General features: G+C 64.8%; 50 protein-coding genes (1 of these 50 only partly in view). 26 read left to right on the top strand and 24 right to left on the bottom strand.

What is annotated here, in order from left to right; genetic code table 11:
• A protein-coding gene (locus tag JQ591_RS15900) for a PLP-dependent aminotransferase family protein (protein ID WP_211396960.1) crosses the window boundary here: on the top strand, positions 1-544 show its end. 887 nt of this gene lie to the left of the window's left edge; 544 of the gene's 1431 nt are visible here — the last part of the coding sequence; the start codon falls outside the window, past its left edge; it ends in the stop codon at positions 542-544.
• 113 nt (positions 545-657) lie between these two features.
• On the opposite strand, the gene JQ591_RS15895 is transcribed toward JQ591_RS15900, so the two are convergent.
• The 5 genes from JQ591_RS15895 to JQ591_RS15875 are packed head-to-tail and all read right to left on the bottom strand — an operon-like array spanning position 658 to position 5418.
• Entirely contained in the window at positions 658-1881 is a 1224-nt protein-coding gene (locus JQ591_RS15895; RefSeq protein ID WP_211396959.1) for a bifunctional alpha/beta hydrolase/OsmC family protein, read from the bottom strand.
• A 26-nt stretch (positions 1882-1907) separates the two neighbouring features.
• The gene (locus JQ591_RS15890) at positions 1908-2567 is read right to left on the bottom strand and encodes a sulfite oxidase-like oxidoreductase (RefSeq protein ID WP_211396958.1); all 660 of its coding nucleotides are present in this window, start codon (positions 2565-2567) and stop codon (positions 1908-1910) included.
• Positions 2568-2570: 3 nt separating this feature from the next.
• Positions 2571-3893 carry an MFS transporter gene (locus tag JQ591_RS15885; RefSeq protein WP_211396957.1) on the bottom strand — a complete coding sequence of 441 codons (1323 nt, stop codon included), beginning with the start codon at positions 3891-3893 and terminating at the stop codon, positions 2571-2573.
• A gap of 33 nt (positions 3894-3926) precedes the next feature.
• A complete protein-coding gene (locus JQ591_RS15880) occupies positions 3927-5150 on the bottom strand; it encodes a cytochrome P450 (RefSeq protein WP_211396956.1) in 1224 nt (407 codons plus the stop codon).
• A 58-nt stretch (positions 5151-5208) separates the two neighbouring features.
• The gene (locus JQ591_RS15875) at positions 5209-5418 is read right to left on the bottom strand and encodes a ferredoxin (RefSeq protein WP_211396955.1); all 210 of its coding nucleotides are present in this window, start codon (positions 5416-5418) and stop codon (positions 5209-5211) included.
• 135 nt (positions 5419-5553) lie between these two features.
• Between JQ591_RS15875 and JQ591_RS15870 the strand changes: the two genes are divergently transcribed.
• Positions 5554-6201 carry a TetR/AcrR family transcriptional regulator gene (locus JQ591_RS15870; protein ID WP_211396954.1) on the top strand — a complete coding sequence of 216 codons (648 nt, stop codon included), beginning with the start codon at positions 5554-5556 and terminating at the stop codon, positions 6199-6201.
• Here JQ591_RS15870 and JQ591_RS15865 read toward each other — a convergent pair.
• The 4 genes from JQ591_RS15865 to JQ591_RS15850 form a co-directional block, all read right to left on the bottom strand.
• Positions 6198-6848 (bottom strand): aspartate/glutamate racemase family protein, encoded by a 651-nt coding sequence (locus JQ591_RS15865; RefSeq protein WP_211396953.1) that lies wholly within the window; start codon positions 6846-6848, stop codon positions 6198-6200. The two genes, JQ591_RS15870 and JQ591_RS15865, sit on opposite strands and share 4 nt — an antisense overlap.
• Positions 6849-6998: 150 nt before the next feature.
• Positions 6999-8012 carry an amino acid ABC transporter substrate-binding protein gene (locus JQ591_RS15860; RefSeq protein ID WP_211396952.1) on the bottom strand — a complete coding sequence of 338 codons (1014 nt, stop codon included), beginning with the start codon at positions 8010-8012 and terminating at the stop codon, positions 6999-7001.
• Positions 8013-8024: 12 nt separating this feature from the next.
• The gene (locus JQ591_RS15855; protein WP_211396951.1) at positions 8025-9374 is read right to left on the bottom strand and encodes an aspartate aminotransferase family protein; all 1350 of its coding nucleotides are present in this window, start codon (positions 9372-9374) and stop codon (positions 8025-8027) included.
• A gap of 3 nt (positions 9375-9377) precedes the next feature.
• Positions 9378-10250 carry a MurR/RpiR family transcriptional regulator gene (locus tag JQ591_RS15850; protein WP_211396950.1) on the bottom strand — a complete coding sequence of 291 codons (873 nt, stop codon included), beginning with the start codon at positions 10248-10250 and terminating at the stop codon, positions 9378-9380.
• Between the two features lie 86 nt (positions 10251-10336).
• Here JQ591_RS15850 and JQ591_RS15845 point away from each other — a divergent pair, with 86 nt between their 5' ends.
• Both JQ591_RS15845 and JQ591_RS15840 read left to right on the top strand, forming a co-directional pair.
• The gene (locus JQ591_RS15845; RefSeq protein WP_211396949.1) at positions 10337-11524 is read left to right on the top strand and encodes an amino acid ABC transporter permease; all 1188 of its coding nucleotides are present in this window, start codon (positions 10337-10339) and stop codon (positions 11522-11524) included.
• Positions 11525-11526: 2 nt separating this feature from the next.
• Positions 11527-12633: an amino acid ABC transporter permease gene (locus JQ591_RS15840; protein WP_211396948.1), complete on the top strand. Its 1107-nt coding sequence runs from the start codon at positions 11527-11529 to the stop codon at positions 12631-12633.
• 150 nt (positions 12634-12783) lie between these two features.
• Here the strand turns inward: JQ591_RS15840 and JQ591_RS15835 are convergent, their stop codons facing one another.
• Together JQ591_RS15835 and JQ591_RS15830 are read right to left on the bottom strand one after the other, a co-directional pair.
• Entirely contained in the window at positions 12784-14202 is a 1419-nt protein-coding gene (locus tag JQ591_RS15835) for an amidase (protein WP_211396947.1), read from the bottom strand.
• Positions 14203-14317: 115 nt separating this feature from the next.
• Positions 14318-15094: an SDR family oxidoreductase gene (locus JQ591_RS15830; protein ID WP_211396946.1), complete on the bottom strand. Its 777-nt coding sequence runs from the start codon at positions 15092-15094 to the stop codon at positions 14318-14320.
• A gap of 156 nt (positions 15095-15250) precedes the next feature.
• On the opposite strand from JQ591_RS15830, the gene JQ591_RS15825 reads away from it, so the two are divergent.
• Positions 15251-16324: a tartrate dehydrogenase gene (locus tag JQ591_RS15825; RefSeq protein WP_211396945.1), complete on the top strand. Its 1074-nt coding sequence runs from the start codon at positions 15251-15253 to the stop codon at positions 16322-16324.
• Between the two features lie 156 nt (positions 16325-16480).
• Here JQ591_RS15825 and JQ591_RS15820 read toward each other — a convergent pair whose 3' ends face one another.
• The 4 genes from JQ591_RS15820 to JQ591_RS15805 are packed head-to-tail and all read right to left on the bottom strand — an operon-like array spanning position 16481 to position 20690.
• Positions 16481-17554: a malate/lactate/ureidoglycolate dehydrogenase gene (locus JQ591_RS15820; protein WP_211396944.1), complete on the bottom strand. Its 1074-nt coding sequence runs from the start codon at positions 17552-17554 to the stop codon at positions 16481-16483.
• Positions 17555-17565: 11 nt separating this feature from the next.
• A complete protein-coding gene (locus tag JQ591_RS15815) occupies positions 17566-18477 on the bottom strand; it encodes an NAD(P)-dependent oxidoreductase (RefSeq protein WP_211396943.1) in 912 nt (303 codons plus the stop codon).
• A gap of 12 nt (positions 18478-18489) precedes the next feature.
• A complete protein-coding gene (locus JQ591_RS15810) occupies positions 18490-19740 on the bottom strand; it encodes a Zn-dependent hydrolase (protein WP_211396942.1) in 1251 nt (416 codons plus the stop codon).
• Between the two features lie 32 nt (positions 19741-19772).
• The gene (locus JQ591_RS15805) at positions 19773-20690 is read right to left on the bottom strand and encodes a LysR family transcriptional regulator (RefSeq protein ID WP_211396941.1); all 918 of its coding nucleotides are present in this window, start codon (positions 20688-20690) and stop codon (positions 19773-19775) included.
• Positions 20691-20810: 120 nt separating this feature from the next.
• Between JQ591_RS15805 and JQ591_RS15800 the strand changes: the two genes are divergently transcribed.
• The 6 genes from JQ591_RS15800 to JQ591_RS15775 all read left to right on the top strand — a co-directional run bounded on the left by JQ591_RS15800 (position 20811) and on the right by JQ591_RS15775 (position 26391).
• On the top strand, positions 20811-21626 hold the full coding sequence (locus JQ591_RS15800; protein WP_211396940.1) for a putative hydro-lyase: 816 nt from the start codon (positions 20811-20813) through the stop codon (positions 21624-21626).
• An 89-nt stretch (positions 21627-21715) separates the two neighbouring features.
• Positions 21716-22960 (top strand): ABC transporter substrate-binding protein, encoded by a 1245-nt coding sequence (locus JQ591_RS15795; RefSeq protein ID WP_211396939.1) that lies wholly within the window; start codon positions 21716-21718, stop codon positions 22958-22960.
• Between the two features lie 153 nt (positions 22961-23113).
• Positions 23114-23992: a branched-chain amino acid ABC transporter permease gene (locus JQ591_RS15790; RefSeq protein WP_211396938.1), complete on the top strand. Its 879-nt coding sequence runs from the start codon at positions 23114-23116 to the stop codon at positions 23990-23992.
• Positions 23992-24975, top strand: a complete 984-nt coding sequence (locus JQ591_RS15785; RefSeq protein ID WP_211396937.1) for a branched-chain amino acid ABC transporter permease — start codon at positions 23992-23994, stop codon at positions 24973-24975. The genes JQ591_RS15790 and JQ591_RS15785 overlap by 1 nt, the downstream gene beginning before the upstream one ends.
• A complete protein-coding gene (locus JQ591_RS15780) occupies positions 24972-25703 on the top strand; it encodes an ABC transporter ATP-binding protein (RefSeq protein ID WP_211396936.1) in 732 nt (243 codons plus the stop codon). The genes JQ591_RS15785 and JQ591_RS15780 overlap by 4 nt, the downstream gene beginning before the upstream one ends.
• Entirely contained in the window at positions 25687-26391 is a 705-nt protein-coding gene (locus JQ591_RS15775; RefSeq protein WP_211396935.1) for an ABC transporter ATP-binding protein, read from the top strand. Before JQ591_RS15780 ends, JQ591_RS15775 begins: the two co-directional genes overlap by 17 nt.
• A gap of 165 nt (positions 26392-26556) precedes the next feature.
• Here JQ591_RS15775 and JQ591_RS15770 read toward each other — a convergent pair whose 3' ends face one another.
• Positions 26557-27231, bottom strand: coding sequence for an aldolase (locus tag JQ591_RS15770; protein ID WP_211396934.1), 675 nt, complete (start codon positions 27229-27231; stop codon positions 26557-26559).
• A gap of 103 nt (positions 27232-27334) precedes the next feature.
• Between JQ591_RS15770 and ltnD the strand changes: the two genes are divergently transcribed.
• The 7 genes from ltnD to JQ591_RS15735 all read left to right on the top strand — a co-directional run bounded on the left by ltnD (position 27335) and on the right by JQ591_RS15735 (position 38682).
• Positions 27335-28252, top strand: a complete 918-nt coding sequence (ltnD, locus tag JQ591_RS15765) for an L-threonate dehydrogenase (RefSeq protein WP_211396933.1) — start codon at positions 27335-27337, stop codon at positions 28250-28252.
• 14 nt (positions 28253-28266) lie between these two features.
• On the top strand, positions 28267-29049 hold the full coding sequence (gene otnI, locus JQ591_RS15760) for a 2-oxo-tetronate isomerase (RefSeq protein WP_211396932.1): 783 nt from the start codon (positions 28267-28269) through the stop codon (positions 29047-29049).
• Complete coding sequence (otnK, locus tag JQ591_RS15755; RefSeq protein WP_211396931.1) at positions 29046-30335, top strand: 3-oxo-tetronate kinase; 1290 nt, start codon at positions 29046-29048, stop codon at positions 30333-30335. The genes otnI and otnK overlap by 4 nt, the downstream gene beginning before the upstream one ends.
• A gap of 169 nt (positions 30336-30504) precedes the next feature.
• Positions 30505-32196, top strand: coding sequence for a methyl-accepting chemotaxis protein (locus JQ591_RS15750; protein WP_211396930.1), 1692 nt, complete (start codon positions 30505-30507; stop codon positions 32194-32196).
• 253 nt (positions 32197-32449) lie between these two features.
• Complete coding sequence (locus JQ591_RS15745) at positions 32450-34144, top strand: methyl-accepting chemotaxis protein (protein ID WP_211396929.1); 1695 nt, start codon at positions 32450-32452, stop codon at positions 34142-34144.
• A 169-nt stretch (positions 34145-34313) separates the two neighbouring features.
• The gene (locus JQ591_RS15740) at positions 34314-37493 is read left to right on the top strand and encodes an efflux RND transporter permease subunit (RefSeq protein ID WP_211396928.1); all 3180 of its coding nucleotides are present in this window, start codon (positions 34314-34316) and stop codon (positions 37491-37493) included.
• Positions 37480-38682 carry an efflux RND transporter periplasmic adaptor subunit gene (locus tag JQ591_RS15735; protein WP_211396927.1) on the top strand — a complete coding sequence of 401 codons (1203 nt, stop codon included), beginning with the start codon at positions 37480-37482 and terminating at the stop codon, positions 38680-38682. Before JQ591_RS15740 ends, JQ591_RS15735 begins: the two co-directional genes overlap by 14 nt.
• Before the next feature lie 150 nt (positions 38683-38832).
• On the opposite strand, the gene JQ591_RS15730 is transcribed toward JQ591_RS15735, so the two are convergent.
• Positions 38833-40341, bottom strand: a complete 1509-nt coding sequence (locus JQ591_RS15730) for an acetyl-CoA acetyltransferase (protein ID WP_211397251.1) — start codon at positions 40339-40341, stop codon at positions 38833-38835.
• Positions 40342-40510: 169 nt separating this feature from the next.
• Positions 40511-41644: a nitronate monooxygenase gene (locus tag JQ591_RS15725; RefSeq protein WP_211396926.1), complete on the bottom strand. Its 1134-nt coding sequence runs from the start codon at positions 41642-41644 to the stop codon at positions 40511-40513.
• 405 nt (positions 41645-42049) lie between these two features.
• Here JQ591_RS15725 and yghU point away from each other — a divergent pair, with 405 nt between their 5' ends.
• The gene (yghU, locus tag JQ591_RS15720) at positions 42050-42931 is read left to right on the top strand and encodes a glutathione-dependent disulfide-bond oxidoreductase (protein ID WP_211396925.1); all 882 of its coding nucleotides are present in this window, start codon (positions 42050-42052) and stop codon (positions 42929-42931) included.
• Positions 42932-43099: 168 nt separating this feature from the next.
• Here yghU and JQ591_RS15715 read toward each other — a convergent pair whose 3' ends face one another.
• The 3 genes from JQ591_RS15715 to JQ591_RS15705 form a co-directional block, all read right to left on the bottom strand.
• A complete protein-coding gene (locus JQ591_RS15715) occupies positions 43100-44377 on the bottom strand; it encodes an acyl-CoA dehydrogenase family protein (protein WP_027516797.1) in 1278 nt (425 codons plus the stop codon).
• Between the two features lie 289 nt (positions 44378-44666).
• Positions 44667-45047 carry a VOC family protein gene (locus JQ591_RS15710; protein WP_211396924.1) on the bottom strand — a complete coding sequence of 127 codons (381 nt, stop codon included), beginning with the start codon at positions 45045-45047 and terminating at the stop codon, positions 44667-44669.
• 23 nt (positions 45048-45070) lie between these two features.
• The gene (locus JQ591_RS15705) at positions 45071-45850 is read right to left on the bottom strand and encodes an SDR family NAD(P)-dependent oxidoreductase (RefSeq protein WP_211396923.1); all 780 of its coding nucleotides are present in this window, start codon (positions 45848-45850) and stop codon (positions 45071-45073) included.
• A 179-nt stretch (positions 45851-46029) separates the two neighbouring features.
• Here JQ591_RS15705 and JQ591_RS15700 point away from each other — a divergent pair, with 179 nt between their 5' ends.
• Genes JQ591_RS15700 through JQ591_RS15690 form a run of 3 tightly spaced genes read left to right on the top strand, consistent with a single transcriptional unit; the run spans position 46030 to position 48194 of the window.
• On the top strand, positions 46030-46818 hold the full coding sequence (locus tag JQ591_RS15700; RefSeq protein ID WP_211396922.1) for an enoyl-CoA hydratase/isomerase: 789 nt from the start codon (positions 46030-46032) through the stop codon (positions 46816-46818).
• 10 nt (positions 46819-46828) lie between these two features.
• On the top strand, positions 46829-47815 hold the full coding sequence (locus tag JQ591_RS15695; RefSeq protein WP_211396921.1) for a phosphotransferase family protein: 987 nt from the start codon (positions 46829-46831) through the stop codon (positions 47813-47815).
• A gap of 1 nt (position 47816) precedes the next feature.
• Entirely contained in the window at positions 47817-48194 is a 378-nt protein-coding gene (locus JQ591_RS15690) for a DUF6285 domain-containing protein (RefSeq protein ID WP_211396920.1), read from the top strand.
• A 331-nt stretch (positions 48195-48525) separates the two neighbouring features.
• On the opposite strand, the gene JQ591_RS15685 is transcribed toward JQ591_RS15690, so the two are convergent.
• Positions 48526-49305 (bottom strand): enoyl-CoA hydratase-related protein, encoded by a 780-nt coding sequence (locus tag JQ591_RS15685; RefSeq protein ID WP_211396919.1) that lies wholly within the window; start codon positions 49303-49305, stop codon positions 48526-48528.
• Between the two features lie 209 nt (positions 49306-49514).
• Here JQ591_RS15685 and JQ591_RS15680 point away from each other — a divergent pair, with 209 nt between their 5' ends.
• Positions 49515-50789: an acyl-CoA dehydrogenase family protein gene (locus tag JQ591_RS15680; RefSeq protein WP_211396918.1), complete on the top strand. Its 1275-nt coding sequence runs from the start codon at positions 49515-49517 to the stop codon at positions 50787-50789.
• A 166-nt stretch (positions 50790-50955) separates the two neighbouring features.
• On the opposite strand, the gene JQ591_RS15675 is transcribed toward JQ591_RS15680, so the two are convergent.
• Positions 50956-52536, bottom strand: coding sequence for a fatty acid--CoA ligase (locus tag JQ591_RS15675; RefSeq protein WP_211396917.1), 1581 nt, complete (start codon positions 52534-52536; stop codon positions 50956-50958).
• A gap of 228 nt (positions 52537-52764) precedes the next feature.
• Positions 52765-53637: an SDR family oxidoreductase gene (locus tag JQ591_RS15670; RefSeq protein ID WP_211396916.1), complete on the bottom strand. Its 873-nt coding sequence runs from the start codon at positions 53635-53637 to the stop codon at positions 52765-52767.
• A 116-nt stretch (positions 53638-53753) separates the two neighbouring features.
• Here JQ591_RS15670 and JQ591_RS15665 point away from each other — a divergent pair, with 116 nt between their 5' ends.
• The 3 genes from JQ591_RS15665 (at position 53754) to JQ591_RS15655 (ending at position 56819) form a co-directional block, all read left to right on the top strand.
• Positions 53754-54563: a crotonase/enoyl-CoA hydratase family protein gene (locus JQ591_RS15665; protein WP_211396915.1), complete on the top strand. Its 810-nt coding sequence runs from the start codon at positions 53754-53756 to the stop codon at positions 54561-54563.
• Between the two features lie 142 nt (positions 54564-54705).
• On the top strand, positions 54706-56250 hold the full coding sequence (locus tag JQ591_RS15660; RefSeq protein WP_211396914.1) for an acyl-CoA synthetase: 1545 nt from the start codon (positions 54706-54708) through the stop codon (positions 56248-56250).
• A 164-nt stretch (positions 56251-56414) separates the two neighbouring features.
• Positions 56415-56819, top strand: a complete 405-nt coding sequence (locus JQ591_RS15655) for a YccF domain-containing protein (protein WP_211396913.1) — start codon at positions 56415-56417, stop codon at positions 56817-56819.
• The last annotated feature ends 199 nt before the right edge of the window (positions 56820-57018 follow it).

Genomic DNA, 57018 nt, shown 5'->3' with positions numbered 1-57018 from the left:
CCACTATGACAGCCGGCCGGTGCCGGCCTTGCAGGGGCTCGATGCCCATGGTCGCGTGTTCTATGTCGGCACGTTCTCCAAGGCCATGACCTCGGACATCCGGCTCGGCTATCTCGTCGTTCCGCCGGCACTGGTCAACATCCTCGAGATCGCACAGCGGCACATCGGACTGATCGCCGCGAGCCACATCCAGGACGCGCTGGCCGAGTTCATCGCCGACGGGCATTTCCTGGCGCATCTGCGCCGGATGCGCCGGATCTATCACGCCCGCCGCGATCACCTCGTCGAGGGACTCGAGCGTCATCTCGGCGAGGCTCTCTCGGTCGAAGTGCCCCCGGGCGGCATCCAGCTCGTCGCCCGCCTCAAGCGCGGTCGCGCCGATCAGGCGTCGGTCAAACGGCTGGTCGCCGCAGGGGTTGAAACGCGGGCTTTGTCCAGCCTTGCGCTCGGCCGTCCCTGCGATCACGGCCTGCTGCTCGGCTTCGCGGCCTGGCGCGAAAGCGAGATCACCGCGGCGGTGCGGACGATGGCGTCGTGCTTCTAGAGCGTTTTCGAGCGAAGTGGATGCCGGTTCGCGTTAAGAAAACGCGTCAAAACAGGAATCTAGAGCTTCGGTTTTGATTCAATCAGAACCGATAATGCTCTAGCGCAAGCGCGCTAGTCCACAGCCTTCGTCACGATGCGGATTTCCGAGGTCAGCGTCCGGTGCACCGGGCACTTGTCGGCGATCTCCATCAATTTCTTGCGCTGCTCGGCATCGAGTGCGCCGTCCATCGCGATGTCACGCTCGATCTGGTCGAGCATGCCATCGCGCGTCTCGCACTCCGCGCAGTCTTTTGCGTAGATCTTGGAATGCTTCAGCGTGACGGTGACACGATCGAGCGGCAGCGACTTGCGGTCGGCATAGAGGCGCATGGTCATGGAGGTGCAGGCACCGAGACCGGCAAGCAGAAGATCATAGGGACCAGGGCCGGCATCCTCGCCGCCGGCGGCGACCGGCTCGTCCGCGATCAGGCGATGCGGACCGACGGAGATGGTCTGGTTGAACTTGCTCTTGCGGGTCTCCTGCACCACGACCTGGCGCGGCGCCTCAGGGAGATCCATGGCCTTCGCAGATTTGGCTGGGTCGATGTACCGGCTCGCCCAGGCCGCGATCATTTCGGCCGCGTAGAGCGCGTCGGCCGGCTTGGTCAGGAGATGATCGGCATGGTCGAGCGAGACGAAGCTCTTGGGGTGCTTCGCCGCCACGAAAAGCTTCGTCGCATTGTCGATGCCGACGGTATCGTCGAGCGGAGAATGCATGACCAACAGCGCCTTGTGCAGGCCGGTGATGTCTTTCATCAGCTCGTGCTCGGCGATGTCGTCGAGGAATTCGCGCTTGATCCGGAACGGGCGTCCCGCAAGCGAGACTTCGACCTCACCTTGCGTGCGAATGTCGTCGATATGCTCTTTGAACAGGCCAGTGACGTGGGCGGGATCGGATGGTGCCGCGATGGTCGCAACCGCCCTGGCCTCCGGGATATGTCCGGCTGCGGCGAGGATCGCGGCGCCGCCGAGGCTGTGACCGATCAGGATCGACGGCGCCGTGCGCGTGGCGCGCAGATGATCGGCCGCGCGCACGAGATCGGCAACGTTGGACGAAAACGTCGAATTGGCGAAATCCCCCTCGCTGGAGCCGAGCCCGGTGAAATCGAAACGCAGCACTGCGATGCCCCTGGCGGCGAGCGCGACCGAGATGCGCTTGGCGGCCAGCGTGTCCTTGCCGCAGGTGAAGCAATGCGCGAACAGCGCGATGACCGCGGGCTCGCCATCGGGTAGCTCCAGCGCGGCCGAAAGTTGATGGCCGCCTTCGCCCGTGAATTGAAAGCGCTCTGTCGGCATGGGCTTCGCTCCGTCCTTGCTTGAACCTAATCGCCCGAATAGCGCTGCTCTGCCCAGGGATCGCCGCGATTATGATAGCCGCGGACTTCCCAGAAGCCCGGCGCGTCCTCGGTCAGGAATTCGATGGCCTGGAGCCATTTGGCGCTCTTCCAGAAATACAGATGCGGCACGACCAGTCGCACCGGGCCGCCATGTTCGTCCGACAGTGGCTCACCGGACCAGCTATGGGCGAGCAATGCGTCCTCGGCGGCAAAGTCGTCCAGCGCGAGGTTGGTGGTGTAGCCGTCATGGGAATGCAGCACGACGAAGCGCGCGTCCTCGCGCGGCTGGCAGGCCGCGAGCAGCTCGCGCGTGGCGAGCCCCTCCCATTCATTGTCGTAGCGCGACCAGGTGGTGACGCAGTGGATGTCCGAGGTGAACTGCGCCTGCTTCTGGGCGGCGAACTCGGCAAAGGTCCAGAATACGGGGTTCTCGATCGCGCCGTAGACGTCGAGCCGCCAGTGCTCGCGCGACACCGGCGGCACAACCCCGAGATCGAGCACCGGCCAGTCGTTTGTCAGATGCTGGCCGGGCGGCAGGCGCTGATCTTCCGGGCGCGTGATCTTGCCGGTCAAAAAGCGGCCCTCGCGCGCCCATTTTTCCTTGGTGCGCGTCAGCTTGCTGTCGGATGGCGTCTCGTCGGCCATGAGCTACTCGTGGCGGTGCATCGCGGAGGCGTGCTTGGTGTCGCGCATGGTGGAATAGATGATCAGCGACAGGCAGATGATACCAGCGAGATAGTAGTAGAACCACTCCTCATGCCCGATGCTCTTGAAATAGAGCGCCATCGCCGGCGCCGTGCCGCCGAAGACCGAGACGGTGATCGCATAGGGCAGGCCTACGCCGAGGGCGCGGACATTGGTCGGGAACAGCTCGGCCTTCACCACGGCGTTGATCGAGGTGTACCCGGCGACGAACAGCCAGGCAGCGCAGATCAGGATAAACGCGATGAAGGGCGACTTGGTCTCCTTCAGCGTCATCAGCAGCGGCACGGTTGCGAGCGTGCCGGCGACGCCGAAGAAGATCAGCAGCGGCTTGCGGCCGATCTTGTCGGAGATGGCGCCATAGATCGGCTGCAGGATGGTCGCGAAGATCAGCGTGCCGAAGATCACGAATGTGGTCTGGTCCTCGGTCAACCCCACCGAGAGCTTGACGAAGGTCTGCATGTAGGTGGTGAAGGTGTAGAACGCCGCAGTGCCGCCCGCGGTCAGGCCGACGACCAGGAGCAGCTCGCGGGGATAGCGCAGCAGGTTGGTGAGCGAGCCGGTCGGCTTCACCAGCTTCTTGGCTTCCTCGAAGGCTTCGGTCTCGTGCAGGCCGCGCCGCATCACCGCGGCAAAGATCGCCAGCGCCGCACCGATCGCAAACGGGATGCGCCAGCCCCAGGCTCTCAATTCCTCCGGCGTCAGGAAGACTTTTTGCAGAAGCAGCAGCACGATGATCGCGGTGAGCTGGCCGCCGATCAGGGTGACGTATTGGAAACTCGAATAGAAGCCGCGGTGCTTGGGGTCGGCGACCTCGCTGAGGTAGGTGGCGCTGGCACCGTATTCGCCGCCGAGACTCAAGCCTTCGATGACGCGGGCGAGCGCCAGGATCACCGGCGCGGCGAAGCCGATCGTGGCGTAGGTCGGCGTCAACGCGATGATCAGCGAGCCGAAGCACATGAAGACCACCGACAGCGTCAGCGAGATGCGCCGCCCGTAATGATCGGCGATATAGCCGAACAGCCAGCCGCCTAAGGGCCGCATCAGGAAGGTCGCCGCGAATACGACGGCCACATTCAATTGCTGGACGACAGGGTCGTTGCCGGGAAAGAAGGCGGGAGCGAAATAGAGCGCAAACGCGGTGTAGGCGTAGAAGTCGTACCACTCGACGAGATTGCCGATCGAGCCGATGAAGATCGCCTTGATCCGGCGCTTGGCGTCGGCGATGTCAATGTGGTCGGAGGCCGGTTGGGTTATTTGCTCAGTCACGTCCGGCCTCTCCGTATCGCTGTTTGGAGAGGTCTACATCGCCTTTCCAAGCAAAAATGGCAACTGGCGGGGGCCTCTGACGGTTCCCTGTGACCAGGTCACCGTGCCTGCCGGATCGAGGGCGAAGTCCGGAATTCGCTTCAGCCATTCCTCCAGCGCAACCTGCATCTCCATGCGCGCAAGGTTCGAGCCGACGCAGCGGTGGATGCCGAGGCCGAAGGCGGCGTGGCGGTTCTCGCGGCGGTCAATCACGACCTTGTCAGCATCCGGAAACATTTTTGGATCACGGTTGGCGGCCGGGAAGGACAGCAGCACCATGTTGCCCGCCTTGACCGGGCAGCCCGAGACCGTGGTCTCCTTGACCACCTCACGCGCCATCGTCACCGGCGAATAGGCGCGCAGCAACTCCTCCACCGCGGTCGGGATCAGCCCGGGCTCGGCAATCAGGCGCTCGCGGTCGGCGGGCGTCCGGGCGAGGTGCCAGAGCGAGGAGCCGATCGCGCTCCAGGTGGTGTCGATGCCGGCGATCAGGAGCAGGCGCAGCGAGCCCAGCACATGCGAATCCTCGAGCGGGTTACCTTCCTTGTCCCGGGCATTCATCAGGTAGGAAATGAGGTCGTCGGTCGGCTTGTTCTTGCGCGCCTCGATGTGGGCGCTGAAATAGGCGCTCATCTCGTGCACGGCCTGGAGCAACGTGTTTTCGTCCTTGATGCCAAGTTCGAGGATCATGTGGATCCAGCGGATGAAGAGATCGCTGTCTGCCTCGGGGATGCCGAGCATATGGGCGATCGCGCGAACCGGAATGTGCTTGGTGTAGCGCTCTGCCGCGTCCAGTCGGTCTTCAGTGATGAAGCCGTCGATCAACTCGTTGCAGATCGCGCGCACCCGCGGCTCGAGCTTCTTCATCGCGTCCGGCGTGAACGGCGGCAGCAGCAATTGCTTCGCCGGCTTATGCACCGGCGGATCGGACGTGATCGGCGGGGCGGCGTTTTTGCTGGTGATCTCAGGCCGAACGTCACGGACGATGATGCGACGTGAGGAGAAATGCTCGCTGTCGTTGGCGATTTCGCGTACGGCCTCATAGGTTGTCGGCATGTAACAGCCGAGAAAACGTTCGGTGTGCACGACCGGGCCTGCGGCGCGCAGCTCGTCCCAGATCGGGAAGGGATCTTCCGTCCATTGCGGATCGGTGTGGTCGAAATCATGGACCCAGTCGGTCACGGGCGGATGGGCGGCGGGCTGGCTGACGTCGGACATATCGGGGAATCCCTTGGGGCTCGTATTCGAGGAAGGCACGCGGGCGGCAGGGGGCGCGCTACTCCTCGATCACGTCGATTGCGAGTTCCGGACAATTGGATTTGGCAAGCCAGGCCTTGTCTTCGAGGCCGGGCGGGACGGTGCCGTCGCCGGCTTCGTGGGCGTTGCCGTATTCGTCGAGCTCGAACAGCTCCGGCGCCAGCGCCTTGCAGCGCGCGTGCCCCTGGCACTTGTCGGGATCGACGTGAACCCTCAGTCGCTCTGTCATGGCGGCTTCCTCGGTCGTGTGCGCTCGGACCCGAAGGCGGCGCGCGTTTCCATCTGAGTTTTTATTCAAGTTATAGGATATTACATTCGCGGCGGGCTTCCCCTGTCAAGCGCAAACTTATAGGCTCTGCGCCACATGCGTTCACAACTTGCCCGCAAACCAGAGAACACCTACCACCATGGCGATCTCCGCGACGCCTTGATCAAGGCTGCGTTGCGCGAGGCGGAGCAGGGCGGGACGGAGGCGATCAGCATCAAGGCGCTCGCAAAGCAGCTGGGTGTCTCGCAGCCGGCGCCCTACCGGCATTTTGCCGATCGCGAGGCGCTGCTTGCGGCGGTGACGGCGGAGGCGTTCCGGCAGCTCAGCGCGATTCTGCGGGCGGCGATGGCAAAGCCGTCGAAGCAGTCGAAGCTGTCGCGGCTGGCGCAGGCGACGCTGGATTTCGGATTACGCCGCAATGGCATCTACCGCTTGATGTTCGCCTCGCGGACGGTGTCGTGTGCGGCGAAAGGCAGCGAGCTGCACGAAGCGACGCGCGAAACGTTTGCGCTCGTGATCGAGGCCCTGGAAGCTCCGGCAGTCGATTACTTGCGCGAGCGGCAAGCGCTCAAGATCTGGGCGGCGCTGCACGGCGTGGTGATGCTGGCTGAGCAGGGTCTGTTCACCGGCGAGGCGGCCCATGCCACGCGCGAGGACCTGGTCGAGGATTTTGTCAGCGAAACGAAGGCCGCGCTTGCGGCGGCGATCAAGGGCGCACGGCGCCGGAAAAAGGCTGCCACTTAGGCCTTCGCCACCAACAGCTTCATCAGCTTCTCGACGGCGCTGTCAGGCGTGGTCACGACAGGGCGGCCGGTCGCTTCTGCCACGAGAGGCGCCGTCGCCGCGATGCTGAACTGCGCGAGCGCGACGACGTCGCAATCGCGCAAATCATGTGAGGCTTCCACGATCAGCCGGTCATGAGTAGCGCGGTCGCCGCGGTCGAGCGCGGCCAATGCTCCTTCGGCGAGTTTCGGCACGATCTGGACGGAGGTCGGAAATTCCGGCGGCATCGAGGCCAGCGTCGGCGGGAAGGTCGAGAGCAGACCGATGCGCTGCCCCATCGTCACCGCCCGTTCGATCATGGCCTCGTTCGGCTTGAGCACCGGCATCGGCGCATGCGCGCCCGCAACCGCCTCGATGCAGGGGCCGAAGGCCGAGCAGGTGAACAGGATCGCATCCGCGCCCGTCGCCGCGGCGTAGTCGCCGAGCGCAAGAAAGCGCTCGGTCATGGCATCGTTGAGCTTGCCGTCACGCGCCAGATCCGCCGACAGGCTGTCATCGAGCAGGTTCATCAGCCGCGCTTCTGGCCACGTCTTCGCGAACGCAGCTTCGATCGGGGCGATGGAATGCTTGAGGGCGTGGATCAGGGCGATGCGAGGAGACGTCGTCATTGAACGTGACTACCTGGTGGTGGTCTCGTGCCCCGGACGTAGCGCAATGCGCAGTATTGCGCTGCAGAGCCGGGGCCCATTGTGGCAGCTGGGTCCCGGCTCAGCGCAGCAGCGTTGCACGCTGCAGCGCGTCCGGGACACGGGGAGGCTTTACTTGAACGGCACCGCGTACATCAAGCCGCCCTTGCTCCAGAGGCCGTTGAGACCGCGCTCGAGCTTGAGCGGGCTCGCTTTGCCGACATTGCGCTCGTAGATCTCGCCGTAATTGCCGGTGGCCTTGATGGCCGTGACCAGCCATTTGTTGTCGAGCCCGAGCCGCGAGCCGAGATCGCCGGAGGCACCGAGCAGGCGCTGGATCGCGGGCGTTTGCGACTTCGCCATCTCGTCGACATTACCCTGTGTGACGCCAAGCTCCTCGGCCTCGATCAGCCCGTAATGCAGCCAGGTGATGATGTCGCTCCAGACCTCGTCGCCGTTACGGGTGAAGGGGCCGAGCGGCTCTTTGCTGATGGTCTGCGGCAGCACGACGTAGTCGACCGGGTTCGGTGCCGCCGTCGTCACTGCGCCTGCGAGCGCGGAGGCGTCCTGGGTCATGGCATCGCAGCGGCCGCCGAAGAAGGTCTGGTACATGGTGTCGACGCGGTCGAACACCAGCGGCTTCCAGTCGATGCCGTTGGCACGGCCGTAATCGCCGAGCGTGACCTCATGCGTGGTGCCCTGCGCGACGCAGACGGTAGCGCCCTTGAGGTCCTTGATCTCCTTCACGCCGAGGTCCTTCTTCACCACAAAGCCCTGACCATCGTAGAAGTTGATCGGGCCTTGCCGCAGGCCGAGCGTGACGCCGCGCAGATAGGTCTGCGTCGAGTTGCGGTAGAGCACGTCGATCTCGCCGGACTGGAGCGCGGTGAAGCGGTTCTGCGCCGTCAGCGAGACGTAACGCACCTTGCTGGCATCGCCGAGCACGCCGGCGGCGAGCGCGCGGCAATAATCGACGTCGAGACCCTTGTAGTTGCCTTGCGAATCCGGCGCGGAGAAGCCGGCAAAACCGGCGCTGACGCCGCATATCAGCGTGCCGCGGCTCTTCACCGTGTCGAGCGTTGCCGCCGACGCGACGACCGTCGATGCCGCGAGGACGCTCGCTGCGATAACCACTTTCCTCATCATGCTACTCTCCCCTCAGTGATTGACACTACGCAATACGTTGTCGACGGCCGTGCCGAGCTTGTCGACGATCAGGTCGATCTCCTCCGGCGAAGCGATATAGGGCGGCGCCAGCAGCACGTGGTCGCCACGGACGCCGTCCACGGTGCCGCCGCCGGGATAGCAGCCGAGGCCGTTGGCGAAGGCCTCCGCCTTGATCTTCTGGTTCAGCTTCAGCGCGGGATCGAACGAGGTCCGGCTGGCGCGATCGGCGACGAGCTCGATCGCCCAGAACAGGCCGCGGCCCCTGATGTCGCCGACATGACGGTGATTGCCGAAGCGCTCGGTGAGCCGCTGCTCGAGCTGCTTGCCGCGCTCCTTAACCCGGTCGAGCAGGCCGTCCTCGCGGATAACGTCCTGCACCGCGAGCGCAGCAGCGCAGGCGAGGGGATGCGCCAGATAGGTGTGGCCGTGCAGGAAGGCGCCCGAGCCGGCGCGGATGGCGTCGATGATCTTGCCACTCGTGAGCATTGCACCGATCGGCTGATAACCGCCGCCGAGGCCCTTTGCGATCGCCTGGATATCGGGCGCCACGCCTTCCTGCTCCCATGCATGCGTGGTGCCGGTGCGGCCCATGCCGCACATGACCTCGTCGAGGATGAGCAGGGCGCCGTGTCGGTCGCAGATCTCGCGCACTGCCCTGAAATAACCGTCCGGTGCAGTGACGGCACCGGCGGTCGCGCCGACGACGGGCTCGGCGAGGAACGCCGCGACGGTGTCGGGGCCAAGCCGCTGAAACTCGGCTTCGAGCTCAGCGGCGAGCCGCGCCACGAACTGCGCATCCGATTCACCGTCGTGCTTCTCGTGATAGGCGAAGGCCGGGGTCACATGGCTGAAGGCGTCGGAGAGCAGCGGCGCATAGGGCGCACGCCGCCAGGCATTGCCGCCGGCGGCCAGCGCGCCGAGCGTGTTGCCGTGATAGCTCTGGCGCCGAGCGATGAAATGCTGCCGCTGCGGCTCGCCGCGTTCGATGAAATATTGCCGCGCAATCTTGATGCTGGCTTCGATCGCTTCCGATCCGCCGCTGACAAAATAGGCGTAGGCGAGGCCACCGGGCTCGTGGCCGACCAGCGTCTCGGCAAGCGCCTCCGCCGGCTCGGACGAGAAGAAGGCCGTGTGGGCGTACGCCAGCGTCGAGGCCTGCTTCGTCATCGCCGCGATGACGCGCGGATGCTGGTGGCCAAGGCAAGAGACCGCCGCGCCGCCGGAGGCGTCGATCACGCGGCGTCCATCCTCGGCAAAGAGATAGACGCCTTCGCCGCCGACCGCCTTGGGCGGCGTTTCGCGCAGCGAGCGATGCAGCAGGCGGCTGGTGCGAGCGGCCATGGGTCAACCTTTCTCTGAAACGTATGTCGAGGCCGCGGCCAGCCGCGCCTCGGTATTTTCCAGACGCTTCTTGGCGGCCGTGCCGCCGAGCGAAAACGTCACGGCGGCGAGCGATTGCGCTATCGCAAGGGCGCCGGTGAGGCTCGGGAAAAAGCCGGGAGAGGAGGCCGCCTCGAACAGCAGCACGTGGTCGGCGCCTTCAGCCATCGGCGCCGAGGGGCTATCGGCGATCGCGATCAGGGCGGCGCCGGCACGATAGGCCGCCTGTGCTGCGCGGACGCTTGCATGCGTGTAGGGCAGGAAGCCGATGACGATGACGGCTTCGCCGGGCTGGAACGCGCCGAGGTCGAGATCGTCGGGGCCGGACGCGCCGACGAGCTGCACCTGTTCGGGACGAAACAGCCGGAGCTCGTAGTTCAGCAGCTCCGCGACACTGCGGCAGCTTCGGTAGCCGGTGATCCAGATCCGCTTGGCGTCGTGGAGCGCGCGCGCCGCCTCTACGATTGGCTGGGCCGGGATGCGCGGCAGGCCGGCGGCCTCGGCCTCCAGCTTGTCGGTGACGAGCGCGACATCGGCGTTCGGCCCGTGGCGGCGACTCTTGGCGCGGCCGGAGAAGGGCGCGATCTGCGAAGGCCGCCGCGCCTCCGTCAACGCCGCGCGCAACTCATCCCAGCCCGAATAGCCGATCGCCTTGGCAAGCCGCGTGAACGCGGCGGGATCGGCGCCGGCAACCGCTGCGAGATCGCGCATCGAACGCGTGGTGGCATCGTAATCGTTGGCCGCGACGAAACGCCCGACCTCCTGCAACCGCATCGGGAGCGATGGCAATGCAATGCGCAGTTCGCTCAGCGGCGAGGATTTCGCGGGCTCGACCATGAAACATTTGTTGCACGAAGTAGGGTTTGGTGCAACAGTTGACGTGCGCTGCCGGAAATCGCCGTCTTGAGAAGGATTTTTGTGCTGTGACGTCAGACGCTCCGAGACCGCCGCCGAGCCGCCGCTTCTTCGGCGCTTTCGGACGACGCGAGCTGAAAGGCCTGTTCTGGCAGGTCCTGGTGGTCGGGATCGCAGTCGCGGTCGTCGTCTTCCTCTGGTCCAACACGGTCACCAACCTCTCCGCGCGCCGCATCACGACCGGTTTTGCCTTCCTCGGCCGTGAGGCCGGCATGCCCATCGCCGACAGCCTGCTCGCCTACAATCCAAGAGATTCATATCTCTGGGCCTTCGTCGTCGGCATCGCCAACACCCTGCGCGTCGCCGTGATCGGAATCGTGCTTGCAACCATTCTGGGCACGGTGATCGGCATCTCGCGGCTATCGGCCAACTGGCTGCTGTCGCGGCTCGCCGCGGTGTATGTCGAAACGCTCCGCGACATCCCGCTGCTGCTCCAGCTCCTGTTCTGGTACGTGCTGATGCAAGCGCTGCCGGCCGCGCGCGCGGCATGGCGGCCGATCGAGGGCGTGTTCCTGTCCAATCGCGGGTTGATCCTGCCGGCGATTCCGATCGGGACGCCGCAGCTTTGGGTGCTCGGCACGGCAGCGCTCGGGCTTGTCGTGTTCTACGTCATCCGGCGGAGGCTGATCGCGCAGCAGATGCGCGACGGCAGGCCGCGGCCGGCCTGGCCTTTCGGACTCGGGTTGCTCGTTGTGCTGCCTGCGGCGGTGTCCGTGCTGCTCGGGGTGTCCTGGCCGATCGAATGGCCTGAGTTGCGCGGCTTCAACTTCGTCGGCGGGCTGACGCTCGCGCCGGAATATTTCGCGCTGCTGATCGCGCTCGTCACCTACACCTCGGCCTTCATCGCCGAGATCGTGCGCAGTGGCATCCAGTCGGTGCCGCGCGGCCAGTGGGATGCCGCCAATGCGCTCGGACTGCGCCGCAGCTTCATGCTGCGGCAGATCATCCTGCCACAGGCGCTGCGTGTCATCGTGCCGCCGATGACGAGCCAGTACCTCAACCTGACCAAGAACTCTTCGCTCGCGGTGGCGATCGGCTATCAGGACGTGGTCTCGGTCGCCAACACGACGCTAAACCAGACCGGGCAGGCGATCGAGGCGATTGCTTTGATCATGGCGGTGTTTCTCACCATCAGCCTCGGCATCAGCTTTTTCATGAACTGGTACAATTCGCGCATCGCGCTGGTGGAGCGCTGACCATGACGGCGATCGCCGACATTCCGGAAGCACCGCGCGCCGCCCGCCGCCCGCAAATCGGCAACCCGGTGCTGCGTTGGCTGCGCACAAATTTGTTCTCGTCGATCCCTAACGGCATCCTCTCGGTCGTGTTGCTGGCGGTGCTCGCAAAGGGCATCTTCAGCTTCGCGCAGTGGGGCATCGCCAATGCGGTCTGGCTCACCCCCGCGAACGATTCCAGCGCCTGCCGCGCGGTACGCGGCGTCGGTGCATGCTGGGCGATCATCCCCGAGAAATATCGCTTCATCCTGTTTGGCACCTATCCGTTCGACGAGCAGTGGCGGCCGGCGCTGGCGGTGCTGCTGTTCATCGCCCTGTTCTATCTCTCCACCCGCCGCACCTTATGGCGGCGCGAATTAGCCTATCTCTGGATCGCCGCTCTTGCGCTGATCAGCATGCTGATGTGGGGCGGCATACTCGGCTTGTCGTTCGTCTCGCAGGACCGTTGGGGCGGCTTGCCGGTGACGCTGATCCTGGCGACCTTCGGTCTGGCTTTCGGCTTCCCGCTCGGCATCCTCGTCGCACTCGGCCGGCGCTCAAAACTGCCGGCGATCCGCTCGCTCAGCGTGCTCTATGTCGAGCTGATTCGCGGCGTGCCGCTGGTCAGTCTGCTGTTCATGGCGAGCGTGATGTTTCCGCTGTTCATGCCGAACGGATTCAACATCGACAAGCTCTTGCGTGCGCAGGTCGCGATCATCCTGTTCGCGGGTGCCTATCTTGCCGAAGTCATTCGCGGCGGCCTCCAGGCCGTGCCCCGCGGGCAATACGAGGCCGCCGAGGCGCTCGGCCTGTCCTACTGGCGCAAGAACAGGCTGATCGTCCTGCCGCAGGCGATCCGCCACGTCATCCCGCCGCTGGTCAACACCTTCATCGCCTTCTTCAAGGACACCAGTCTCGTCCTGATCATCGGTATCTTCGACCTGCTGACGACGGCCAAGACCGCGATCATCGATCCGGCGTGGCAGCAATTCTCCGTCGAAGTCTACATCTTCGTGGCCGGGATCTATTTTGTCTTCTGCTTCGCGATGTCGCGGTATAGCCGGAGCCTGGAGGCGACGGACGGAAGGTGAGTATCTCTCTTGTCCCGGCCAAGGTACTGCGCGAAGCGCTGCGCCGCAGGGCCGGGACCCAGGAGATGCGCGAGAGGTCGCAGAGAGATGGGCCCCGGCTCTGCAGCGCACCGCCGAAGGGGCGCTGCGCTGCGTCCGGGGCACGAGAGACTACTTCTTCACCTTCGGATCAATCGGCGTGGTGCCGCGCACGCCCAAAATGTCCTCCAGCGTCTTCGCGCCGGCGATCACCTGCGCATCCGCGCGCGGAGCCCCGACGACCTGCAGGCCGACCGGAAGTCCCGACGCCGTGAAGCCGCACGGCAGCGACAGTGCGGGACAGCAGGCGAGCGTGATGGCATAGACGATGCCGAGCCACTCGACGTAATTGTCGAACTTCTTGCCCGCGCATTCGGCGACATAGCGGTGCTCGATCGGGAAGGGCGGCACGATCGTGGTCGGTACCAGCAGCAGATCGTAGCTGTTGAAGAACTCGATCGCGCGCGCGGTCATGCCGACGCGCTGCGCCTCGGCGCGCTCGAGCTGCTCGACCGTGAGCTTGAGGCCTTCCTCGATGTTCCAGATCACCTCGGGCTTGAGGAGGTCGCGCTTGGTGCGCAGCAGCTGTGCCTTGCTGATCGCGAAGTCGAACGCGCGCAGCACGTGGAAGCACTCATGCGCCTCGCGCCAATCCGGATGCGCTTCCTCCACGACGGCGCCGGCTTCAGCGAACCGCTCCGCGGCCTTGCGCGTGAGCGCCTTGACTTCGGGATCGACCGGCGTGATGCCGAGATCGGGAGAATAGGCGATGCGCTTCGGTTTCTTGCCCGATTGAGCCGCTGACAGGAAAGAGGTCGCGGGCGCCGGCAGCGACAGCGGATCGTCCGCATAGTCGCCGCTCATGGCGTCCAGCAGCAGTGCAAGATCCTCGACGTTGCGCGCCATCGGTCCGACGACGCCGAGATTGCGATCAATGCCCGACTTGGGCGTGTGCGCGACGCGGCCGATGCTCGGCCGCATGCCGACAACGCCGCAGAAGGCTGCGGGGCTGCGCAAGGAACCGCCCATGTCGGAGCCTTGTGCGAGCCAGGCCATGCCGGTGGCGAGCGCCACGGCAGCGCCGCCGGAGGAGCCGGCCGCCGACTTGGTCGTATCCCAGGGATTGAGGGTCGCGCCGAACACCTCGTTGAACGTGTTGGCGCCGGCGCCGAATTCCGGCGTGTTGGATTTGGCGTAGACGACCGCGCCATTGGCCTCGAGGTTCTCGACCATGAGGTCGGACTTCGCCGGGATGTTGTCCTTGAAGATCGGCGAGCCCTGTGTGTTCAGCACGCCGGCAACGTCGGTGAGATCCTTGATCGGCACCGGCAGGCCCGCGAGCAGCCCGCGCGCGCCGGCCGGTTTCTGCATCAGCGTTTTCGCGTTGGTTCGTGCGCGATCGAAGCACAGCGTCGGCAGCGCGTTGACCTTGCCGTCAACCTCAGCGATGCGCTTCTCCAGCACATCCAGCAGTTCGAGCGGCGAGACGTCGCCGGAGCGGAGCTTGTCGACGACGGCGCGGGCGGTTTCGCGGATCAGGTCTTGAGACAACTATTTACTCCTGTGCTTATTCAATAGTCATTGCGAGCGCAGCGAAGCAATCCAGACTGCCACAGCGGATGCATTCCTGGATTGCTACGCTGCGCTCGCAATGACGCGGATAGAGTTAACCCCAACCGGCGCTGATGCCGCCATCCACTGTATAGATGACGCCCGACGTATAGCCGCCGCGATCCGACGCCAAAAACGCCATGAGGTCGCCGATCTCGCGCGCATGCGCAGGCCTGCCGAGCGGCAGGCTCTTCTGGAATTCCTTGTAGCGGCTCTCGTCGCCGAACTGGTGCTTTGCCCGCGTCTTCAGCAGGGTGACGTGACGGTCGGTGCCGACTGGGCCGGGATTGATGCCGACCACGCGGATGTTATCGGTGAGGCTCTTGCCCCCGAGCGCGCGGGTGAAGGCCATCAGCGCGGCATTGCCGGCGCTGCCGCAAATGTAGTTGGCGTCGAATTTCTCGCCGGCGGCGCCGATGTCGTTGACGATGACACCGCCGCCCTTGGCCTTCATCTGCGCATAGATCTGCCGCGTCAGGTTGATGTAGCCAAACACTTTCAATTCCCAGGCGTGCCGCCAGGTCGCCTCGTCGATCTTGTCGATGGAGCCGCCGGGGATGTCGCCGGCATTGTTGACGAGCACGTCGATGTCGGCGGCTTCCTTGGCAAGCCGCGTCAAATCCTCGCTCTTGCGCAAGTCCACGATGCTCGTGGCGGCATCGATCTGGTGCGCCGAGCGCAAGCGCTCGGCCAGAGCCTTGAGCTGATCGCCGTTGCGGGCGGCGAGCAGGAGATGGCAGCCTTCCTCGGCAAAGGCCTCGGCGGCGGCTGCGCCGATACCCTTGGACGCGCCCGTGATCAGGACGCGCTTGCCACGCAGATGCAGATCCATGGGAGTTACTCGCTCGGTGGGAACAGAATAAAATCAGTAGGCGGTTGGCCGCGCCATGGTCAACATTGCAGTGCAGCGTTGCACTGCCGCCGCGTTTGGTCCATTGCAGTGCGGTCAAAAAGGCGGCGGCTGCCGGACCAATCAAGGACGTTCTCGATGAGCAAGAAACAATACCGGATCGCGGTCATTCCCGGCGACGGCATCGGCAAGGAAGTGATGCCGGAGGGTCTGCGTGTTCTGGAGACCGCGGCGAAGAAGCACGGGGTGTCCCTTCATTTCGATCATTTCGACTTCTCGTCCTGGGACTATTACGAGAAGCACGGCCAGATGATGCCCGATGATTGGAAGGATAAGATCGGCAAGCACGATGCCATCTACTTCGGCGCAGTCGGCTGGCCGGCCAAGATTCCGGACCACGTTTCGCTCTGGGGTTCGCTGATCAAATTCCGCCGCGAGTTCGACCAATATGTGAATTTGCGCCCGGTGCGGCTGATGCCGGGCGTGCCGTCGCCGCTGGCAAACCGCAAGCCCGGCGACATCGATTTCTGGGTGGTGCGCGAGAACACCGAAGGCGAATATTCCTCCGTCGGCGGCCGCATGTTCCCGGACACCGACCGTGAGTTCGTGACGCAGCAGACGGTGATGACCCGCATCGGCGTCGATCGCATCCTGAAGTTCGCATTCGAGCTCGCGCAGTCGCGGCCGAAGAAGCACCTGACCTCGGCGACCAAGTCGAACGGCATCTCCATCACCATGCCCTATTGGGACGAGCGCGTGGAGGCGATGGCGAAGAAGTTTCCGGGCGTGAAGTGGGACAAGTACCACATCGACATCCTGACCGCGAACTTCGTGCTGCACCCGGATTGGTTCGACGTCGTGGTCGGCTCCAATTTGTTCGGCGACATCCTGTCCGATCTTGGCCCGGCCTGCACCGGCACCATCGGCATCGCGCCGTCAGGCAACATCAACCCCGAGGGCGATTTCCCGTCGGTGTTCGAGCCGGTGCACGGCTCGGCGCCTGATATCGCGGGGCAGGGCATCGCCAATCCGATCGGCGCAATCTGGTCCGGCGCGATGATGCTCGAACATCTCGGCGAGAAGGTAGCCGGCAAGTCGATCGTCGAGGCGATCGAGCGCACGCTGGCAGAGCGCACACTCCGCACCAAGGACCTCGGCGGCAACGCCGACACGACCGCCTGCGGCAAGGCGGTCGCGGACATGGTGGATTAGGGTAGGGTGCTAACCACGGGGTCGTCCCGGCGAAGGCCGGGACCCATTACCCCAGCGAAATGTTGTGGTGTGAGCTGGTAACCGCGAGTCTTCGCCAAACCGCTTTTTGTGGTTATGGGTCCCGGCCTTCGCCGGGACGACATCGATAATGATGATTCAGCCCGCGATCTTCTCGATCGCGGCCTGATCCAGCCCGAACTTCTTCCCGGCTTCTAAAATATCCCGCCAGGTGGTCGGATCGACCGGAATGCCTTCGGCCGAACGCTTCTTCTTGGTCTCGCGCTCGGGGTCGCCGGCGATCTTGACCCTGTCGACGCCGGGGGCGGGCGGCGAGCCGGTGTGCCACGCGACGAAGCTCTCGACTTCGCGCGCGAGATTCTCCGCGGTGCCGAGCTTGGTCGGATCGATGATGATCGAGAGCATGCCGTTGAGGACGTTGTGCTTGCCGTCGGACGGGCCCTTGACTACCTGCCCGCCAGAGAGCGCGCCGCCGAGGATTTCGCACACCAGCGCCAGCCCCGAACCCTTGTGCTCGCCGAACGGCAGAATGGCGCCGTACGGCGGGATCACGGTGTAGCGCGGATTAGTGGTTGGCTTGCCCTCGTTGTCGATGATGGTGCCGGGCTCGAGCTCGACGCCCTTGTTGTGGGCGACGCGGGTCTTGCCCTGCGCGATCCTGCTGGTGGCGAAGTCGAGCACGATGGGGTCCTTGCCCTTGCGCGGGATGCCGACGCAGAACGGGTTGGTGCCGTGGCGCCCATCGCTGCCGCCCCAGGGGGCCACGATCGGACGCGAGATCACGTTGACGAAGTGGATCGAGACCAGCCCGTGGTCGATGCACTGCTCGGCCCAGTGGCCGATGCGGCCGATATGGTGCGAGTTCGACAGGCCGACGAGACACACGCCGTTGCGCTTGGCACGCTCTGCCGCCAGCTCCATCGCTTCATGGCCGATCACCTGGCCGTAGCCGGTGAGGCCGTCGAGGGTGAGAAGCGGTCCGGTGTCGAGCACGATCTTGACGTGCTGGTTCACGGCGAGGCCGCCCGTGGTGACGCTCTGGACGTAGCGTGGGATCATGCCGACGCCGTGCGAATCGTGTCCCCTAAGATTGGCCTCGACGAGATTGGTGGAGACGAGCTCGGCCTCGCGGTCCGTAGACCCGCCGGCCTTGACGATGGCGCGGACGACATTGATGAGCGGCTCAGCCTTAACGGTGCGGTAATCAGCCATCGTTGTTGCTCTTATCCCTTCACGATTCTGCGGCAGTGCTCCCATGCCGCATGAATGAGGTTCTCGCTCGCCTCGGGCGTGCGGAACGCAGAATGCGCCGACAGCGTTACGTTCGGCAGTTTTGTCAGCGGATGATCGCCGGGCAATGGCTCGATGTTGAAGACGTCGAGGCCGGCATGGCGGATGTGGCCCGACTTCAGCGCGTCGATCATGGCGGCTTCGTCGACGACGGCGGCGCGGGCGGTGTTGATGAGGATGACGCCCGGCTTCATCTTCGCGATCATCTCGCGGGTGATCATGCCGCGGGTCTCGTCGTTGAGCAGCAGATGCAGCGATACGACATCGGCTCGCGCCAGCACCGTATCGAGATCGACGAATTCCACGCCCGGATGGCTCTTCGGCGAGCGGTTCCAGGCGATCACCTTCATGCCGCTGCCCGAGGCAATGCGCGCGACTTCCGCGGCAATACCGCCGAAGCCGATCAGGCCGAGCGTCTTGCCGGTGAGCTGCATACCGTCTTCGCGCAGCCAGTTTCCGCCGCGCATCTCGCGGTCCATCATCGCGATGACGCGGGCCGAAGCCCACATCAGCGCGATCGCGGATTCCGCGACCGCCGTGTCGCCATAGCCCTTGATCAGGTGCACGGAGATGCCGAGCTCAGCGAGCTCCTCCGGGTTCATGTAGCTGCGTGCGCCGGTGCCGAGGAACACGACATGCTTCAGCCCCGCGCACTTCTTTGCGACATCGGTCGGCAGCGCGGTGTGGTCGACGATCGCGATCTCGGCGCCGTCGAGGATCTCGGGATATTGCTCGGGCTTGATGTCGGGATCCCTGTGGATCCGCACCTTTGGGTCGCCGGGCTGCTCCAGCCGCTCCATGATCACGGCGAGAGCTTCATTGGCGTCGACGAAAACTCCGCGCATGGCTCTCTCCGGTCAGGATGCGACGCCGGCGATCGCCAGCACTGTGTGCATGAGTACGTTGGTGCCCGCGGCGCAGTCGGGCTGCGTCGCGTCTTCGAGCTCGTTGTGGCTGATGCCGTCCTTGCAGGGCACGAACACCATCGCCGCCGGCATGACGGTATTGAGGTTGCAGGCGTCGTGGCCGGCGCCGGAGGTGATGCGGCGAGAGGAATAGCCGAGCGTCTTCGCCGCGTTCTCGACGGCGGCAATGAGCTTGGGATCAAAGTGCGTCGGCGGCTTGCGCCAGACCAGGTCGATCTTCACCTCGACCTTGCGGCGCGCGGCGATCTCGGCAATCGCGGTGCGCAGATCGCGATCGAGCGCATCCATGATCGCGCCATCCGCACTGCGGCAATCCATCGTGAAGGCGATCTCGCCGGGAATGACGTTGCGCGAGGGGTTTGCGATCACGGCCTCGCCGATGGTGCCGACCGCTTTCGGCCCGTGCTTCCTCGCAATGGCCTCCATCGCAAGCACGATCTCGGACAGCGTCGCCAGCGCATCGCGCCGCAGCGGCATCGGCGTCGATCCGGCATGGCTCTCGAAGCCGGAAATCTTGCCGTCGTACCAGAGCACGCCCTGGCCGGAATCGACCACGCCGATGGTCTTGCCTTCGGCTTCCAGGATCGGGCCCTGCTCGATGTGCAACTCGACGAAGCAGCCGAGCTTCTGGAAGCCGACCGGCTTGTCGCCGCGATAGCCGATGCCGTCGAGCGCCTGGCCGACGGTGGTGCCATCGGCGTCCTTGCGCGACAGGATGTCGTCGGTGGTGAAGTCGCCGACATAGGCCGCGGAGGCCATCATCGCGGGAGCGAAGCGCGAGCCCTCTTCGTTGGTCCAGTTGACGACGCAGATCGGCGCCTCGGTCTCGATCCCGGCGTCGTTCAGCGTGCGGATCACTTCGAGTGCGCCGAGCGTTCCCAGAATGCCGTCATACTTGCCGCCGGTGGGCTGCGTGTCGAGATGCGAGCCGATGCCGACCGGCAGCTTCGACATGTCGCGGCCCTTGCGCAGGCCGAACTGCGAGCCGAGCGCATCGGTGTGCACTTCGAGGCCGGCGTCCTCGCAGGCCTTGCGGAACCAGTCGCGCACCAGCTTGTCCTCTGCGCTCAGCGTCAGCCGCCGCACGCCGCCCTTGGCCGTCGCGCCAAACTGCGCGGTCTCGTGGATGGAGCCCCAGAGGCGGGCGGAATCGATTTGCAAATTGGTGGCGGCTCGGCTCATGCGGTCAGTCTCTCAGTTGTCCGGCGCCTGTTTCAATGACGCGCCGGCGCGGGCGCGTCAACTGCGAGGCTGCTCTGCGCAATCTGACATGCAAGCTCTGCGACGCGCTCCACCGCCACGACGTCGGGCGAGGCGAGCCAGCTTGCGGTGAATGTCAGCGGCGCGATTTCCAGATCGGTGTCGAGCAGTTGCAGCCGCCCGTCTGCGAGCTCGTTCTCGACGATGGCGTCGGGGATCACGGCGATGCCGAGGCCCTCGACCGCCATGTGGATGACGGTTGCAAGCGAGGCGGAGGCGTGCAGCCGGATCGGCGGCAGCTCCGGCCGGTCGAACACCTCGCGCACGACCTCGTAGGGCCGCGTCTTCCGCGGGAATGTGATGATCGGAAACCGTGCGAGCTCGGCCCGCGTTACCGGTCCATGGCCGAGGCCGAGCGAGGGGCTGGCGAGAAAGCCGATCGGATAGTCGGCGAGGACGCGATTGTGAACTCCGGAGGCCGAGAGCGGACCGACGACGAAAGCAAGCTCGATCTCCTGCGCAAGCAGGCGCGCGGTGAGGTTCGGCGTGATGTCGACCTCGATCTCCAGCGACAGGTTCGGGTAGACTTCGTTCATGCTCTTCACCAGCCGCGGCAGCCATGTGTGCACGATGGTCTCGGCGACGCCGAGCCGCATCACGCCGCGCATCGCCGAGCGGTCGCCGATCTCGGCGATCATCGCGGCGCGCAGGCCGATCAGCTTCTCGGCGTAGACCATCATCTGCCGGCCGCTCGGCGTCGGCGAGGCCACGCGATGATCTCGGTTGAGGAGCTTCACGCCCATCTCGCGCTCGAGCTGGGCGATGCGCTGGGAAATCGCCGGCTGGGTCGTGTTGAGGCGTGCTGCGGCGCCGCGAAAGCTGCCGAGCTTCACAACCCAGAGGAACGTCTCGATCGATCTGAAGTCCAGCATTGGAAGGATTTTCCTGACCGATAAATGAAATTTATCGATATTGATTAGAAAGGAAGATTAGACTTTATAGCACGCCTGGTGTTGGCTTGTCTTTGTCGAGTTTATAGGCAGGTCGATCACATGACTGTTTTGGTGGCAGTGCAGCAAACTGAAACGCCCGACACCCTCCCGAGCCGCAAGGCGCGGCTCGCCTATCGCGAGGGGCTGGTCGCCTCCACCGCCGGCGTCGCCCCCGGCTTCGTCCAGGGCAATCTGGCGATCCTGCCGGCGGAACATGCCAGCGCCTTTCACCGCTTCTGCCAGCTCAATCCCAAGCCGTGCCCGATCATCGGGATGTCCGATGTCGGCAGTCCGCACATCCCGGCGCTGGGCGCCGATCTCGACATCCGCACCGACGTGCCGCGCTATCGCGTCTGGCGCGACGGCGAGGTGGTCGACGAGCCGACTGATGTGACGAAGCATTGGCGCGACGATCTCGTGACCTTCGTGCTCGGCTGCTCGTTCTCGTTCGAAGAGGCGCTGCTCGACGAGGGCATGCCGATCCGCCACATCGAGCACAATGTGCGCGTGCCGATGTATCGCACCAACATCGCCTGCGGCGAGTCCGGTCCCTTCGCCGGTCCCATGGTGGTGTCGATGCGTCCGTTCAAGCCGGCGGATGCGATCCGCGCGGTGCAGATCACCTCGCGCTATCCGGCCGTGCACGGCGCGCCCGTGCATCTCGGCCATCCGCATCTGATCGGCATCAAGGACATCGCCAAGCCCGATTACGGCGATCCGGTGCCGGTCGCCGACGACGAGATCCCGGTGTTCTGGGCCTGCGGCGTGACGCCGCAATCGGTCATCAACGCCGCAAAGCTGCCGTTCGCGATCACGCATTCGCCGGGCCTGATGCTGGTGACGGATCTCAAGAACAGGACCATGGCCGTGATTTAGTGGGCAGCGTTTGCTGCTTCTTCGGGCTTTACCGCATCCATCAATCGCTTCATTCGATCAGCCGAAATTCAGTAACAGGGGACTTTGCCATGACGATCACTCGCCGCGACGTATTGTTGGGAGCCACCGCTACGGCCGCGCTGGTGCCGCTGGCAGCGCGCGCACAGACTTCGGAAGTCGTGATCGGCGTGATCTATCCGTTCTCCGGCGGTAGCGCGCAGCAGGGCGTCGACGCGCAGAAGGCCTACGAGACCGCGCTCGAGGTCATCAACAAGGACACCGATTTCGACCTGCCGTTGGCGAAGGGCGAGGGCCTGCCGGGTCTCGGCGGCGCCAAGATTCGCCTCGTGTTCGCCGACCACCAGGCCGATCCGCAGAAGGGCCGCGCCGAAGCCGAGCGCCTGATCACGCAGGAGAAGGTCTCCGCCATCATCGGCACCTATCAGAGCGCCGTCGCCGTCACCGTCAGCCAGATCTGCGAGCGCTACCAGATCCCGTTCGTCTCCGCCGACAATTCCTCGCCCAGCCTGCATCGCCGCGGCCTGAAATATTACTTCCGCGCCGCGCCGCATGACGAGATGTACTCGGCCGCGATGTTCGACTTCTTCGACGCCTTGAAGAAGAAGGGCACCAAGATCGAGACGCTGTCGCTGTTCCACGAAGACACCATCTTCGGCACCGATTCCGGCAACGCCCAGGCCAAGATCGCCGGCGAGCGCGGCTACAAGATCGTCACCGACATCAAGTACCGCGCCAACTCGCCCTCGCTCTCGGCCGAGGTGCAGCAGCTCAAGAGCGCGAATGCCGACGTGCTGATGCCCTCGAGCTACACCACCGACGGCATCCTGCTGGTGAAGACCATGGCCGAGCTCGGTTACAAGCCGAACGCGATCGTGGCGCAGGACGCCGGCTTCTCCGAGAAGGCGCTCTACGACGCCGTCGGCGACAAGCTCGAAGGCGTGATCTCGCGCGGCACCTTCTCGCTCGACCTCGCGCAGAAGCGCCCGATGGTCGGCAAGATCAACGAGATGTTCAAGACGCGGTCGGGCAAGGATTTCAACGATCTCACCTCGCGTCAGTTCATGGGCCTGATCATCCTCGCGGATGCCATCAGCCGCGCCAAGTCGACCGACGGCGAGAAGATCCGCGACGCGCTGGCCGCCACCGACATCCCCGGCGAGCAGACCATCATGCCCTGGAAGCGCGTCAAGTTCGACGAGATGGGCCAGAACAACGACGCCGACCCGGTGCTGCTGCAATATGTCGGCGGCAAGTTCGTCACCATCTTCCCGCCGCAGGCCGCGATCGCCGAGGCGATCTGGCCGATGAAGTAAGATTTAGGAGAGCGGGAGCTCAAATGTAGCTCCCGCCCTCATCCTGAGGAGCGGGCGCAGCCCGCGTCTCGAAGGACGAGGGCTGGGCCATCCTTCGAGACGCGCGCTTGTGCGCGCTCCTCAGGATGAGGGTGTAATTCGGGGGACGGACTTTTGACAGCCCAAGCCATTATCCAGAGTCTCGCGAGCGGCCTTCTCATGGGCCTGCTCTACGGACTGATTGCCGTCGGCCTCGCGCTGATCTTCGGCCTGATGGACGTCACGAACTTCGCTCATGGCGAGTTCCTGATGATCGCGATGTACCTGTCCTTCTTCCTGTTCGCATTCTTCGCCATCGACCCCCTGTTGTCTGCGCCATTGGTCGCCGCGGCAATGTTCGTGTTCGGAGCGGTGGTCTATCTACTCGTTGTACGCTTTGCCATGCGGGCCAAGGCCAATGCCGGCATGGTGCAGATCTTCACCACCTTCGGCCTTGCCATCCTCATGCGCGGCCTCGCGCAGTTCTTCTTCACGCCGGACTATCGCAGCATTCCGCAGTCCTGGGTCGGTGGCAAAACCATCTCGATCGCCGGCATCTTCCTGCCGGCGCCGCAACTGATCGGCGCACTGGTCTCGATCCTGGCCTTTGCCGGGCTCTATTTGTTCATCCATCGCACCGATTTCGGCCGCGCGCTGGAGGCCACCCGTGAAGACCCCGGCGCGGTGGCCCTCGTCGGTATCGACAAGAATCGCGTGTTCGCACTCGGCTGGGGGCTTGGTGCCGCGCTGGTCGGCCTCGCCGGAGCGATCATGGCAAGCTTCTTCTATATCTATCCCGACGTCGGCGCGTCCTTTGCGCTGATCGCTTATGTCACGGTGGCGCTCGGCGGCTTCGGCAGCGTGTTCGGCGCTTTCGCCGGCGGGATCATCGTCGGTCTCGTCGAGGCCACCACCGCATTGGTGCTGCCGCCGTCGCTGAAATCGGTCGGCATCTACGCCGTCTACCTGCTGGTCGTCTTCATCCGGCCGCGCGGCCTGTTCGGATCGATGTGATGGACAAGAATTTTACAGCGCGGCGCCGCCGCGACCTCGTCATCGCCGCGGTGCTGGCCGCACTGGCGGCGCTCGCCCCGCTGGTCATCAAGGACGTCTACGTCCAGAACATCCTGATCCTGACGTTGCTGTATGCGGCGCTGTCGCAGAGCTGGAACATTCTGTCCGGCTATTGCGGGCAGATCTCGCTGGGACATGCGCTCTATTTCGGCATCGGCGCCTACACCACCGAGCTCCTGTTCACCAAGTTCGGCGTGCTGCCCTGGTTCGGCATGCTCGCCGGCGGCGTGATCGCGGCGATCATCGCGATGGGGCTGGGCTATCCCTTCTTCCGCCTGCGCGGCCATTACTTCGTGATCGCGACCATCGTCATCGCCGAGATCGGGCTGCTGCTGTTCCAGAACTGGGAATGGGCGGGCGCTGCGATGGGAATCACCATTCCGATGCGCGGCGACAGCTGGCTGAAATTCCAGTTTATGCGCAGCAAGCTGCCGTACTTCTATTTCGCACTGGTGCTGTGCAGCCTCGCCTGGTTCGTCACCTGGTGGCTGGAGGACTCCAAATGGGGCTTCTGGTGGCGCGCGGTAAAGGATAATCCGGAAGCGGCCGAGAGCCTCGGTGTCGTCGTGTTCAACTCCAAGATGGGCGCGGCTGCCGTCTCCGCCTTCCTCGTTGCCATCGGCGGCGCCTTCTATGCGCAGTTTCTCGCCTATATCGATCCTGAAAGTGTCATGGGATTCCAGTTCTCGCTGCTGATGGCGCTCCCGGCCGTGCTCGGTGGCATCGGCACCCTCTGGGGGCCTGTGTTAGGGGCGGCCATCCTGATCCCGATGACGGAGCTGACGCGCTCCTATATCGGCGGCTCCGGGCGCGGCGTCGATCTCATCGTCTACGGGACGCTGATCGTGCTGATCTCGTTGGCCCTGCCGCAGGGTCTGGTGAGCCTGTTCTCGCGCACAAAAGCGAAGGGGGCCACGCGATGACACCGCTCCTTGAAACCCGCGGCGTCTGGCAGCGTTTCGGCGGCCTCGTCGCCAACAGCGACGTCTCGATTTCGGTCGGCCGCGGTGAGATCGTCGGCCTGATCGGCCCCAACGGCGCCGGCAAGTCGACGCTGTTCAATCTCATCGCCGGCGTGCTGCCGCCGACTCAGGGCTCGATCTGGTTCGGCGGCGAGGATGTCACGGCGTTGCCGGCGGCCGAGCGCTGCCAGCGCGGCGTCGGGCGCACCTTCCAGGTCGTCAAGAGTTTTGAGACCATGACTGTTATCGACAACGTCATCGTCGGCGCCCTGGTGCGCAACACCGTGATGCGCGAGGCACGCCGCAAGGCGCATGAGGTGCTGGAGTTCACCGGCCTTGCCGCGCGCGCCAACGTGCTCGCGAGCGACCTCGTGCCGGCCGAAAAACGCCGCCTCGAAGTCGCCCGTGCGCTCGCGACCGAACCGAAACTTCTGCTGCTCGACGAGGTCCTCACGGGCCTCACGCCGACCGAGGCGCAGACCGGCGTCGCGCTGGTGCGCAAGGTGCGCGACACCGGCATCACCGTGTTGATGGTCGAGCATGTCATGGAGATCGTGATGCCGCTGGTCGACCGGGCCATCGTGCTCGACCTCGGCAAGGTACTGGTCGAGGGCAAGCCCGCCGACGTCGTCCGCGATCCCAAAGTGATCAAGGCCTATCTGGGAGATCGTCATGCTGTCAGTGCATGAAGTCACGACCGCCTATCAGGGCCTGGTCGCGATCTCCGCGGTCTCGATCGAGGTCCAGAAGGGCGAGATCGTCTGCGTCGCGGGCGCCAACGGCGCGGGCAAGTCGACGTTGCTGAAATCCATCGCCGGCGCCGAGCGCCCGCGTTCGGGCACCGTGACGTTCGACGGCAAGCGCCTCGACGGCATGGCGCAGCACCACATCACCGCCACCGGCATCGCCTATGTGCCGGAGAACCGCCGGCTGTTTCCGCGCCTGTCGGTGCGCGACAATCTTCGCCTCGGCAGCTATCTCTATCGCGGCGAAGCGAACCGCGAAGAGCCGCTCGACCTCGTCTTCACCCTGTTTCCGCGCCTCTCCGAACGCCTCGAGCAGCGCGCCGAGACGCTCTCCGGCGGTGAGCAGCAGATGCTCGCGATCGGCCGCGCGCTGATGACGCGCCCGCGGCTATTGATGCTGGACGAGCCCTCACAGGGCATCATGCCGAAGCTGGTCGACGAGATCTTCCAGGCCGTGAAGCGCATTCGCGATGCCGGCATGACCGTCCTGATCGTCGAGCAGCGCATGGCGGAGTGCCTGGAGATCGCCGACCGCGCCTACATCCTGCAAACCGGCCGCGTGCTGATGCAGGGCGCAGCGAGCGAGATCATCGGCAACCCGGACGTGCGCAAGGCGTATCTGGGGCTTTAGCCGCCTGGACCGTCTCCACAATCGCAACCGTCATCCTGAGGTGCACGCCCTTCGCGCGCCTCGAAGGATGAGCCGCGAGCGCCTGTGGCCCATCCTTCGAGGCTCCCGGCGCGATGCTTTGCATCGCGTCGCTCGCACCTCAGGATGACGGCGGAGTATGCGGGCTCAATGCTCATGCCCATGTTCCGGCAGCGCCACCCCGAACACCTTCACCAGATCCGTCACCTGCTCAGGCGACAGATAGCGCGGGTTCAGCCCGCGCAGCAGGAGATACAGCTTCGCCGTCTCTTCCAGCTCCTCGGTCGCGAACACGGCTGCCTCCAGCGTGTCACCGGCGACGACGGGGCCGTGATTGGCGAGCAGCACGGATGAGTATTTCCCCGCCAGTCCCCTGATCGCATCCGCGACTGCAGGATCGCCGGGGCGGTAATAGGGCACGAGCGCGGTGGCGCCGCATTTCATCAGATAATAGGCCGTCATCGGCGGCAGCGCGGCGTGCGGGTCGATCTCCGGGAGCATCGAAAGCGCGACCGAATGGGTGGAGTGCAGATGCACGATCGCCCCTGCGCTCCCGCGCGTGGCGTAGAGCGCGGTGTGCAGCGGAACTTCCTTGGTCGGCGCATCGCCCGAAACCAGTCTGCCCTGATCGTCCAGCCGCGACAGTTTTGCGGGATCGAGGAAGCCGAGCGAGGCATTGGTCGGCGTCACCAGCCAGCCGCCGCCGTCGAGCCTGACGCTGATATTGCCGGAGGATCCGGGCGTCAGCCCACGCTCGAACAGGGACCGTCCGAAGCGGCAAATGTCTTCGCGCAGCCGTGTCTCGTTGCTCATGGCCGTCATGTCCGTTTGTCTCACGCTTTGGCAGCGCGGCCAAGCCGTGTTATTCGGTTGCCAAGCTGCCGCAAAGGGCGGCCGTCCGGGAAACGTCGCAAGGATGAGTTGCATGTCCGCCTCCACGTCACAGAATCAGCGCATCGCCGTCATCGGGCTCGGCTCGATGGGGTTTGGCATGGCGACCTCGCTGAAACGGGCCGGTCATATCGTCACCGGCTGCGACGTCTCGGCTGATGCGGTCGCGCGTTTCGTGACGGACGGCGGCGCCGGCGCCAAGACGCCGGCCGAAGCCGCCAAGGGCGCCGATATCGTCGTCAGTGTCGTCGTCAATGCCGCGCAGACCGAGACGATCCTGTTCGGCAAGGACGGCGTCGCCGAAACCATGCCCAAGGACAGCGTCTTCCTGTCGTCGGCGACCATGGATCCCGACGTGGCGCGGCGTCTCGCCAAGCAGTTGGAAGCGACCGGCCGGCACTATCTGGATGCGCCGATCTCCGGCGGGGCGCAGCGTGCCGCGCAGGGCGAGCTGACGATTCTCGCCTCCGGCAGTCCGGCTGCGTTCGAGAAAGCGCGGCCCGCGCTCGATGCCATGGCCGCAAAGCTCTACGAGCTAGGCGATGCCGCCGGGCAGGGCGCCGCCTTCAAGATGATCAACCAGTTGCTCGCCGGCGTGCACATCGCCGCCGCCAGCGAGGCGATCGCGTTCGCGGCCAAGCAGGGCCTCGACATCCGCAAGGTCTATGAGGTGATCACGGCGTCCGCCGGTAATTCCTGGATGTTCGAGAACCGGATGCCGCACGTGCTCGACGGCGATTACACGCCGCGCAGTGCGGTCGAGATCTTCGTCAAGGACCTCGGCATCATCCAGGACATGGCGCGTAGCGCCAGATTCCCGGTTCCGGTCTCAGCCGCGGCACTTCAGATGTTCCTGATGACATCGGCCGCCGGCATGGGCCGCGACGACGATGCGTCGGTGGCGCGAATGTATGCGCAGGTGACCGGCGTCAAGCTGCCCGGCGACAAATAGACAAGAGGATTCCGATGCCCCGTTTCGCCGCCAATCTCTCGATGATGTTCACCGAGGTGCCGTTCCTCGATCGCTTCGATGCCGCCGCGCAAGCCGGCTTCACCGCCGTCGAGTTTCTCTTTCCCTATGAGCATCCGGCCGAGGCGGTCGGCGAGCGGCTCAAGCGAAACGGCTTGACCCAGGCACTGTTCAACCTGCCGCCGGGCGACTGGAATGCGGGCGAGAAGGGTTTTGCGGCGCTCCCCTCGCGATTCGCCGAGCTCAAGGCGAGCCTTGAGACTGCGCTGCCCTACGCCAAGGCGACCGGCGTCAAGCGGCTGCATTTGATGGCGGGCATCGCCAACCGTGGCGAGCGCGTCGCCATCGAGGCGTTCTACAAATCGGTGGCGTGGGCCGCCGAGTTCTTTGCGCCGCACGGCATCGACATCGTGCTCGAGCCGATCAATGCGCGCAACGTGCCCGGCTATTTCCTCAACGATTTCGGATTTGCGCGCGACCTGATCCAGGAGCTGAGGCTTCCGAACCTCAAGCTTCAGTTCGACATCTATCACTGCCAGATCATCCATGGCGACGTCACGATGCGGCTGCGCGAGATGATGCCGGTCATCGGTCACATCCAGATCGCCAGCATCCCCTCGCGCAACGAGCCTGACGGCGAGGAGCTGAACTATCCGTTCCTGTTCACCGAACTCGACCGGCTCGGCTATGCCGGCTTCGTCGGCTGCGAATATAATCCGCGCGGCAAGACCACCGACGGCCTTGCCTGGTTCAAGCCTTATGCGGGAGTGAAGCCGTGACACTTGCAGCGAAATTATCTCTTGGCTGCATCGCCGACGACTACACCGGCGCCTCCGACCTCGCCAACACGCTGACACGCGCGGGCCTGCGCACGGTGCAGACCATCGGCGTGCCCGCAGACGATCTTACGCTGCCCGAAGTCGACGCCGTCGTGGTGTCCTTGAAAAGCCGCTCGATCGAGGCCGGCCTCGCCGTGTCGCGCTCGCGCGCGGCCGAGACATGGCTGCGCGGCCGCGGTGCAAGCCACGTGCTGTTCAAGATCTGCTCGACCTTCGATTCCACTGATGCCGGCAACATCGGCCCGGTGATGGATGCGCTGCGCGCCGATTGCGGCGAGGCGGCCGTGCTGGTGACGCCGGCCTTCCCGGAGACCGGCCGCACCGTCTACCAGGGCAATCTGTTCGTCGGCGTCGTGCCGCTGAACGAGAGCCCGCTGAAGGACCATCCGCTCAACCCGATGCACGATTCCAACCTGGTGCGCGTGCTGGCGCGCCAGAGCAGGACGCAAATCGGCCTCGTCGACCTCGCCACCGTCACGCGCGGCGCGGATGCAGTGCAGGCGCGGCTGGCCGAACTTGCGGGCAAGGGCATTGGCGCGGCGATCATCGACGCCGTCTTCGATCGCGACCTTGAGACCATCGGACTCGTTGCTGCCCAGCATCGGCTGTCGGTCGGCGCCTCCGGCATGGGTCTGGGGCTGGCGCGAGCGCTGGTCTCGACAGGCAAGGTCAAATCGGCGGCGGCCGGCAGCGACGCGGGCGCCGCCGTCGGCGGACCGGCGGCGTGCCTTGCCGGAAGCTGCTCGCAGGCGACGCTCCAGCAGATCGCGAATGCCGAACGAATGATGCCGGTGCTGCATCTCGATCCGGACCGTATTACTACGGGCGAGGACGAGGCGCAGCGCGCGCTGGCCTGGGCGAAGCCGCGACTGGCCGACGGTCCGGTCCTGATCGCATCGAGCTCGACGCCGGATCAGGTCGCAGCGCTCCAGGCGCGCCACGGCCGCGACGCGGCCGGTCACGCCATCGAGCAGGCGATGGCCGACATCGCCGAGGGTCTGGTTCAGGCCGGCGTCAAGCGCCTGGTCGTTGCCGGCGGGGAGACATCCGGCGCCGTGGTCGATCGGTTGAAGATTCCCGGATTTCTCGTGGGAGTAGAGATCGCGGCGGGCGTCCCGGTGCTGCGCGCGGTCGGTGCTGAAAAAGGCGACATGTTGCTTGCTTTGAAGTCCGGAAATTTCGGCGGCGCGGAGTTTTTCTCCGACGCGCTTGGGCTCATGCGCTGAGCGCAGAGCATTTTTAGCGCCATGTTCATTTGTTTCGGGCTTCGTACTCGTACGGAGTCGTAGTTAACATCTGCTCAGGTGCTCTGGTGTTGGATGTCGGTGCTGCTCCCTTTGGTTGATTCGTAAAACTTCCGGATGCGCCACCGCTCCAGCACAAAGAGACCCGATTATGCTCGCCACCATTTCCATCCGTGCCAAGATCATCAGTGTCGTGGCGTTCCTGCTGGTCGCGATGGCCGGCATGGGGGTTCTCGCCGTCATGAAGATGCGGTCGATGAATGCCAATACGGTCGACATCACCACGAGCTGGCTGCCAAGCGTGCGGGTGCTCGGCGATCTGCGCGCCGGCGTGATCACCTACCGCAACGTGATCCGCGAGCACATGCTGTCGGAGACTCTCGAAGAGAAGCTCGCGTCGGAGAAGACGCTGGCGACCGTGGTCGAGGCCAACACCAAGTTCCGTCAGCTCTACGAGCCCATGATTAGCTCGCCTGAAGAGCGGGCGATGTACAGCGAGTGGTCGAAGCTGTGGGACGAGTACAAAAAGGGCACCCAGGAAGTCATGGCGCTCTCGCGTAAGGAAGCGGGAAAAATCCCGCACGAGGCGCACGAGCTGAACACCAAGACGGTCAACAAGATCGGACTGCAGGCCGATGAGGTCTTGCGCAAGGACATCGAGCTCAACACCAAGGGCGGCGACCGGGCTGCCCAGGATGCCGCCGACAGCTATTCCTTCGCTTTCATGCTGGTCTCGATCATTCTCGGCGCCGCCGTCATCACCGGCATCGGCGTCGGCTTCTACCTCGTCCAGGACGTCTCCAGCGGCATCAATTCGATCATCGAGCCGATGCAAGCGTTGGGCAAGGGCGAGCTATCAGCCGAAGTCCCGCATCGCGGTGAGAAGACCGAGATCGGCGCCATGGCCGACGTGCTCCAGATCTTCAAGGAGGCGCTGATCGCCAAGAAGGCCGCCGACGAAGCTGCGGCCGCCGATGCCGAAGCCAAGATCGAGCGCGGCCGCCGCGTCGACAACATCACCCGCGAATTCGAAACGATGATCGGCGAGATCGTCCAGACCGTGTCGTCGGCCTCGACCCAGCTCGAAGCCTCGGCCTCGACGCTGACATCGACCGCCGACCGCTCCCAGCGGCTGGCGACCACGGTTGCCGGAGCGTCGGAGGAAGCCTCGACCAACGTGCAGTCGGTGGCCTCGGCGACCGAGGAGATGGCTTCGTCGGTAAGCGAGATCAGCCGCCAGGTGCAGGAATCGGCGCGGATGGCGGGCGATGCCGTCGGCCAGGCGCGCTCCACCACCGAGCGCGTCAGCGAGCTCTCCAAGGCGGCCTCCCGCATCGGCGACGTCGTCGAGCTCATCAACACCATCGCCGGCCAGACCAACTTGCTGGCGCTGAACGCGACCATCGAAGCCGCGCGTGCCGGCGAAGCCGGCCGCGGCTTTGCGGTCGTGGCCTCCGAGGTGAAGGCGCTCGCCGAGCAGACGGCGAAGGCGACCGGTGAGATCGGCCAGCAGATCTCCGGCATCCAGGCGGCGACCAACGACTCGGTCGGCGCCATCAAGGAGATATCGTCGACCATCGAGCGTCTGTCGGAGATCTCGTCAGCGATCGCGGCGGCGGTGGAAGAGCAGGGCGCGGCGACCCAGGAGATCGCCCGCAACGTCCAGCAGGCGGCGCAGGGCACCCAGCAGGTTTCGTCCAACATCACCGACGTGCAGCGCGGCGCAACCGAGACCGGCACGGCCTCCTCGCAGGTGCTGTCGGCGGCGCAGATGCTGTCCAACGACTCCGGCCGGCTCAAGACCGAGGTCAGCAAGTTCCTGACCAACGTTCGCGCGGCGTAACAACGTCCGCCTGGACGTGAACTTCCGCGTCAAGACGTCCTTCGACGAAAGAGCGGCGCCGCAAGCGCCGCTCTTTTTTTGCTGCGCCGGTAGCCTGATGTCGCTTGCAGGTAGCATCGTGAGGGAGTGCCCGTAATCATACGGGACGCGGTTTCATCGATAGTTAAATTCGGCTTACGAGAATAGCCCAAGGACCGCCGGTAGCAGCCCTGATTGGAATCATCTCATATCTAATCCGTCTTTGGGGGCCCCGATGCGCAAGAATTTTCCCGTCACCGAAATCGAATATCCCGTCAGCGACGAAACGCTGATCGTCTCCAGGACCGACCTCAAGGGCAAGCTCACTTACTTCAATGACGACTTCCTTGCCGCCGCGGGCTTCACGTCCGCGGAGCTCATGGGCCAGCCGCACAACATCGTCCGCCATCCCGACATGCCGTCGGAGGCGTTTGACAATCTCTGGGACACGCTCAAGGCGGGCAAGCCGTGGCTCGGCGCGGTGAAGAACCGCCGCAAGAACGGCGACTTCTACTGGGTGCTGGCGACGGCATCGCCCATTCGCGAGAACGGCCAGGTCACGGGCTACACGTCGATCCGCACCAAGCTGCCGGCCGACCAGCGCAAGCTGGCTGAAGAGGTCTACGCCGCGATTCGCGAGAAGAAGCCGCATGGCTATCGCGTCGACGCCGGCATCATCCGCCGCCGGTCGCTGCTCGATCATATTGCGATCTTCACCAGGACGCTGAAGGCGCGCCTGGTTACCACGATGGTGCTCCAGCTGCTGTTCGTGCTTGCGCTTGGCATCGGCGGGGCGCTCTCGACCGGCGGTACGACCAGCCTGAGCTTGGCGCTGCTGGCCGTCGCAGGCGCTGCCGTCCTCGGCTTCGCCGGGCTTACGACCATGCGGGCCATTCAGGGGCCTATGCAGCAGCTCAACGATACCTTGGTCAACCTCGTCCAGGACAAGCTGGACAACCGCATCCTGATCCGGCGCGACGACGAGATCGGCGAGGCGCTGCGCAACCTGCAGACGGTGCAGACAATCGTCCGCTTCAGCCGCGACGAGGTGCAAGCGGTGCAGCGCCGCGCCGAGGGACAGCGCAAGGCCGACATGACAAAGCTTGCCGACGGCTTCGAGGCCGCGGTCGGCGAAATCGTCGAGACCGTGTCGTCGGCGGCGACCGAACTCGAGGCGTCGGCCTCTACTCTGTCCTCGACCGCGGACCGGGCGCAGGAATTGGCCACCGCGGTGGCATCCGGCTCCGAGGAAGCTTCCACCAATGTTGATTCAGTGGCGTCGGCAGCCGAGGAGATGTCGTCCTCGGTACGCGAGATCAGCCGGCAGGTGCAGGACTCCGCCCGGATCGCCGGCGAGGCAGTCAGCCAGGCGCAGACCACCACCGAACGTGTCAGTGAATTGTCGCGTGCGGCGTCGCGGATCGGCGACGTCGTCGAACTCATCAATGCCATTGCGGGCCAGACCAATCTTTTGGCGCTGAATGCTACGATCGAGGCGGCGCGAGCCGGCGAGGCTGGCCGCGGCTTCGCGGTAGTTGCCTCGGAGGTGAAGGCGCTCGCCGAGCAGACGGCGAAGGCGACCGGCGAGATCGGTCAGCAGGTCGGCGGCATCCAGGCCGCGACGCAGGAGTCGGTCAGCGCCATCGGCGCGATCAGCACCACCATCGCGCGCCTGTCGGAAATCTCTTCGGCGATCGCGGCGGCCGTGGAAGAGCAGGGCGCGGCCACCCGCGAGATCGCCCGCAACGTGCAGCAGGCGGCCCAAGGGACCCAGCAGGTCTCGTCCAACGTCAGCGATGTCCAGCGCGGCGCCTCGGAGACCGGTTCGGCGTCCTCGCAAGTGCTGTCGGCAGCGCAGATGCTGTCGCGCGACTCGAACCTGCTCAAGCTCGAAGTCGGCAAGTTCCTGAACTCGGTCCGCGCCGCGTGAGGCAGGCGGCCGCATGGCTGTGGTGCGTGTTCCGCAGTGCGGTAGCAGGGATGTGAATGCCGGAAAGTCGCCGGAGATTGGCGTTTCCGGCGGTGCTCGGGTAAAGGGGGGAAGGGATCCCCGCGGGGGCGGATTCCGTATCCTCGCTTGACCTGGAATTTCCCGGCGAATGATTGCTCTGGTCCGTATTGCCTTGAGCCGGCCCTACACGTTTGTCGTGCTCGCGCTCCTGCTTCTGATTATCGGACCGCTGGCGGCGCTGCGGACGCCGACCGACATCTTCCCGGACATCCGCATCCCCGTGATCGGCGTGGTCTGGCAATACACCGGCCTGCCGCCCGACCAGATGTCGGGCCGCATCACCACGCCGTTCCAGCGAGCGCTGACGACGACGGTCAACGACATCGAGCACATCACCGCCAATTCCTATAACGGCTTTGGCATCATCAAGATATTCTTCCAGCCGAACGTCGACATCCGCACCGCCAACGCGCAGGTCACCGCGATCTCGCAGACGCTGATCAAGCAGATGCCGCCTGGCGCGACGCCGCCCTTGATCCTGAACTACTCCGCCTCGACCGTGCCGATCGTCCAGGTGGCGCTGTCGGGCGACGGGCTGACCGAGCAGAACCTCGCCGATATCGGCATCAACCAGCTCCGTACGCCGCTGGTCACCGTGCCCGGCGCGGCGATCCCGTATCCGTTCGGCGGCAAGCAGCGCCAGGTCCAGATCGACCTCGATCCGACCGCGCTGCAGGCTAGGGGCCTGTCCGGCCAGGACGTCGCCAACGCGCTCGCGGCCCAGAACCTGATCACGCCGGTCGGCACCCAGAAGATCGGGCAGTTCGAATACAACATCCAGCTCAACAACTCGCCGCTGAAGATCGACGAGCTCGGCAATCTGCCGATCAAGACCGTCAACGGCGCGATGGTGTATGTGCGCGACGTCGCGACCGTGCGCGACGGCAACCCGCCGCAGACCAACATCGTCCATGTCGACGGCAACCGGTCGGTGCTGATGATGGTGCTGAAGGCGGGCGCGACCTCGACGCTCGACATCATCGCGGGCATCAAGCAGAAGGTGATCGACGTCAAGGACCAGCTGCCGGACGCGCTCAAGATCGGCTTCATCGGCGATCAGTCGGTGTTCGTCCGCGGCGCCATCGAAGGCGTCGCGTTCGAAGGCGTGATTGCGGCGCTGCTCACCAGCGTCATGATCCTGCTGTTCCTCGGCAGCTGGCGCTCGACCGTCATCATCGCGGTCTCGATCCCGCTCTCCGTGCTCGGCGCCATCATCATGCTGGCGGCGATCGGCGAGACGCTGAACATCATGACGCTCGGCGGCCTGGCGCTCGCGGTCGGCATCCTCGTCGACGACGCCACCGTCACGATCGAGAACATCAACTACCATCTGGAGCAGGGCAAGCCGGTCGAGCAGTCGATCCTCGACGGCGCCAACCAGATCGTGACGCCGGCCTTCGTGTCGCTGCTCTGCATCTGCATCGTATTCGTGCCGATGTTCTTCCTCACCGGCGTGGCGCGCTTCCTGTTCGTGCCGATGGCGGAAGCGGTGATGTTCGCCATGATCTGGTCGTTCCTGCTGTCGCGCACGCTGGTGCCGACCATGGCGAACTATTTGCTGCAGGCACATGTCCATCACGAGGACGGCCCGCCGAAGTCGCGCAATCCCCTGGTGTGGTTCCAGCGCGGTTTCGAGGCTCGCTTCGAGTGCATTCGCGGCGGCTACCACAATTTCCTCGGGCTCGGGCTCGCGCACCGTCCGGTGTTCGTGATCGGCTTCCTCTGCGTGGTCGGCGCGTCCTTCGCGCTGGTGCCGTTCCTCGGACGCAACTTCTTCCCCGCGGTCGATGCCGGCAACATCCTGATGCACGTCCGCACCCAGGTCGGCACCCGCGTGGAGGAGACCGCGAACCAGCTCGCCGACGTGCAGAAGGCGATCCGCAAGCTGATCCCGGGCGAGATCGAAACGCTGACCGACAACATCGGCATGCCGATCTCCGGCATCAACATGACCTACAACAACACCGGCGTGATCGGCCCGCAGGATGGCGACATCCAGATCAAGCTGAAGGAGGGCCACAAGCCGACCGAGGAGCATGTGCGCGTGCTGCGTGAGCAACTGCCGCGGCTGTTCCCCGGCGTCAGCTTCGCCTTCCTGCCCGCCGACATCGTCAGCCAGATCCTGAACTTCGGCGCGCCGGCGCCGATCGACCTGCAGATCCGCGGCGCCAATCTCAGCGCCAACTTCGCGTATGCCAACAATCTGCTGGCCAAGGTCCGCAGGATTCCCGGCGTTGCGGATGCGCGCATCCAGCAGTCGCCGAACAATCCGACCTTCAACATCGATGTCGACCGCACTCGCGCGCAATATGTCGGCCTGACCGAGCGCGACGTCACCAACAGTCTCGTGGTCAACCTTGCCGGCTCCTCGCAGGTGGCGCCGACCTACTACCTCAATCCGGACAACGGCGTGTCCTATTCGATCGTGATGCAGACGCCGCAATACCAGATCGATTCGCTCAGCGCGCTGCAGACGCTGCCGATCACGGCCGCCGGCAATTCGCAGTCGCCGATCCTCGGCGGCATCGCCGACATCAAGCGCTCGACCTCGAGCGCGGTGGTCTCGCAATACGACATCCAGTCGATGGTACAGATCTTCGCCACGACCTCGGGCCGCGATCTCGGTGCGGTCGCGACCGACATCCGCCAGGTGATCGCCGACACTGCCAAGGAGGTGCCGAAAGGGTCTTCCGTGGTGCTGCTCGGCCAGGTGCAGACCATGAACAGCGCCTTCACCGGCTTGTTGTTCGGCCTGCTCGGGGCGGTCGTCCTGATCTATTTCCTGATCGTCGTGAACTTCCAGTCCTGGTCCGATCCCTTCGTGATCATCACGGCGCTGCCCGCCGCGCTCGCCGGCATCGTCTGGATGCTGTTCGCCACCGAGACGACGCTGTCGGTGCCGGCGCTGACCGGCGCCATCATGTGCATGGGTGTTGCCACCGCCAACAGCGTGCTCGTGATCTCGTTCGCCCGCGAGCGCTACGAGGAGCTCGGTGACCCCATCGCCGCGGCGCTGGAGGCCGGCTTCGTCCGGTTCCGCCCGGTGCTGATGACCGCGCTCGCCATGATCATCGGCATGGCGCCGATGGCCCTGGGGCTCGGCGAGGGCGGCGAGCAGAATGCGCCGCTCGGCCGCGCCGTGATCGGCGGCCTGATCTTTGCAACCTTCGCCACGCTGATGTTTGTTCCCGTGGTGTTCAGTATGGTACACAAGAAGCAAGGCGCCAAAGCCGCCGCCTCCCTGGAGACTCCGCATGTCGCCCACTGAACCCCGCTCCCCGGTGTCGCACCGGAAACTGGGAATCTTCGGCGTGGTGGCGCTGATCGCGGCTGGCCTCGTCGTGGGCACCGGCATCCGCGCCCGCGAGGAGCAGGGCTCCAAGCTGAAGGAATGGACCGATGAACAGGCCGTTCCCAGTGTCGCGGTGACGCTGCCCAACGCCAAGGCCCTCAACACCAGCCTCGACCTGCCGGGCCGGTTGGAAGCCTATTCCCGCGCACCGATTTTCGCGCGCGTGTCGGGTTACCTGAAGAGCTGGAGCGTCGACATCGGCGCCCGCGTCAAGGCCGGTCAGGTGATCGCCGAGATCGAGGCGCCCGACCTCGATCAGCAGCTCTTGCAGGCGCGCGCCGACCTGGCCAGCCAGCAGGCGAGCGCCAGGCTGTCGGAGGCAACGCTCAACCGGCGCAAGACGCTGGTGGCCTCCAACTTCGTCTCGGCGCAGGAAATCGACGAGCGCACCGCCGATCTCTCCAACAAGAACGCCGCCGTGCATTCGGGGCAGGCCAATGTCGAGCGGCTCGAGGCGCTCGCCGGCTACAAGAAGATCACCGTTCCATTCGACGGCGTCGTCACCGCGCGCGACACCGACGTCGGTGCGCTGATCAACGCGGGCGGCGGCTCGGGGCCGGCGATGTTCGTGGTCTCCGACATCACCAAGCTGCGCGTCTACGTCAACGTGCCCCAGAACTACGTGCCGGCGATCAAGATCGGCGCCAAGGCCGTCATCGTGCTGCCGGAGTATCCGAACCGGACCTTCCTGGCGACGGTGGAGGCCTCCTCACAGGCGGTTGACGTCGCCTCCGGCACGACGCGCATGCAACTTGGTCTCGACAATTCCTCAGGCGAGCTGATGCCCGGCGGCTACGCCAGCGTGAAGCTCAGCCTGCAGCGCGACACCGCGCCGCTCAGCATTCCCGCCAGCGCGCTGATCTTCAATGGCAGCGGCCTGCGCGTCGCGACCGTCGGTCCGGACGACAAGGTCCTGTTCAAGCCCGTAACCATCGCCCGCGACCTCGGCCGCGAGATCGAGCTCGCCTCGGGAATTGCAGCGGATGACCGCGTCATCACGGCACCACCGGACGGCCTTTCCGACGGCGACCAGGTCCGCGTGACCGGCGCCGGCGCCAAGGGCAAGCCGGCGACGGCGTCGGAGAAGCAGGCGCCGAAGGGGTAGGGTGAGTTTCGTGCCCCGGACGCGGCGCAGCACGAAGTGGTGCGCTGCTGAGCCGGGGCCCATCTTTCCTTCCCGTCGGTGTTGCTTTCTGGGTCCCGGCTCTGCGGAGCGGCACTTCGCGCCGCACCGCGTCCGGGACACGAGAGCTCGCTACGCCACCCGCCACTCCGGCACGCCATCGGCGGCCATCGCGATCTCGCCCAGCGAGCCGACCGGCGTGCGGTTCAAGTCGAGCAGATGTGCCAGCGTCGCCGTATCGCTCGCGGGAACCCGCGCCAGCGTGCGCCTGTCATCTTCCGTCCGCAGCATCACCACGCCGTGCTCGACATCGCCGCCCCGGCCGTAGAGCACCGTAAAGCTCTCGACCTTGCCCTTGCCTGAGACATCCGTGACGAACTCCGGCACCGCGCGCTTGTTGCTGTCTGCCGCCGCCTGCACGCTCGTCTCCTGTGCCAATGCTTCACGCGGCGGCACCTTCGACACGACCAGCGCATGATGCTTGGTGACGAAGCCGCCCTGGCCGTAGAGCAGGCCGAGCTTTGCGCCGTCGCGCACACGCCGCACCATCGCGCAGGCCGCATGCGTCATGTAGGTGTTGAGCGGCGCGCCGAAGAAGGTGAGACCGCCGGTCACGGTCGGCTGCACGTCCGCACCCAGGCCCAGTGTCCGCCGCGCCATCTTGGGCACGCACGGAAAGCAGCTATAGAGCTCGATCGCGTCGAACGTCGTGCCGTCGCCGCCGGCGAGATCCGTCACGGCTTTCAAAACGGCGTTCTGCGGATGGCTCTCGTAAAACTGGTCGCGCACGAGATAGTCGCGCGGCTCCTCGGCCGAGGCGCCGCCGAGCGGGTAGACCAGCCTGTCATCGGCGATGCCGGCCGCACGCGCTTTGGCGAGGCTGGTGAGCAGCAGCGCGCCGCCCATGTTGACGCTCGGATTGGCAACCATGAGCTTGTTGTAGGGCCACGCGATGAGACGGTTGTCCGCGGTCGGCGTCGTGATTTCGTCGGGCGCATAGCGCCGCTTCAGCCAGGCGTTGGGATTTTGCGCGGCGGCCTCGGAATAGCGCGACCATAGTGTACCCGACTCCGCCATCGCCTCGCGCGGCGTCTGGCCCCAATGGGCGGATGATGCCGCTTCATAGAACGGATAGACGGTTACGGGCCGGAACACGCCGAGCTTCACGGCCAACGGTTTCTGGAACGCTGCGCCGCGTTTCGGCTCCTCGACGTCATGGGCGAACGGCGTCCATGGCAGCTTGGCGCCGGCGCGCTCCGCCTTGGTCGCCGTCGACTGCGCCTCCGCGCCGCAAACTGCGGCAACATCGCATTCACCGCGCGCGATGCGCTTTGCTGCCTCGTGGATGTAGCGGATCGGGCTCTCGCCGCCGACCGGGCCGTAATAGCAATGCGAAGGCGTGATGCCGAGCCGTTGCGCCAGCAGCTTCTCCGGATCGCGATATCGCCAGCTCAGGAAGTTGACGACGTCGAGCGATTGCACCTCGCCGAGCAGCTTTGCGGCGGCATCTGCTTCCGCGCGCCGCAGCGCCTGTTCGAGCAGGTCGAGCGGCTCGAGGCCATCGGTGATCTCCTTGGGGCGGTCGACGATCTCGCCGACGCCGACGATGACGGGGATGCGGTCTTCGGGGATGTTGGTCATTTCTTCTTGCTTCACGTTTCAGATCTTGGGCACGCCGTCGTCCTTCGAGGCCTTCGCTACGCTACGGCACCTCAGGATGACGGCTACGGGGGAAGCGTCATCCTGAGGTGCGAGCCGAGCGACGCTTGCGGCGCTTGGCGAGCCTCGAAGGATGGGCCACACACACCATTCATTCCGCCACCAGTGCATTCATATGCTCGACGGCTTCGGCAAACTCTTCCTTGAACTCCTGCACCACCGCGCCGGCCGACTTCACGCTGTCGATCAGCCCGACGCCCTGGCCGACGAAGTAACTCACGAGATCGCGCGCCTTCGCGTTGCCGCCCGCCGCCGCGCGGTCGATCGAATTGAAGGCGTCGCGGCTGATGATGCTTTGCAGCGGCATCGGCAATGCGCCGGGGCTCTCGGGTGCGCGATCCCAGGCGTCGGTCCAGACCGAGCGAAGCTGCCGTGCCGGCTTTCCGGTACGGCCCTTCGAGCGCACCGCATCGCGCGACGATGCCGCGATCATCTTCTCGCGAAAGATCTCCGTGGTCTCGGCCTCGACGGTGGCAAGCCACACCGAGCCGGTCCAGGCGCCCGCGGCACCCATCGCCATGCAGGCTGCCATCTGCCGTCCCGTCATGATGCCGCCGGCGGCCAGCACCGGCACGTCGCGGATCGGCTTGATCGCCTTGATCACTTCCGGCACCAGCACCATGGTCGAGACCTCGCCGCAATGGCCGCCGGCTTCGGTGCCCTGGACCACGAGAATATCGACGCCGGCCGCGACCTGGCGCAGCGCGTGCTCCTTGGCGCCGACCAGCGCCGCGACCGGCACGCCGTGCTTCCTGCCCATCTCGATCATGGCCTTCGGCGGCACGCCCAGGGCATTGGCGATCAGGCGGATCGGGTGGTTGAACGAGACCTCCAGCAGCTCCAACGCGGTCCTGGCATCGAACGGCTGCGGCTGGTTGTCGGCGACCTCGGTGGTCGTGAGTTCGATGTCGTATTTCTTCAGGAGATCGCGCGTGTAGTTGCGGTGCTCCTGTGGCACGCGCGCTTCAAGGCTCTTCCAGGTGACGTCCTTTTCGCCCGCAGTCGAGATGTTTTCGGGGATCAGCACGTCGACGCCGTAAGGTTTGCCGTCGACGTGCTCGTCGATCCATCTCAGCTCGCGTTCGAGGGTATCAGGCGTGTGCACGGTCGCACCTAACACGCCAAATCCGCCGGCACGGCTAACGGCGGCGACGACATCGCGGCAATGGCTGAAGGCGAGCAGCGGGAACTCGATGCCCAGCATTTCGCAGATCGGCGATTTCATCGTTCCCTCCGGCATGCCTTCGCGTCTCGTTGCTTTAGCGGGCGAAGCGGCGGCGACGCTAACTCATCATTACCGGTGATGCCATGCCGGATTCCTCCGCTGTTCTTGCGTGCAGGCGTCGTCAATCGGGATAGCCATTCCGTCGTGCGAATGAGGCGAAGCAAGCTGCGGATCTTCACGCGCCATGTCGGTGGGCATCGGCGCCAAATAGCGGCTTTGCGACGAGGTCGCCGCAAACGGGTATGAGGGTTCGCGGCTCGAACCGGCGCCCTGCCGTGCGGGCGTGATAGGCCGGACGCATGACGCGGACCCGAGGCCCGCGTCGGACGCAGACCCGGCAGGCCTTGTCATCGGCCGTCCGTGGGCTAATTAATGCAGGCGCATCTTTTTCGCCGGAGCCCTCCCATGACCGACACCCCTGCCTACGTGCCGCCGAAAGTCTGGACCTGGAACAAGGAGAACGGCGGGCAGTTCGCCAGCATCAACCGGCCGATCGCCGGTCCGACCCACGACAAGGAGCTGCCGGTCGGCAAGCATCCCTTCCAGCTCTATTCGCTGGCGACGCCGAACGGCGTCAAAGTCACCGTGATGCTGGAGGAGCTTCTGGCGCTCGGCCACAAGGGCGCGGAGTACGACGCCTGGCTGATCAAGATCGGCAATGGCGACCAGTTCGGCAGCGGCTTTGTCGACATCAATCCGAATTCCAAAATCCCGGCGCTGATGGACCGCTCCGGCCCGGAGCCGATCCGGGTGTTCGAGTCCGGCTCGATCCTGCTTTATCTCGCGGAAAAGTTCGGCGCTTTCCTGCCGAAGGACATCAAGAGCCGCACTGAAGCGATGTCGTGGCTGTTCTGGCAGATGGGCAGCGCGCCCTATCTCGGCGGTGGCTTCGGCCATTTCTACGCCTACGCGCCGACTAAGATCGAATATGCCATCGACCGTTTTGCGATGGAGACCAAGCGCCAGCTCGACGTGCTCGACCGCCGGCTCGCCGACAACGAATATCTCGCCGGCAGCGAATACACCATTGCCGACATGGCGGTGTGGCCGTGGTACGGCGCGCTCGCCAAGGGGCTGGTCTACGGCGCGGGCGAATTCCTGTCCGTGCAGGACTACAAGCACGTGCAGCGCTGGACCGACCAGATCGCCAAGCGCCCGGCCGTCAAGCGCGGCCGCATGGTCAACCGCGTCTCCGGCGATCCCGCCAGCCAGCTCCACGAGCGGCATGATGCCGGCGATTTCGAGACCAGGACGCAGGACAAGATCGGCGAGGTCGCCGCGTCGTAGGTGGTGCTTGCTTCACCTCGCCCCGCTTGCGGGGAGAGGTCGGAATTCAAGCTTCGCTTGAATTCCGGGTGAGGGGGGACTCTCCGCGAATCCAATTGTCACCGTCCTTGCTGAGCCTCCCCCTCATCCCAACCTTCTCCCCCCAGGCGGGGAGAAGGGGAAGAAAGATCACGCCATGCTCAGCTCGTGGCGTCCCACCACCATCCAGTGCACCTCGTCCGGACCGTCCGCGAAGCGCAGATGGCGGACGTCCTGGTACATTTCGGCGAGCGGGGTCCAGTGCGAGATGCCGGTGGCGCCGTGCATCTGGATCGACTGGTCGATGATCTTGCAGGCGCGCTCCGGCACCATGGCCTTGACCATGGAGACCCAGACGCGGGCTTCCTTGTTGCCGAGCACGTCCATGGCCTTGGCGGCCTTCAACACCATCAGCCGCATCGCCTCGATCTCGCAGCGCGCCTGCGCGATGATCTGCATGTTGCCGCCGAGATGGGCGATCTTCTTGCCGAAGGCTTCGCGGGTGAGGCCGCGCTGCACCATCAAATCGAGCGCCTTCTCGGCCTTGCCGATGGTGCGCATGCAGTGATGGATGCGGCCCGGGCCGAGCCGAAGCTGCGAGATCTCGAAGCCGCGGCCTTCGCCGAGCAGAATGTTCTCCTTGGGCACGCGGACGTTGTTGAAGCGCATGTGCATGTGGCCGCGCGGGGCGTGGTCCTGGCCGAACACGTACATGGGGCCGAGCACCTCGACGCCGGGCGTGTCGCGCGGCACCAGGATCTGCGACTGCTGCTTGCTCGGCGCCGCATCCGGATTGGTCTTCACCATCACGATGAGGATCTTGCAACGGGGATCGCCGACGCCGGAGATGTAATACTTCTCGCCGTTGATGACCCATTCGTCGCCGACGAGCTTTGCGCTGGTCGAGATGTTCTTGGCGTCGGAGGAGGCGACGTTCGGCTCGGTCATGACATAGGCCGAGCGGATCTCGCCGTTCATCAGCGGCTTCAGCCACTTCTCCTTCTGCTCCTTGGTGCCGACGCGCTCCAGCACCTCCATGTTGCCGGTGTCCGGCGCCGAGCAGTTCATGCTCTCCGAGGCCAGCGGGCTCTTGCCGAGCTCGGATGCGATATAGGCGTAGTCGAGATTCTTCAGGCCCTGGCCGGTCTCGTCGTCGGGCAGGAAGAAGTTCCAGAGGCCTTCCTGCTTGGCCTTGTTCTTGGCCTTCTCCAGCACCTCGAGCTGCTTGGGCGTAAAGCTCCAGCGGTCTTCCTTGCCTTCGCCTGCCTTGGCGAACTCGATCGACATCGGCTCGACGGTGTCGCGAATGAACTTCCTGACGTGATCATAGAGCGGCCGGACCTGGTCCGACATCCGGAGGTCGTTGAGCTCGTCGCCGGGATTGAGGGTGTAGTTGGTGGTGCGGGGAATATAGGTGTGTTTTGTCATTGTTCCTCCCGGGGTCGCTGAGATCGTGCTGGAGGAGAGAATAGTCGCAGCGTCGCCAAAGTGCGAGCGCGCATTTTCCAACGCGAGCCATGCCACGCGATGGAATATCGCGGGCGTTTGAAATGTTGTTTGAATGGTGCGGCGGACGTGATGTGGATGGAGTACGGACCGGTGCCCAGGATCCCGTCATTGCGAGCGCAGCGAAGCAATCCAGAATCTTACCGCGGCGGCAGTCTGGATTGCTTCGTCGCAAGAGCTCCTCACAATGACGAGGAGAGTCCGGCATACCTCAGCTCGCCATCCGATGCATCGCGCAGATCTTGTTGCCGTCGAGGTCACGCAAATACGCAAGATACAGCTTGACGCCCGGACCTTGCCGGACGCCGGGCGGATCTTCGCAAGGGATGCCGCCAGCGGCGACGCCGGCAATATGCCAGGCGTCGACCTGTTCCGGCGAATTGCAGGCAAAGCCGATGGTGCCGCCATTCGCGCACGTCGCTGCCTCGCCGTTGATCGGTTTCGTGACCGAGAACACGCCGGTCTTGGTGATGTAGAAGATGCGGTGGCCGTCAACCCTGGCCGGGCGCACCTCGAGCGTGCCGAGCAGGCTGTCGTAGAACGCCTTGGCTTTGTCGAGGTCGTTGGTGCCGATCATCACGTGTGAAAACATTTGCCCGTCCCCTCATCATGAAATCAAAACGCCGTATAGCCGCCGTCGATCACGAACGTATCCGCCGTGTGATACGACGACGCCTTGCTCATCAGATACACCGCGATGCCGCCGAAATCGCTGGCCTCTCCGAAGCGCCGCACCGGCATGCGCGGCATCACGTTGGCGACGAACTTGTCGTTGGCCATCAGGCCCGAGGTCATGTCGCTCTTGATCCAGCCGGGCAGGATCGCATTCGCGGTGACGCCGTGGCGCGCCAGCTCGACGCCGAGCGCGCGTACCAGTGCGTTGATCGCGGCCTTGGTCGCGGCATAGTGCTCGTTGCGCGCGGTGCCGAAGATCGAGGCGAGGCTCGAGGTCGCAACCAGCCGGCCGAAGGGATCGCCGGCCTCGGCGCGCTCGGTCATGTGTCTTGCGGCAGCCTGGAACGCGTGGAATACGCCGTCGAGATTGGTCGCGAACATCGTGCGCCATTCCTCCTCGGTGCGTTCGATGAAGGAGCGCCGGCCGCCGCCGCCGATGCCGGCATTGGCGAAGCAGCCGTCGACCCGGCCGAAAATGTCGAGCGTGGCCTTCATCGCGGCATTGACCGAGGCCGGGTCGGTGACGTCGCAGACCCGCACGTCGACCTTGCCTGATAGCCCCGCCATGCTCGCGGCAGCAGCCTTGTTCTTGTCAGCATTGCGACCCCAGATCGAGACGCTGCAGCCCTGGCCCGCCAGTGCCTGCGCGATGCCAAGCCCGATGCCGCCATTGCCGCCGGTGATCACGGCGACGCGGCCGGTGAGGTCGAAAAGGTTCATGGCGCGTTTCCTGTTTTTGGCAAGACTTCCTGGCCTGACGCGCATCAGCCGCTGCGCGCAAGATTGCTTGCTATGCTCCGATCACCATGGACAAGACCGCGCCAAAAATCAAATATGCGTCCCGGCAAAAGCAATTCCGGTCTGCGAAACTGGCACAGGCCGCAACTCACGAGGAAACCATGCAGTTCAAACACGTCACGCTCGATCTCGATGGTTCGGTCGCGATCCTCAAGCTCGACCATCAGGAGGTGATGAACGCGGTCTCCATCGACATGCTGGGCGGTCTCGCGGAAGCGCTCGACGCGATCGAGGAGAAGAAGGACGAGGTGCGCTGCGTCGTGCTGACGGGTGCGGGGCGGGCGTTCTGCACCGGCGCGAATCTCCAGGGCCGCAACAACCAGTCGAAGAAGACCAAGGCCGGCCTGACGCTCGAGACCGGCTTCCATCCCTTCCTGCGCCGCATCCGCAATCTGCATTGCCCGATCGTGACCGCGGTCAACGGCCCGGCGGCCGGCGCCGGCATGAGCTTCGCGCTGCTCGGCGACATGATCCTGTGCGCGCGCTCCTCCTATTTCCTGCAAGCCTTCCGCCGTATCGGTCTCGTGCCGGATTGCGGCTCGACCTGGCTGCTGCCGCGGCTGATCGGCAAGGCGCGCTCGATCGAATTGTCGCTGATGGGCGAGCGGCTCCCGTCCGAGAAGGCGCTTGAATGGGGCCTCGTCAACCGCGTCTACGATGACGGCGTGCTGATGGAGGAGGCGATGAAGCTGGCGCGCGAGCTCGCCAGCGGCCCGACGGTCGCGCTGGCGCTGATCCGCAAGCTCTACTGGGACAGCCCGGAAAATTCCTTCGAGGATCAGCTCAATCTCGAATTCCAGTGCCAGCTCCGTGCCGGCGACACGCAGGACTTTCGTGAGGGCGTCGGTGCGTTCCTGGAGAAGCGCCCGGCCAAATTCAACGGCAAATGATCAAAGGCAAATGATCGAGGCCGAACTCTCCCGCAGCGTTCAGCGCTGGTGCCCGGGCGCGACCGGTGTCGCTGGCGTGGCAAGGCTGTCCGGCGGCGCCAGTCAGGAAACCTGGCGCTTCGACATCGCGCATCCCGATGGTGTGATCGGCGCGATCCTGCGCCGCGCACCGAAAGGGTATGGTGCTGCGCCGACGCGTGCAGCGGGCCTCGCTGCCGAAGCGCAGCTGATGCAGCTCGCATTCGAGGCCGGCGTGCCGTCGCCGCGCGTCATGCATGTGCTGGTGCCCGACGACGATCTCGGTACCGGCTTCGTCATGCAGCGGGTCGAGGGCGAGACCATCGCGCGCAAGATTCTTCGCGATGATGAATTCGCCGCGGCGCGGCCGCATCTCGCGCGGCAAATCGGCGCGGTGCTTGCTGGCCTGCACAGGCTGCCGCAGGACAGGCTGCCCGAGCTGCGCCACATGACGGCAGCGAAGGAGATCAGCGATTTCGAGCGCGACTATCGCAGCCTGGACTGGCCAAAGCCGGTGTTCGAGCTGGCGCTGCGCTGGCTGCGCGACCACGACCCGGGCCCCTCCGCGGAAGAAACGCTGGTGCACGGCGATTTCCGCAACGGCAATCTCATCATCGGTGCCGACGGCGTGCGCGCGGTGCTCGACTGGGAGCTCGCCCATCTCGGCGACCCCATGGAGGATCTCGGCTGGGTCTGCGTCAACTCCTGGCGTTTTGGCGAGATCGACAAGCCCGCCGGCGGGTTTGGCTCGCGCGAGGAGCTGTTCGCCGGCTATGAGTCCGCCGGACGGAAATGCGATCCATCGCGTGTCAAATTCTGGGAAGTGATGGGCACGCTGCGCTGGGGCATCATGTGCGGCGGCATGATGCAGCGATTTCGCGAAGGTCCGGACCATTCGATGGAACGCGCCATGATCGGCCGCCGCGCCTCCGAGACCGAGATCGATCTGTTGCGGCTGCTGGCGCCGCGGGGGAGTTGACATGCAGGATGAACCGACCCCGATCGAGCTGACCAAATCGGTCGCCGATTTCCTCCGCCACGACATCGCGCCGCTGATCTCCGGCCACCAGGCCTTCAAGCTGCGCGTCGCCGTCAACATCCTCGATCTCGTGACACGGCAGTTGACGCGGGAAGAGGGGAGTGATGCTGCGGAGGTGGAGCGGTTGCGCGCGCTGCTGGGCATGGATGGGTCGGTGACGGAGCTTAACCGCGCGCTCGCCGAGCGCATCGCCAAGGGCGAGGTCGACCTGGCAACGCCGGGCCTCGCCGAGCATCTGTGGGCGGCCACGATGGACAAGCTCGCGGTCGATCAGCCGAACTACGCCTCGTACAAGCGGGAGCTCGGACGAAATCCGTAGGATGGGTAGAGCGCAGCGAAACCCATCATCTCAAGCCTTGCGCGGGCCATCGATGGGTTTCGCTGCGCTCTACCCATCCTACGCACTGTCGCGAAACGGTAGGCGGCACTCCATCCTCCGTCATTGCGAGGAGCCCTTGCGACGAAGCAATCCAGACTGCCTCCGCGGAGCCAGCCTGGATGGCTTCGTTGCGCTCGCAATGACGGTGTTGATGCAGGCGCGCCACTCTCTCCGCATCGTCATGCCCGGGCTCGTCCCGGGCATCCACGTTCTTCGCGCCGTGCGGTGAGGCGTGGATGGCCGGGACAAGCCCGGCCAAGACGGAAACAGTCTACTTCCCCACCCATTTCGGCGGCCGCTTCTCCGAGAACGCCTTCGGGCCCTCGATGTAGTCCTGCGAGGCTGCCATCGCTTTCACCGCCGGATACTCCCGCTGTTCCTCGATCGCCTGCTCCAGCGAAACGCCGAGGCCCTTCTGGATCGCCTGCTTCGAGGCCCGAATCGACATCGGCGAGTTCTTGGTGATCATCTCGGCCCAGCGCAGCGCGCCGGATAGCGCCTCGCCCTGCGGCACCACCTCGTTGACGAAGCCGAGCTCATAGCCCTCCTTGGCGCTGACATGGCGCGCGGTGAGGATCATGCCCATGGCGCGCTTCAGCCCGATCTGGCGTGGCAGCCGGTGCAGGCCGCCCGCGAGTGCGGCCAGCCCAACGCGCGGCTCGGGCAGGGCGAAGGTCGCGTTCTCCGAGGCAATGATGAGGTCGCAGGCCAGCGCGATCTCGAAACCGCCGCCCATGGCGACGCCATTGACGGCGGCGATGATCGGCTTGTCGCAGTCGAAGCGCGCGGTGAGGCCGGCAAAGCCGCCCTTGTCCCAGCCGCGCTTGCCGCCGGCCGCCTGCCACTTCAGATCGTTGCCGGCGCAGAACGCCTTGTCGCCGGCGCCGGTGACGATCGCGATCCACTGCTCGGGATCGGCGGAGAAATCGTCGAACACCTTCTGGAGCTCAAAATGCGCGTCGGTGTGCAGCGCGTTGTAGACCTCGGGCCGCGACAGCGTGACGATCGTGATCGGCCCCTTGCGTTCCACCTTTGAGAACTTCAGCTCCATGGTCGCTCCGCATTTTCTCGTGAAGGAAATATTGCGGCTATACTAGCGCGCGTCGGCGCCGCAACACCATCGAATTGCGCGGGCGCGCCTTGCGCCTCTCACACGTCTCGCATTGCTTGACTTGCGCGCGCTCTTCTCACCTTAATCGTGAGAAGCAAAAGCGCGCGTAGCGCCTTAACGCAAAACGAAAAATCATTCGGGAGAGAACCGTGGATTTCTCACTGCCTGCCGATCTCGTCGCCTATCTCGCAGAGCTCGACCGTTTCATCGAACGCGAGATCAAGCCGCTGGAGGAGGCCGACGACAACATCCGCTTCTTCGACCACCGCCGCGAATGGGCGCGCACCGATTTCGAGAATGGCGGCCTGCCGCGCCACGAATGGGAAGCGCTGCTGCGCAAGGCCAAGGATCTCGCGGACGCCGCCGGCCATCTGCGCTTTGCGGTGGCGAAGCAATATGGCGGCAAGGATGGCTCCAACCTCTGGATGGCCGTGATCCGCGAGCATTTTGCAGCGAAGGGCCTCGGCCTGCACAATGATCTCCAGAACGAGCACTCCATCGTCGGCAATTTTCCCGTCGCGACCATGCTGGATCGTTACGGCCGCGACGACCAGAAGGCGATGATCGACGGCTCGATCAAGGGCAAGTACCGCATCACGTTTGGATTGACCGAGCCCAATCACGGCTCGGATGCGACCCACATGGAAACGCGCGCGGTGCCCGCGACCCGCGACAACGTCAAGGGCTGGATCATCAACGGCGAGAAGATGTGGACGACCGGCATGCACGTCGCCACCCACTGCGCGCTGTTCGCGCGGACGTCGGGCAATGACGGCGATGCGCGCGGCATCACCTGCTTCCTGGTGCCGGCCAAGAGCCATGGCGTGAAGATCGAGGAGTACATGTGGACCTTCAACATGCCGACCGATCACCCGCGCGTCAGCTTTACCGATGTGTTCGTGCCTGAGGACGCGCTGTTCGGCGAGGTCGGCCGCGGCCTGTCTTTGGCGCAATGTTTCGTCCATCAGAACCGCATCCGGCAGGCGGCGAGTTCATTGGGGGCAGCGGTCTACTGCATCAACGAGAGCGTGAAGTATGCGCGCGAGCGAAAGCCGTTCGGCAAGGCGCTGGCCGAGAACCAGGCGATCCAGTTCCCGCTGGTCGAGCTGGCGACGCAGGCCGAGATGCTGCGCCTGTTGATCCGCAAGACCGCCTGGGAGATGGACAAGCTCACCGAGGAGCAGATCGAGCGCACGCTCTCCGACCGCGTCTCGATGTGCAACTACTGGGCAAACCGCCTCTGCTGCGAATCCGCCGACCGCGCCATGCAGGTCCACGGCGGCATGGGCTACTCACGCCACAAGCCGTTCGAGCACATCTACCGCCATCACCGCCGCTACCGGATCACGGAGGGCAGCGAGGAGATCCAGATCCGGAAGGTGGCGGGGTTTTTGTTCGGGTATATGGGGCCGGGGAAGCACTGAGGCGACTTTGCGGGCTATCTCTCCACGTCGTCCCGGCGAAGGCCGGGACCCATAACCACGAAACGCAATTTGGCGAAGACCAGCCATTGCCAATCTTCGCCAAACGACACCTGGTGGCTATGGGTCCCGGCCTTCGCCGGGACGACGATGTGGGGCGGTCGGAGGCCTAATTCACCCGCCGATCCTTCCCCGCCCAATACGGCTCGCGCAGCTGCCGCCGTAAAATCTTCCCGCTCGGATTCCGCGGCAGCGCAGGCAGGAACTCCACGCTCTTCGGCGTCTTGAATCCGGCGATGCGCTCGCGGGTGAAGTTGATGATGTCGGTGGCGGTCGCCTGCTTGCCCGGCTTCATCACCACGACGGCCTTCACCGCCTCGCCCCATTTGTCGTCGGGGATGCCGATCACGGCGGCTTCCGCGACGTCGGGATGATCGCACAGCGCGCTCTCGACCTCGGCCGGGTAGATGTTTTCGCCGCCGGAGATGATCATGTCCTTGATGCGGTCGTGGATGTAGAGATAGCCGTCTTCGTCCATGTAGCCGGCGTCGCCGGTCCGCAGCCAACCGTCGGCGCGCAGCGTCGCGGCGGTCGCTTCCGGCAGGTTCCAGTAGCCGGCCATGTTGGAGCCCGAGCGTGTTGCGATCTCGCCGACCTCGCGCGGCGGCAGCGGCTTGCCGTCGACATCAAGGATCGCGATCTCGATGCCCGGCAGCGCCTTGCCGGCCGAGCGCATCCGCTCCAGCCCCTCGACGTGATCTTCCGGCGGCAGCGCGACGATGGTGCCGGTCGTCTCGGTCATGCCGTACATCTGCACGAAGCCGCATTTGAAGATGTCGATGCATTCCTTCAGCAGCGCCGCCGGTATCGGCGAGGCGCCGTACAGCATGTATTTCAATCGCGAGAAGTCCACCGTCCTGGCGCGCGGCTGCCGCACCACGAACTGCATCGCCGCCGGCACCATGAAGAGCTTTGTGATGCCGGACTGTTCGAAGAAATCCAGCACTTTTGTCGGATCGAACTCGCGCGCGATCACGCCGCGGGCGCCGTGATAGAGCCCCATGACGCCCCAGCCGGAGCCGCCGATGTGGAAGATCGGCATGGCCACCAGCGACACGTCGTCGGTCGACCACCGGTTCCATTCGGGCTTGTCCTCGGCATTGCCGGTCTGCACGAGGTTGAGGAAGTTCGCATGCGACAGCATCGCGCCCTTCGGCTTGCCTGTCGTGCCCGACGTATAGAGCTGGATCGCGATGTCCCGGGTCGCGATCGGCATCTTGGGATCGGCGCCACTCTGTGCATCGCGCCAGGCTGTAAAATCCAGCCATTCCGGTGCGCCGCCTTCGGTGGTGATGACGCTGCGCACGCCCGGCAACTGGTCCCTGATCTGGCGGACCTGGGTGATGAACTCAGGTCCCACGAACAGCACCGGCGCTTTGCAGTCGCTCACGATGAAGGCGACCTCGGGTCCCGCGAGCCGCCAGTTCACCGGCGCCATCACCACGCCCGCCTTCATGGCGCCGAACAGCAGTTCGAAATAGATATCGCTGTTCTTGCCGAGGTAGGCGATGCGCTCGCCCCTGTTCACCCCCATCGCGATCAACGCGCTGGCGACCTGGTTCGTCTTGACGTCGAACTCGGCAAAGCTGGTGACGCGGCCCTCGAACCCATAAGCGACGGCGTTGCCGCGGCTCGCCGCGCGCTCGCGCACCATGTCGGCAAGATTCGCCAATGGCTGTGTGGTGGACATGTCTCTCCCGTGGCGTCTTGTTTTTATGCCGCGGAGTGTGGCGTCATCCGCGGGTGAAGACAAGATGGGGGAGGGGGAAGTGAGGCGTCGTTATCTCAACAACGTCGTCCCGGCGAAGGCCGGGACCCATAGCCACCGAATGTAGTTTGGCGGAGACTAGCAATGACCTGTCTTCGCAAAGTTGCGTTTTGTGGTTATGGGTCCCGGCCTTCGCCGGGACGACAATAACTACCCCCGCTTCGCCCGGTCCTTCTCGTTCTGCGCCTTGATCGAGTCCCGCGCATTGGTCCAGTCGTCGTCGCTCCAGTCGCGGAGCTGGTAGAAATTGCCGCCCATGGCGAGCGCCTGCGCGCCGTCCATGGCGATGGTCTCACCGGAGATCCAGTCGCAACCACCGGAGATCAGGAACACCGCGACATTCTGTAACTCCTCCATGGTGCCGACACGGCCCATCGGGTTCATCGCCTTGGTGCGCGCGCCGGCCTCGTCGCCGGGCTTGATGCGCTTGCTCATGCCCTCGGTCGGGATCTCGCCCGGCGCGATGGTGTTGAGGCGGATGCCGTAGCGGCCCCATTCGGTCGCGAGCGACATCGTCATGGCATGGATCGCCGACTTGCTCATCGCCGACGGCACCACGTAAGGCGAGCCGTTGCGCACCCAGGTCGTGGTGATCGAGACGACGTTGCCCGGCTGCTTCAAGGCGATCCAGCGCTTGCCGACCGCATGCGTCACGTAGAACGTGCCGTGCATGACGATGTTGGCGACGGCGTCGAAGCCGCGCGGCGACAGCTCTTCGGTGCGCGAGATGAAATTGCCGGCGGCGTTGTTGATGAGGTCGGTGAGGGGGCCGTCGCGAAAGATGTTCTCGACCATCTCTTCGACCGCGAGCGCGTTGCGGATGTCGACGCCGTGGCTGGTGACGCGGCCGCCATACTGATCCATCAGCTCGGTCGCGGTCTCGTCGCAGACGATCTTGCGCCGGCCGCAGATGTGTACTTCGGCGCCGAGCTGGAGGAAGCGCGCCGCCATCGACTTGCCGAGCCCGGTCCCGCCGCCGGTGACAAGGATGTTCCTGCCGGCCAGAAGATTTTCCTTGAACATGGCTGTTTCTCCCGTACGGATTGTCAGTTAATTGGTCGATTGACTAAATCCGGCCGCCGTCGTCCTGTAAAGCGGCACCGAACAAGAACAGCCAGGAACCAGGGGAGAATTCATCCATGGAAGAGCGGGTCTCGATCTCGATCTCGGAAGGCGTCGCCGACGTGCGGCTTGTGCGCGCGGACAAGATGAATGCGCTGGATCAGGCCATGTTCGAGGCCCTTGTGGCCGCAACCGACCGGCTTTCAAAGGACAAGAGCGTGCGTGTTGTCGTGCTGTCGGGCGAGGGCCGCGCCTTCTGCGCAGGTCTCGACATGGGGCGTTTTGCTGCCATGAAGGAAAAGGGCGGCAACGGAATTCCGGGTGGCGAAAATCGCGATCTCACCAAGCGCACGTATGGCCAGGCGAATTTTGCGCAACAGGCGGTGTGGGGCTGGCGCCAGCTTCCGGTCCCCGTGATCGCCGCGATCCACGGCGTTGCCTTCGGCGGCGGCTTCCAGCTCGCGCTCGGCGCCGACATGCGCTTTCTCACGCCCGATGCGCGGATGTCGGTGATGGAGATCAAATGGGGTCTGGTGCCCGACATGGCCGGCACGCCGATCCTGGCCTCGCTCGTGCGCGACGACATTTTGCGCGATCTGACCTACACCGGCCGCATCTTCTCCGCGCAGGAGGCGATGGCTTACGGTCTCGCCACGCGCATCTGCGACGACCCGCGCGCTGCCGCGCTCGAAGTCGCGCGCGAGATCGCCGGCAAGAGCCCCGATGCGATCCGCGCCGCAAAACGTCTGCTCAACAATCTCTCGGTCGATCCGGGTCCCGCGCTGCTCGCCGAGTCCGTCGAGCAGCAGAAGCTGATCGGCAGCGCGAACCAGACCGAGGCAGTGCGTGCCAATCTGGAGAAGCGCGCGCCGAAATTTGCGGATTAGTCTCAGTCTCGTCATGGCCGGGCTTGTCCCGGCCATCCACGTTCTTGGCCCAAGGCGACGAAGCAAGAACGTGGATCACCGGGACAAGCCCGGTGATGACGACTAAACGGCACCGTCGCTAAAGAACAAAGAAAAACAACAAATGAGCGAAACGTCCCAATTCCTCGGCATTGTCTCCGGCGAGCACCGCCGCTCCCATGCCGAGGTCGCGAACCGCGCCGACCGCATCGCCGCCGGTCTTAGCAAGATCGGCGTCAGGCAGGGCGATTGCGTCTGCATGCTGATGCGCAACGATATCGCCTTCATCGAGGCCGCCTATGCCGCGATGCGGCTGGGCGCCTATGGCGTGCCGATCAACTGGCACTTCAAGCCGGAGGAGATCGACTACATCCTTGAGGATACCGGCACCTCCGTGCTGATCGGGCATGCCGACATGCTGCATGCCTTGCGCGATGCCATTCCGAAGGGCGTCACCGTGCTCAGCGTGCCGACGCCGCCGGAGATCCTGTCCAGCTACAGAATCGATCCCGATCATCTGAAGACGCCGGACTTCGCGATCGATTTCGAATCCTGGCTCGCGCAGCACCAGCCCTATGACGGCCCGATCGTGCCGCAGCCCATGAACATGATCTACACTTCGGGCACGACCGGCCATCCCAAGGGCGTACGGCGCAATGCGCCGACGCCGGAACAGGCGGCCGCCGGCGAACGCATGCGCGCGATGATCTACGGGCTGAAGCCCGGTGCGCGCACGATCCTGCCGGGCCCGCTCTATCATTCCGCGCCGAACTCGTTCGGCATCCGCGCGGGAAAACTCGGCGGTGCGCTGGTGCTGATGCCGCGCTTCGAGGCGGAGGAGTTTCTGGAACTGATCGAGCGCTACAAAATCGACACCATCTTCATGGTGCCGACCATGTTCATCCGCCTGATGAAGTTGCCGGAGGCGGTGCGTCAGAAATACGACGTCTCCTCGCTGCGCCACATCATCCATGCCGCCGCGCCCTGTCCGGCGGACGTCAAGCGCGCCATGATCGAGTGGTGGGGGCCGGTGATCTACGAATTCTACGGCTCGACCGAATCCAGCGCCGTCACCTTCGCGACCTCCGAGGATGCGCTGAGAAAGCCCGGTACTGTCGGCAGGATTTCGCCCGGCGCCGAGCTGCGCTTCATCGGTGAGGACGGAAGCGTGCTGGGCGTGGGTGAGATCGGCGAGATCTACTCGCGCATGGCCGGGATGGCCGATTTCACCTACCACAACAAGCCGGAGAAGCGCGCCGAGATCGATCGCGACGGCTTCATCACCTCCGGCGACGTCGGCTATATCGACGAAGAGGGCTACGTCTTCATCTGCGACCGCAAGCGCGACATGGTGATCTCGGGCGGCGTCAACATCTACCCGGCCGAGATCGAATCCGTGCTGCACGCCGTGCCCGGCGTGCACGATTGCGCGGTGTTCGGCATTCCCGACGCCGAGTTCGGAGAAGCGCTGATGGCGGTGGTCGAGCCGCAGGCGGGCATCGCGCTCGACGCCGGCGATATTCGTGCGCGGCTGAAGGCGTCACTCGCCGACTACAAGATACCGAAGCACATCGAGATCCGCACCGGGCTGCCGCGCGAAGATTCCGGCAAGATATTCAAGCGCCGCCTGCGCGATCCCTATTGGGAGCAGGCGGGGCGTAAGATCTGACAGCCTTGTAGCCCGGATGGAGCGAAGCGCAATCCGGGACGGTGCTCGTGATTGAGACCCCGGATTTCGCTTCGCTCCATCCGGGCTACGGGAACGAGAACCGGCGAAGACCCGAGCGGCGCAGCGTGCTATACAAATGGGATCATCGAACTTCGGATCATCCCATGGCTCCTGTTTCCATCCTGCTCAACCTGCTCTGGATCCTCATCGGCGGCGCCTGGATGGCGTTCGGCTGGCTGGTGGCCGCGATCATCATGGCCGTCACCATCATCGGCCTGCCCTGGGCGCGGGCGGCGTTCAACATCGCCGTCTACACGCTGATGCCGTTCGGCTCGCGGGCGGTCAATCGCTATGAGGTCACCGGTGTCGAGGATATCGGCACCGGCCCGCTCGGGATGATCGGCAACATCATCTGGTTCGTGCTCGCCGGCTGGTGGCTGGCGATCGGTCATCTCCTCACCGCCCTGGCCCTCGCGATCACCATCATCGGCATCCCCTTCGCTTGGGCCCATCTGAAGCTCGCCGGCATCGCGCTCTGGCCGATCGGCAAGGTGATCGTGCCGGCCTAGGAGACTCGCAAACGTCCCGCGGCACATCCTTCGAAACGCCCGCCGTTGGCGGGCCCTCAGGATGAGGGCGGAACACGTGGTTGCACCTTTAACGAATCCCGACGCAGCTCAGCCTCATCCTGAGAGCCTGACCGAAAAAAGGTGAGCGGCATTGGCGGGCCTGTGATTCCTTCGGATTTGCAAAGATTCGAGGGAGGAC

It is taken from the genome of Bradyrhizobium canariense, assembly GCF_018130465.1.
GTDB lineage: Bacteria > Pseudomonadota > Alphaproteobacteria > Rhizobiales > Xanthobacteraceae > Bradyrhizobium > Bradyrhizobium canariense_C.
Note: the sequence above shows the minus strand (reverse complement) of the source record. Positions and strands in the feature narration are given on the sequence as shown.

Bases quoted from the DNA above. Each gene is read 5' to 3' on its own strand.
- JQ591_RS15895 (WP_211396959.1), bottom strand. From the start codon at position 1,881: ATGCCGACAGAGCGCTTTCAATTCACGGGCGAAGGCGGCCATCAACTT.
- JQ591_RS15890 (WP_211396958.1), bottom strand. From the start codon at position 2,567: ATGGCCGACGAGACGCCATCCGACAGCAAGCTGACGCGCACCAAGGAA.
- JQ591_RS15880 (WP_211396956.1), bottom strand. From the start codon at position 5,150: ATGTCCGACGTCAGCCAGCCCGCCGCCCATCCGCCCGTGACCGACTGG.
- JQ591_RS15875 (WP_211396955.1), bottom strand. From the start codon at position 5,418: ATGACAGAGCGACTGAGGGTTCACGTCGATCCCGACAAGTGCCAGGGG.
- JQ591_RS15870 (WP_211396954.1), top strand. From the start codon at position 5,554: ATGCGTTCACAACTTGCCCGCAAACCAGAGAACACCTACCACCATGGC.
- JQ591_RS15865 (WP_211396953.1), bottom strand. From the start codon at position 6,848: ATGACGACGTCTCCTCGCATCGCCCTGATCCACGCCCTCAAGCATTCC.
- JQ591_RS15860 (WP_211396952.1), bottom strand. From the start codon at position 8,012: ATGATGAGGAAAGTGGTTATCGCAGCGAGCGTCCTCGCGGCATCGACG.
- JQ591_RS15855 (WP_211396951.1), bottom strand. From the start codon at position 9,374: ATGGCCGCTCGCACCAGCCGCCTGCTGCATCGCTCGCTGCGCGAAACG.
- JQ591_RS15850 (WP_211396950.1), bottom strand. From the start codon at position 10,250: ATGGTCGAGCCCGCGAAATCCTCGCCGCTGAGCGAACTGCGCATTGCA.
- JQ591_RS15840 (WP_211396948.1), top strand. From the start codon at position 11,527: ATGACGGCGATCGCCGACATTCCGGAAGCACCGCGCGCCGCCCGCCGC.
- JQ591_RS15830 (WP_211396946.1), bottom strand. From the start codon at position 15,094: ATGGATCTGCATCTGCGTGGCAAGCGCGTCCTGATCACGGGCGCGTCC.
- JQ591_RS15825 (WP_211396945.1), top strand. From the start codon at position 15,251: ATGAGCAAGAAACAATACCGGATCGCGGTCATTCCCGGCGACGGCATC.
- JQ591_RS15820 (WP_211396944.1), bottom strand. From the start codon at position 17,554: ATGGCTGATTACCGCACCGTTAAGGCTGAGCCGCTCATCAATGTCGTC.
- JQ591_RS15815 (WP_211396943.1), bottom strand. From the start codon at position 18,477: ATGCGCGGAGTTTTCGTCGACGCCAATGAAGCTCTCGCCGTGATCATG.
- JQ591_RS15810 (WP_211396942.1), bottom strand. From the start codon at position 19,740: ATGAGCCGAGCCGCCACCAATTTGCAAATCGATTCCGCCCGCCTCTGG.
- JQ591_RS15805 (WP_211396941.1), bottom strand. From the start codon at position 20,690: ATGCTGGACTTCAGATCGATCGAGACGTTCCTCTGGGTTGTGAAGCTC.
- JQ591_RS15800 (WP_211396940.1), top strand. From the start codon at position 20,811: ATGACTGTTTTGGTGGCAGTGCAGCAAACTGAAACGCCCGACACCCTC.
- JQ591_RS15795 (WP_211396939.1), top strand. From the start codon at position 21,716: ATGACGATCACTCGCCGCGACGTATTGTTGGGAGCCACCGCTACGGCC.
- JQ591_RS15785 (WP_211396937.1), top strand. From the start codon at position 23,992: ATGGACAAGAATTTTACAGCGCGGCGCCGCCGCGACCTCGTCATCGCC.
- JQ591_RS15780 (WP_211396936.1), top strand. From the start codon at position 24,972: ATGACACCGCTCCTTGAAACCCGCGGCGTCTGGCAGCGTTTCGGCGGC.
- JQ591_RS15775 (WP_211396935.1), top strand. From the start codon at position 25,687: ATGCTGTCAGTGCATGAAGTCACGACCGCCTATCAGGGCCTGGTCGCG.
- JQ591_RS15770 (WP_211396934.1), bottom strand. From the start codon at position 27,231: ATGACGGCCATGAGCAACGAGACACGGCTGCGCGAAGACATTTGCCGC.
- ltnD (WP_211396933.1), top strand. From the start codon at position 27,335: ATGTCCGCCTCCACGTCACAGAATCAGCGCATCGCCGTCATCGGGCTC.
- otnI (WP_211396932.1), top strand. From the start codon at position 28,267: ATGCCCCGTTTCGCCGCCAATCTCTCGATGATGTTCACCGAGGTGCCG.
- JQ591_RS15750 (WP_211396930.1), top strand. From the start codon at position 30,505: ATGCTCGCCACCATTTCCATCCGTGCCAAGATCATCAGTGTCGTGGCG.
- JQ591_RS15745 (WP_211396929.1), top strand. From the start codon at position 32,450: ATGCGCAAGAATTTTCCCGTCACCGAAATCGAATATCCCGTCAGCGAC.
- JQ591_RS15740 (WP_211396928.1), top strand. From the start codon at position 34,314: ATGATTGCTCTGGTCCGTATTGCCTTGAGCCGGCCCTACACGTTTGTC.
- JQ591_RS15735 (WP_211396927.1), top strand. From the start codon at position 37,480: ATGTCGCCCACTGAACCCCGCTCCCCGGTGTCGCACCGGAAACTGGGA.
- JQ591_RS15730 (WP_211397251.1), bottom strand. From the start codon at position 40,341: ATGACCAACATCCCCGAAGACCGCATCCCCGTCATCGTCGGCGTCGGC.
- JQ591_RS15725 (WP_211396926.1), bottom strand. From the start codon at position 41,644: ATGAAATCGCCGATCTGCGAAATGCTGGGCATCGAGTTCCCGCTGCTC.
- yghU (WP_211396925.1), top strand. From the start codon at position 42,050: ATGACCGACACCCCTGCCTACGTGCCGCCGAAAGTCTGGACCTGGAAC.
- JQ591_RS15715 (WP_027516797.1), bottom strand. From the start codon at position 44,377: ATGACAAAACACACCTATATTCCCCGCACCACCAACTACACCCTCAAT.
- JQ591_RS15710 (WP_211396924.1), bottom strand. From the start codon at position 45,047: ATGTTTTCACACGTGATGATCGGCACCAACGACCTCGACAAAGCCAAG.
- JQ591_RS15705 (WP_211396923.1), bottom strand. From the start codon at position 45,850: ATGAACCTTTTCGACCTCACCGGCCGCGTCGCCGTGATCACCGGCGGC.
- JQ591_RS15700 (WP_211396922.1), top strand. From the start codon at position 46,030: ATGCAGTTCAAACACGTCACGCTCGATCTCGATGGTTCGGTCGCGATC.
- JQ591_RS15695 (WP_211396921.1), top strand. From the start codon at position 46,829: ATGATCGAGGCCGAACTCTCCCGCAGCGTTCAGCGCTGGTGCCCGGGC.
- JQ591_RS15690 (WP_211396920.1), top strand. From the start codon at position 47,817: ATGCAGGATGAACCGACCCCGATCGAGCTGACCAAATCGGTCGCCGAT.
- JQ591_RS15685 (WP_211396919.1), bottom strand. From the start codon at position 49,305: ATGGAGCTGAAGTTCTCAAAGGTGGAACGCAAGGGGCCGATCACGATC.
- JQ591_RS15675 (WP_211396917.1), bottom strand. From the start codon at position 52,536: ATGTCCACCACACAGCCATTGGCGAATCTTGCCGACATGGTGCGCGAG.
- JQ591_RS15670 (WP_211396916.1), bottom strand. From the start codon at position 53,637: ATGTTCAAGGAAAATCTTCTGGCCGGCAGGAACATCCTTGTCACCGGC.
- JQ591_RS15665 (WP_211396915.1), top strand. From the start codon at position 53,754: ATGGAAGAGCGGGTCTCGATCTCGATCTCGGAAGGCGTCGCCGACGTG.
- JQ591_RS15660 (WP_211396914.1), top strand. From the start codon at position 54,706: ATGAGCGAAACGTCCCAATTCCTCGGCATTGTCTCCGGCGAGCACCGC.
- JQ591_RS15655 (WP_211396913.1), top strand. From the start codon at position 56,415: ATGGCTCCTGTTTCCATCCTGCTCAACCTGCTCTGGATCCTCATCGGC.